This window comes from Mesorhizobium sp. P2_D6 (genome assembly GCF_056404315.1).
Window position 1 is genome coordinate 108906 of the sequence record NZ_JBFUEG010000005.1, and the last position, 57056, is coordinate 165961.

Below are 57056 nucleotides of genomic sequence, written 5' to 3' on the forward strand. Positions count from 1 at the left end.
GTCGGTGCCCTACCGCGTCTACGCCCACGACGACACCGGCGAGATCGGGCTGACTTTCTTCCACGCCCATGCCGCCTATCTCGAAAAGGCGATGCCGGTGGGCGAGCATGTCGTCGTCTCCGGCCGCATGGAGTGGTTCAACGGCCGCCCGACCATGGTCCATCCCGACCATATCGCCCTGGTCAGCGAAGCGGAAACCCTGCCCCTGGTCGAGCCGGTCTATCCGCTCACCGCCGGCCTTTCGGGCAAGGTGCTGCGCCGCGCCATCGGCCAGGCTCTCGGCCGGCTGCCGGAGTTGCCGGAATGGCAGGACGGTGCCTTCATGCGCAAGCAGACTTTTCCGGCCTTTGGCGACGCACTCGCCCGCATCCATCATCCCTCGGACCCGATCGATGTTGCCATCGAGGGATCGGCGTGGCGCCGCCTTGCCTATGACGAATTGCTGGCCGGCCAGGTCTCACTGGCGCTGGTGCGGGCAAAAGTGCGCCGCCTGTCGGGCCGGCCGCTGATCGGCGACGGCCGCATTGTCGAGAAACTGCGCGCGGCCCTGCCCTATTCATTGACCGGCAGCCAGGAATTCGCACTCGCCGAAATCAACGCCGATCTCGCCGATCCCGAACGCATGCTGCGCCTGCTACAGGGCGATGTCGGCTCCGGCAAGACGGTGGTGGCGCTGCTTGCCATGGCGCGCGCCGTCGAGGCCGGCGGACAGGCAGCGCTGATGGCGCCGACCGAAATCCTGGCGCGCCAGCATCTGGCAACGATCACGCCGCTGGCCGAACAGGCCGGCCTGCGTGTCGCCATCCTGACCGGCCGGGAGAAGGGCCGCGAGCGCACCGAAACGCTGGCAGGTCTTGCCAGCGGCGACATCGACATCGTCGTCGGCACCCATGCGCTGTTTCAGGAAACGGTGACCTATCACGACCTCGTCTTTGCCGTCGTCGACGAGCAACACCGCTTCGGCGTCCACCAGCGGCTTGCCATCACCGCCAAGGGCGACGCGCCCGACATGCTGGTGATGACGGCGACTCCGATCCCGCGCACTCTGGTGCTGACCGCTTTCGGCGACATGGACGTCTCCAAGCTGACGGAAAAACCGGTCGGCCGCCAGCCGATCCGCACCGTCACATTGCCGCTGGAGCGGCTCGACGAACTGGTCGGACGCATGCTCGACGCCGTGGCCGATGGCCAGAAAATCTACTGGATCTGCCCGCTGGTCGAGGAATCCGAAGAGATCAAGCTGATGTCGGCCGAGGACCGTTTTGCCTCGCTGCAACCTTTGTTCGGTGACCGCATCGGCCTCGTCCATGGCCGCATGAAGGGCGCCGAAAAGGACGAGGCGATGCGCGCCTTCAAGGTCGGCGAGACCCGCATCCTGATCGCCACCACGGTAATCGAAGTCGGCGTCGACGTGCCGGATGCCACGATCATGGTCATCGAGCATGCCGAGCGTTTTGGTCTGGCGCAACTGCACCAGTTGCGCGGCCGCGTCGGGCGCGGCGACAAGCCCTCCTCTTGCGTATTGCTCTACAAGGACCCGCTCGGCGAGACGGCCAAACGCCGGCTGTCGGTGATGCGCGAGACCGAAGACGGTTTCCTGATCGCCGAGGAGGATCTGAAGCTGCGCGGCGAAGGCGAGTTGTTGGGCACCCGCCAATCCGGCACGCCGGGCTTCCAGGTGGCGCGCATCGAGGCGCATGCGGACCTGCTCGAAGCCGCCCGCGACGATGCAAGGCTGGTCCTGTCGCGCGACCCGGAACTGCAATCGGAGCGTGGCGACGCGCTGCGCCTGTTGCTCTATTTGTTCGGCCGCGACGAGGCTGTTCGGCTTTTGCGCGCCGGCTGAGCCAGGGCGCCAAGCGGCGGATTGGCGAGATCTCCGTCGATCGGCTCACCGTTCACCGTCATCATTTTCGGCTTGACCTCGGGCGCCACCAGCCCGGCCGAAACGATCAGCCTGGCGCCGTCCTCGATCGTCATGTCGAGCAGCACAATGTCGGATTTCAGCACATACATCAGGAAGCCGGTGGTCGGGTTCGGCGTGCACGGCATGAACACGGCGATCATCGGGTCGCCCTCCCGGTCGAGCTTCCGGTTGATCTCGGTCTCCTTCTCGCTGGCGACGAAGACAAGCGACCAGACGCCCTTGCGCGGATATTCGACCAGCCCGACCTGGCGGAACATGTCGCCCTTGTTCGACAGCACCGTCTGGAAAATCTGCTTCAGCGAACCATAGATGCCGCGCACCAGCGGCATGCGGCCCAGCAGTCGCTCACCGAAATTGACGATGGCTCGGCCGACGATGTTGGCGGTCATGAAGCCGATCAGCGTGATCAGGATCAGCGCCACGATCAGGCCGAAACCCGGAACCGGAAACGGCAGATAAGTATCGGGGCTGTAGCGCGCGGGAATGTAGGGTTTTACCCACGAATCGACCCAGCCGATGAACGACCAGGCGATATAGGCGGTGATCGCCAGCGGCGCGCAGACGATGAAGCCTGTGAGGAAATAGTTCCTCAGCCGGGTCATGCCTGAAGTTCTGGGAGCATCGGACATGGTTCACCGGGGGCGCGGGTTGCAGCGCAACATTAATGAACCGGAAGGCGCTTTGGAACTGCGAAGTTTATAAAGAACCGATTAAGCCGCCGCTTCGAGCGGTTCGATCTTCTCAAGTTCCGGCGCCAGTTTCTCGGCCTCGGTTTCCAGTTCATAGGCCTGTTGAAAATTCATCCAGAACTGAGGCGTCGTGTTGAAAAAACGGGCGAGGCGCAAGGCTGTGTCGGGGGTCAGACCGATCTCCTCCTTGGCAATGCGCTCGATACGGGTGCGCGGGAGGTTGAGCTTCTTCGCGAGCGCACCGGCACTCATGCCGAGTGGAACAAGATACTCTTCCCGCAGGAATTCTCCGGGGTGAATGGGGCGTGCGAACTTGGGCATCAATATCCTCAAACGGTTAGGGCGAGTGCCCGCTCAATGGTAGTCAACGATCTCCACGTCTTCGGCACCTGCAGGGGTCCACCTGAAACAGATGCGCCATTGGTCGTTGATGCGTATCGAATGCTGTCCGGCACGACCTCCTTTCAGAGCTTCGAGGTGGTTTCCGGGCGGCGATCGAAGGTCGTTCAGCTGGACGGCATTGTCGATTGCTCGAAGACGACGCTCAGCGCGAGCGACCAAATCTGACGGAAAGCCTTTCGGTGCCTTACCCGCTGCAACCGCTTCGACCGCCCTGCCTTTGAACGAAACGATCAAAGTTGCACCCCTCATCTTGTATCATACTCTGATACAAGATGACTTGCAACATGAAGTATCAATGACTGATACGAGTTCGTGCCGGGAACCTACTCTACCGTCACCGATTTCGCCAGATTGCGCGGCTGGTCGACGTCGGTGCCCATGAACACTGCGGCGTAGTACGCCAGCATCTGGATCGGCAGCGCATAGATGATGGGCGAGATGATTTCCGGCACGTCGGGCAGGATGATCGTCTCCATCGTCTTCACGCTGACCTGCGCCGCGCCCTTGGCGTCGGTGATCAGGATGATCTTGCCGCCGCGCGCCGCCACTTCCTGCATGTTCGACACGGTCTTTTCGAAGATGCGGTCATGCGGGGCGATGACGATCACCGGCATGTTCTCGTCGATCAGCGCGATCGGGCCGTGCTTCAGCTCGCCGGCGGCGTAGCCTTCGGCGTGGATGTAGGAGATTTCCTTGAGCTTCAGCGCGCCTTCCATGGCCAGCGGGAAATTGGTGTCGCGGCCGAGATAGAGCACGTCCTTGTAGCGCGAGATTTCACGCGCAATGCGCTCGATCTGCTCCTCGAGCTTCAGCACCTGGTTGGCGTAGCGCGGCGCTTCCGAAAGCGCGCGCACCAGCGTCTTTTCCTCGTCCTTCGAGATCGTGCCGCGCGCCACGCCTGCGCGCACCGCCAGCGACGCCAGCACCGACAGCTGGCAGGTGAAAGCCTTGGTCGAGGCGACGCCGATCTCCGGACCGGCGAGCGTCGGCAGCACCACGTCGGATTCGCGCGCCATGGTCGATTCGCGCACATTGACGATGGCGCCGATCTTCATGCCGGCCTTGCGGCAGTAGCGCAGTGAGGCAAGCGTGTCGGCGGTCTCCCCCGATTGCGAGATGAAGAAGGCGGCATCATCAGCCGACAGCGGCATTTCGCGGTAGCGGAATTCCGAGGCGACATCGATGTCGACCGGCAGCCGCGCATAGCGCTCGAACCAGTATTTGCTGATCAGGCCGGCGAGATAGGCGGTGCCGCAGGCCGAGATCGCCAGGCGGCCAATCTTGGCAAAGTCGAACGGCAGCTCCAGCGGCTTCGACACGCCGGAGACGAAATCGACATAATGCGCCAGCGTGTGCGAGATCACTTCCGGCTGCTCATGGATTTCCTTCTCCATGAAATGGCGGCGGTTGCCCTTGTCGACCATGAAACTGGTCGACAGCGACTGCTGGCGCTTGCGGTCGACCTTTTTGCCATCGATGTCGAAGATGGTGACGCCCTCGCGGCGCACCACCGCCCAGTCGCCGTCTTCGAGATAGGTGATCGAATTGGTGAACGGTGCGAGCGCGATGGCGTCGGAGCCCAAAAACATCTCGCCGTCGCCATGGCCGACGGCCAGAGGCGGGCCATTGCGGGCGCCGACGATCAGGTCCTCATCGCCCGTGAACATGATGGCCAGCGCAAAGGCGCCTTCCAGCCGCTTCAGCGCCTGGTGCGCGGCCTCGACCGGCTTCAGCCCTTTGGCCAGTTCCCGCGCCACCAGATGCGCCACGACCTCGGTGTCGGTCTGCGACGAGAAGACGTAGCCATCGCGGATCAGTTCGTCGCGCAACTCGGCGAAATTTTCGATGATGCCGTTGTGGACGATGGCGACGCCGTCGGAAAAATGCGGATGCGCGTTGGTCTCGTTGGGCACGCCATGGGTGGCCCAGCGCGTGTGGCCGATGCCGATCGTGCCGGTGAGCGGCTCGTCCTTCAGCCGCCGTTCGAGGTTGATCAGCTTGCCTTCGGCGCGCCGGCGCCCGAGCGCGCCTTTCTCGACGGTGGCGACACCGGCCGAGTCATAGCCGCGATACTCCAGCCGTTTCAAAGCGTCGACAATGAGCGGCGCGACCTGGCTTTGGCCGACAATTCCGACGATACCGCACATGCGCCTGCCCCCCGAGTCCCGATGGAAAACCAGCGTTATCTAGGGATTGCCGGCCCGCCGCGAAAGTCACTTTGCGTTTCGTCCCATGTCATCAGGGACGTTTCTCAACCTGATGCACCATGACACACCGCTCTTGCAATCCGGTTACTGCAATCGCTCGATTTTTCAGGCGTCTGGTTCTCGTTTTCGCAATATCTGGCTAAGGTCCGGCCATGATGAGCCAAGCCACCGTCACACTCTGGCGTCCTGTCGGACCGAAGGAACTGGAATTGATCAAGGCGTCAGGGATGCAGGAATTCCCGCCGCGCCTGCCCGATCAGCCGATTTTCTATCCGGTTTTGACCGAGGCCTATGCGACGCAGATCGCGCGCGACTGGAACGTGCCGGCCAGCGGCTCGGGATTCGTCACCCGCTTCGACATGCTGAAAAGCGTCCTCGACCGCTATAAAGTCGAACATGCCGGCAGCAGGGCGCATCTGGAATACTGGATTCCGGCCGAAGACCTCGCCGATTTCAACAAGGCGATCGTCGGCCGGATCGAGGTGACGGCCAGCTTCGGCAAGGTTGCTACCGACTGACCGCTAGTGGTCGGCAGCGGCTTTCTTTTTCGCCGCAGCCGAAGCAAAGCGCTCGCGCAATTCCTTGCCCTTGCCGGGGATCGTCTTCTGGCGGGCGCGGCCAAAAGCCAGCGCATCGTCGGGCACGCTTTCGGTGATCACGCTGCCCGAGGCGATGTAGCCGCCTTTGCCGATGGTCACCGGCGCCACGAGCGACGAGTTTGAGCCGATGAAAGCGCCCTCGCCGATATCGGTGAAGAATTTCGAGTAGCCATCATAGTTGCAGGTGATGGTGCCGGCGCCGATATTGGCGCCCGCACCCACTCGTGCGTCGCCGATATAGGTCAGATGGTTGACCTTGGCGCCTTCCTCGATAACCGCCTGCTTGACCTCGCAGAAATTGCCGACCTTGGCCTTGTTGCGGAGATCGGCGCCCGGCCGCAACCGCGCGAACGGCCCGACGTCACAGTTGGAGGCAATGGTTGCGCCCTCGATGTGACTGAAGGCGTGGATTTTCGCGCCGCCAGCGATCTTCACGCCCGGGCCGAACCAGACATTGGGTTCGACGATGGTGTCGGCGCCGATTTCCGTGTCATGCGAGAAATACACGCTTTCGGGCGCAATCAGCGTAACGCCGGACAGCATAACCTCGTGCCGCCGACGCTTTTGCCAGATGCCTTCTGCCTGCGCCAGCTCGGCCCGATTGTTGATGCCGAGCGCGCTCTCGAAGCTGGCTTCGGTGGCAACGACATCGAGGCCTTTCGCGCCGGCGATCTCGACGATGTCGGTCAGATAATACTCGTCCTTGGCGTTCTTGTTTCCGACCCGGTCGAGCAGATCGAGCGCATGCTTGCCGGCCACCGCCATCATGCCGGCATTGCAAAAGCCGATCTTTTTCTCCTCGGCGCTGCAATCCTTTTCCTCGCGGATGGCGGTGAGCTTGCCAGCCTTTTCAATCAGCCGGCCATAGCCGGTCGGATTGGGCGGACGAAAGCCGACGACCACGACGGCAGCCCCGTCGGCCAGCTTCTGCCGCGCATTGGTGAGCGCCTCGGCGTCGATCAGCGGTGTGTCGCCAAACATGACGAGAATATCGTCATAACCCTTTGATATCGCATCGCGCGCGGCCAGCACGGCATGCGCGGTGCCCAAGCGCTTCTCCTGCACGAAGGTCTCGGCCTTGGGCGCGAATTTCGCCGTCGCCTTGCGCATCTCATCGGCGCCATGGCCGATCACCAGCGCCTGGCTGCCGGCGCCGGCGGCTTCCGCTGCCTTCACCACATGCGCGACCATCGGAAGCCCGGCGATCTGGTGCAACACCTTAGGCAGCGCGCTCTTCATGCGCGTGCCTTCGCCGGCGGCGAGGATGACGGACAGGCAGGATCTCTGGCTCATGGAAGGACAACCGTATGAAAGGGATCAGGAATCGCAGAGTGGTAGCATCTGGCGCCATGCTGCACCAATGCGGTTAAATTCCGGTGAGACCATAGAGCAGCTGACTCTTAATCAGCGGGTTTGCGGTGCAGTTCGGCAGGCGACCTATCCCAGCCGTCCCAGCACCGGAAAATTTTCAAGCAGCCAGTACGACACCGTCTGCACCCCACCGGTGAGGAAGAACACGCCGGCGACGACCAGCAGCGCGCCGATGGCTTTTTCGACACGGCCGAGATGGACGCGGAATTTGCCGAGGAAACGCATGAAGGCGCCGGAAAACAGCGCCGCGATCAGGAACGGGATGCCAAGGCCGAGCGAATAGGCGGCGAGCAGCAGCGCGCCTTCGCCCACCGTCTCGCGGCCGCCGGCCAGCGTCAGGATCGGCCCCAGCACCGGGCCGATGCAGGGTGTCCAGCCGAAGGCGAAGGCCAAACCCATGACGTAGGCCGCGACAGCGTTCGCCGGCTTGCCCTGCGACTGGAAGCGCGCCTCGCGCGACAGGAGCGGAATGCGCAATATGCCGAGGAAATTCAGCCCCATCAGGATGATGAGCACGCCGGCGGCCATCGCCAGCGGTTCCTGCCAGACGCGCAGCCAATGGCCGATGGTCGAGGCGCCGGCGCCGAGTGCCACGAACACCGTGGAGAAGCCGAGAACGAAGGCGATCGAGGAATAGATGAGCGCGCCGCGTGCGCCGGCCTTGGCCGTAACACCGACATTGTCCCCGCGAAAGTCGTCGACCGACACGCCGGCCATGTAGCAGAGGTAGGGCGGCACCAACGGCAGCACGCAAGGCGACAGGAACGAAATCGCCCCTGCTCCGACCGCGCTGACATAGCCGATGTCCAATGCCATCCCGAAACTCCAGATTCGCTGGCGCCGATATAGCGATGCAAAACTATGTTCGCCAATCACCATCGTGTGGCATTTGGCTACAGGTACGGCTCGGCCGGAGGAATTGTTACCGGCCCATCGTCAGATGACCAAGCCAGGGAAGAAACGCCCCTCGCCAAGCGTTCACAGAGCGAAGCCGCGATTTCTGCGCGCTTCTTCGGATACCCAGGGAGATTTCCATGAAAACGATCACTGTTGGCCTGGCCGCGCTTTTGCTCAGCACCGCTGCATCCTTCGCCGCCGAAGCCTGGAAGGAAGCCGAAGTCAACGGCACCAAGATCTACACCGATGCCAACGGCATGACGCTCTATACCTACGACAAGGACGAGAAGGGCAAGAGCAATTGCTACGATAAATGCGCCACCAACTGGCCGCCGCTGAAGGCCGAGGCCGGCGCCAAGGCGGACGACGAATGGACCATCGTCGACCGCACCGACGGCACCAAGATGTGGGCCTATGACGGCAAGCCGGTCTACACCTTCATCAAGGACAAGAAGGCCGGCGACACGACCGGCGACGGCGTCGGCGAAGTCTGGCACATCGTCAAGGCCGACTGATCTTCGAACCTCTATCCCCGCCGATCGGCGGGACCCAACTGGCTGCCGGCTCCAAGCGACCCGGTGGCCAGTTTCGTTTTTCGGCAGCTCGAAGGACGGACCGGCCGCAGCTTCTGAGTCGTTTGTTCAAGACTTGACGCCCAAACCGGACGTCCCCGAATTCTGTGATTTTCTCCATACACTCTAAGAGTGTATTGCGTCAGACGTGCCGGCAATTTGGCCGCCTCCCCTTGACCGGATGCAAAAGCGCGGCCATGTGAGCGACAAATAGAACGAGATTTCGTCGCGCGCAGCGGAATCCTTCTGCCGCACCACAGCTGATATGAGAACTCATGGACGTCGTCGTCGTCGAATCGCCGGCCAAGGCAAAGACAATCAACAAATACCTCGGCAAGAACTATAAGGTTCTGGCCTCGTTCGGCCATGTCCGCGATCTGCCGGCCAAGGATGGCTCGGTGCGTCCGGACGAGGATTTCGCCATGTCCTGGGCGGTCGATACCGCGTCGGGCAAGCGCCTCGCCGACATCGCCAAGGCGGTCAAGGATGCCGATGGCCTGATCCTCGCCACCGATCCGGATCGCGAGGGCGAAGCCATTTCCTGGCATGTGCTGGAAGTGCTGAAGCAGAAGCGCGCGCTGAAGGACAAGCCGGTCAGCCGCGTCGTCTTCAACGCCATCACCAAATCGTCGGTGCTGGAAGCGATGGCCAATCCGCGCCAGATCGATGGACCGCTGGTCGATGCCTATCTCGCCCGCCGTGCGCTCGACTATCTCGTCGGCTTCACGCTGTCGCCGGTGCTGTGGCGCAAATTGCCGGGCGCTCGCTCGGCCGGCCGTGTCCAGTCGGTGGCGCTGCGTCTGGTCTGCGACCGCGAATCCGAAATCGAGCGCTTCATTCGCGAGGAATACTGGCAGATCGCCGCTCTGCTGGGCACGCCGCGCAACGAGACTTTCGAGGCGCGGCTGACCACTTTCGAGCGCAAGAAGCTGCAGAAGCTCGATATCGCCAACAAGGCGCAGGCCGACGACATCAAGGGCATGCTCGAGGGCGCAACCTTCAAGGCGCTGTCGGTGGAAGCCAAGCCGACCCGGCGCAATCCCGGCCCGCCCTTCACCACCTCGACGCTGCAGCAGGCGGCCTCGTCGGGCCTCGGCTTTTCGGCCACGCGCACCATGCAGGTGGCGCAGCGCCTCTATGAAGGCATGGAGATCGGCGGCGAGACCACCGGCCTGATTACCTATATGCGAACCGACGGCGTGCAGATGGCGCCCGAGGCGATCGACGCCGCCCGTGACGCCATCGCCAAGGAATTCGGCCCCAAATATCTGCCGGAAAAGCCGCGTCAGTACACGACCAAGGCCAAGAACGCCCAGGAAGCACACGAGGCGATCCGTCCGACCGATTTCATGCGCACCCCGGCTTCGGTCAGGCAGTATCTCGATTCCGATCAGCTGCGGCTTTACGAGCTGATCTGGAAGCGCGCCATCGCCAGCCAGATGCAGTCGGCCGAGATCGAGCGCACCACGGTCGAAATCGAGGCGGTCAACGGCGCCCGCACGGCGGAGCTTCGCGCCGTCGGTTCGGTCGTCCGCTTCGACGGCTTCATTGCCGCCTACACCGACCAGAAGGACGATGACGCGGAGGACGAGGAAAACCGCCGCTTGCCCGAGATTCGCGCCGGCGAGCAGCTCGCTCGCCAGGCCATCAACGCCACCCAGCACACTACCGAGCCGCCGCCGCGCTATTCCGAGGCGTCGCTGATCAAGAAGCTGGAAGAGCTCGGCATCGGCCGCCCCTCGACCTACACCGCGATCCTGAAGACGCTGGAAGACCGCGACTACGTCACCATCGACAAGCGCCGGCTGGTGCCGCAGGCCAAGGGCCGCCTGCTGTCGGCGTTCCTTGAAAGCTTCTTCGAGCGCTATGTCGAATATGACTTCACGGCCTCGCTGGAGGAAAAGCTCGACGAGATTTCCGACGGCAAGCTCGCGTGGAAGGACGTGCTGCGCGACTTCTGGAAGGATTTTTCCGGCGCCGTCGCCGACATCAAGGAACTGCGCGTCACCGACGTGCTCGACGCGCTGAACGAGGAACTGGCGCCGCTGGTGTTTCCCACCCGCGAAGACGGTTCCAATCCGCGCATCTGCCCGAAATGCGGCACCGGCAATCTGTCGCTGAAGCTCGGCAAGTTCGGCGCCTTCGTCGGCTGCTCGAACTATCCGGAATGTTCGTTCACCCGCCAGCTCGGCGACGCCGCCAACCCGAATGGCGAGAATGGCGGCGGCGAGGACGGCACCAAGGTGCTGGGCAAGGACCCCTACACATCAGAGGAAATCACGCTGCGCTCAGGCCGCTTCGGCCCCTACATCCAGCGCGGTGACGGCAAGGAAGCCAAGCGCTCCAGCCTGCCCAAGGGCTGGACGCCCGATACAATCGACCATGAGAAGGCGCTCGCTTTGCTCTCTTTGCCGCGCGATGTCGGCAAGCATCCGGAGTCGGGCAAGATGATCTCGGCCGGGCTCGGCCGCTACGGTCCGTTCGTGCTGCATGACGGCACCTATGCCAATGTAGACAGCATCGAGGACGTCTTCTCGATCGGCCTCAACCGCGCCGTGTCGGTCATCGCCGAGAAGCAGCTGAAGGGCAAAGGCGGCCGCAATGGCGGCACTGCCGCGGCACTCAAGGAATTGGGCGACCATCCCGATGGCGGCGGCAAGATCGTCGTGCGCGACGGCAAATACGGGCCTTATGTCAATTACGGCAAGGTCAATGCGACGTTGCCCAAGGGCAAGGATCCGCAGTCGGTGACCGTCGAGGATGCGCTGGCGCTGATCGCCGAGAAGGAAGCCAAGGGCGGTGGCGGCAAGAAGCCATTCCGCAAGGCGGCAGCGGCCAAGGCGCCTGCAGCCAAGAAAACCACAGCCAAGAAGTCGGCGACCAAGAAGCCGGCGGCGAAGAAAAAGGGATAGCAGCGTGGCGCGCAGGATCACCGGTAGAAGCCACGGCGATCCGCGCACCGCCGACACCAGGGCCAAGGTCAAGGATGACTACCGGCCCTCGCGTGACGAAATCCTGCGCTATATCGCCGAAAATCCCGACCGCGCGGGAAAGCGCGACATCGCCAAGGCGTTCGCGCTGCGCGGTGACGACCGCATCTGGTTGAAGGACATTCTGCGCGACCTGCAGGACGAAGGCGTGCTGACCAAGGAGCGCAAGCGGCTGGCCCGTGTCGGCGCCCTGCCGCATGTCGCCATACTTGACATTTTTGGCCGCGACGGCGACGGCATCTTGCTGGCGCATCCCGCCGAGGCCGTGGGCCCGGGCGAACCGCCCGTCGTCTCGATCCGCGTCTCGCGCGGCGGCAACGGCCCGGCGCCAGGCATTGGTGACCGCGTGCTGGCCAAAACCTTCCCGACCGATGAGCCGACCGGCCCCGCCTATACCGGCCGCGTGATGAAGATTTTCGAGAAGCGGACCGATGCCGTGCTCGGCGTCTTCCGCATCCTTAAGGACGGCACTTTCCGCATCGAGCCGGTGGAACGGCGCCAGCCCGAGCTGATCGTCGACAAGGAATTCCAGAACGGCGCCAGGAACGGCGACCTGGTCGAGGTCGAACCAGCGCGCGCGTCCCGCTACGGCCTGCCGCGCGCAAAAGTGCTGGCGGTGTTGGGTTCGCTGACCAGTGAAAAGGCGGTCTCGATGATCGCCATCCATGCCCATGACATTCCGCATATTTTCCCGGCCGACGTCATCGCCGAATCCGAAGCGGTCAAGCCGGCGACGCTTGCTCACCGCGAGGACTGGCGCGACCTGCCGCTGGTCACCATCGACCCAGCCGACGCCAAGGACCATGACGATGCGGTGTTCGCCACGCCGGACCTCGACGAGAAGAACCCGGGCGGCGTGATTGCCACCGTGGCGATCGCCGATGTGGCGGCCTATGTCCGCTATGGCACCGCACTCGACCGCGAGGCGCTGAAGCGTGGAAATTCGGTCTATTTCCCCGATCGTGTCGTGCCGATGCTGCCCGAGCGCATCTCCAACGACCTCTGTTCGCTGCGCGAAGGCCAGGACCGGCCGGCGCTCGCCGTGCGCATGATTTTTGCGGCCGACGGCCGCAAGCTCCGCCACACCTTCCACCGCGTCATGATGAAGTCGGCGGCCAAGCTCGCCTACCCGCAGGCTCAGGCCGCGATAGACGGCGTGCCGGACGACAAGACCGGGCCGATCCTCGACACGGTGCTGAAGCCGCTGTGGGACGCCTACGCCATCCTCAAGCGCGGCCGCGATGGCCGCCAGCCGCTGGAACTCGATTTGCCCGAGCGCAAGATACTGCTCAAGTCGGACGGCACGGTCGACCGCGTCATCGTCCCGGAACGGCTGGACGCGCACAAGCTCATCGAAGAATTCATGATCCAGGCCAATGTCGCCGCGGCTGAAACGCTGGAGGCGAAGAAGCAGGCGCTGGCCTACCGCGTGCATGACGCGCCGTCACTGGCCAAGCAGGAATCGCTGCGCGAGTTCCTGCAGACGCTCGGCCTGTCGCTGGCGCGCGGCGCACAGATGCGGCCCGCCCAGTTCAACGGCATCCTCGATCGCGTGCGTGGCGCCGACAATGAAGGGCTGGTCAACGAAGTGGTGCTGCGCTCGCAGAGCCAGGCCGAATACTCGCCCAAGAACATCGGCCATTTCGGCCTCAACCTGAAGCGCTACGCGCACTTCACCTCGCCGATCCGCCGCTATGCCGATCTGATCGTGCATCGTGGACTGATTGCCGCACTCGGGCTTGGCCCGGGCGGCTTGACGCAGGATGAGGAGGCGCGGCTGGAAGATGTGGCGGTGCTGATCTCCGGTACCGAGCGTCGCGCCATGGCGGCGGAGCGCGACACGGTCGACCGGCTGATCGCTGCCTATCTCGCCGAGCGCATCGATGACTGCTTCGACGCGCGCATCTCCGGCGTCACCAAGGCAGGACTATTTGTCCTATTGCCGCAGTTTGGCGCGGATGGTTTCATCCCGGTGTCAAGTCTGGACGGCGATTACTATATATATAACGAAACCGCGCGATCGCTGTTCGGGGAACGCACCGGCAAGGGTTATCAGCTTGCCGACCGCGTCGAGGTTCGCCTGATCGAGGTGGCGCCGATGGCTGGCGCGATGCGGTTCGAAATGCTGACCGACCCGAAGCCCCTGCCCGGCTCCAAGAGGTCGTTTCACAAGGCAAAAGGCCGCGCCCGCGCGTCGCAATCGCGCCCGGGGTCGCGCGGCAGGAGGCGGTAAATGCCGAAAGAATTAGGGATGGCAAGCGAACTGGGGATCCAGGAACAGGTTTTCGGCGGTGAACATCATTCGGGCCGGGTCGCCCGCCCGCTATGGACGGCGATGAAGCGCGGCGCGCTTGGCCGCTGCCCGCATTGCGGCGAGGGCAAACTATTTGCCGGCTTCACCAAGAGCGTCGACAAATGCAGTGTCTGCGGCGAGGAGCTTTACCACCACCGCGCCGACGACCTGCCCGCCTATCTCGTCATCGTCATTGTCGGCCACATCGTTCTCGGCGCCTTTATGGCTGTCGAGGCGACCTCGACGCTCTCCATGTGGCAGCACATCGCCATCTGGGTACCGCTGACCATCGCACTGTCGGTCGCTCTGCTGCAACCGGTCAAGGGCGCCGTCATCGGACTGCAATGGGCGCTCTATATGCACGGCTTCGGCGGCGAAAAGGACGGGACCGAGCCACGTCCCGGAACCTGACCCGCATCGGGCAATGTCGCCTGGCGCAACATGCCGACCGTGAAAGGCCACTTTCGTTTGCCAGAAGTTTCCGCTAGGTCCTGCGCATGGAAGGTATGACCAAGGCGGAAGTCGACAGGATGGAGCGGGGCACGATCGCCCATAGCGGCCAGCCCATGCGTCCCCGCGACGCCGCGACCCTGATCCTGCTGGAACGCCAGGGCGACGAGGTGCTGGTGCTGATGGGCCGGCGCCATGCCGGCCACGCTTTCATGCCCGGCAAATTTGTCTTTCCCGGCGGGCGCACCGATCCGGCCGACAGCCGCATTGCCGTTGCCACAGTGCTTCATCCCGAGGAAGAAACCAAGCTCACCGCCGGCGTAGGCCGCATCAGCCCATCGCGAGCCCGCGCCATCGCGCTCTCGGCCATCCGCGAGACCTATGAGGAAGCCGGCCTGCTCATCGGTTGCAAGGCCGCCTTCGCAACGGACAAGCGCGACTGGCAGGGCTTTGTCGAGCACGGCGTCCAGCCTTCGTTGGCGCCGCTGCGCTTCGTCGCCCGCGCCATCACCCCACCCAATCGCGTGCGTCGTTTCGACACAAGGTTCTTCAGCGCCTGGCGCAGCGACGTCGCCGTCGAGCTGCCGGGTGGCGGTCCGACCAATGAGCTGGAAGAACTGGTCTGGTTGCCGCTTGCCAAGGCGAGAGAGGCCGATATCCCCGACATCACCCGAACGATCCTGCAGGAGCTGGAAAAGCGGCTTGCCGACGATCCGCTGCTGCGCCCCGGTGGCTCCGTGCCGTTCTACCGGCTTGTCCGCAACCGCTTCGTTCGCGAAATTCTTTAGCCCCCGAAATTCTCTAGCATCGAGTAATTAGGCATCCCATGACGGTCGATACCCAGCAAGAGGGCGACGAACGCGTACACTGGCTACCGATGGTGGCTGCGATCTCGTCCATCAGCGTCGTCGGCATCGCCATCGGCCTCGGCATGCCGCTGCTCAGCGTCATTCTGGAGACGCGCGGCCATTCGGCTTCGATGATCGGCCTCAACACGGCGGTCGCCGGCCTCGCCTCGATCGGCGGCGCCCCGCTCGCCACGCCGCTGGCGATGCGCTTCGGCGTCGCCTGGACGATGGTTGCCATGATCGTCGCCGGCGCTCTCGCCTTTGTCGGTTTCCATTTCGCCCCGGACTTCTGGATGTGGTTCCCGCTGCGCATCGTCCTGCACATCGCGCTCACGGTCCTGTTCATCCTGTCGGAATTCTGGATCAGCACATCGGCGCCGCCGCGCCGGCGTGGCCTGGTGCTCGGCATCTACGCCACCGTGCTGTCGCTCGGCTTTGCCGCCGGGCCGTGGATCTTCGCTCATATCGGCAGCACCGGCTTCAGGCCGTTCGGCGTCATCATCGTCCTGGTGGCACTGGCCGCGATACCCGTGCTGGCCGCGCGCAACGAAAGCCCCACAATTGTGGTCGACGGCGAGACCAGCCACTTCCTGCGCTACATCTGGCTGGTACCCACGGCGACTGCCGCCGTGCTCGTGTTCGGCGCCGTCGAGACCGGCGGCTTTGCGCTGTTCCCGGTCTATGGCAACCGCATCGGCTATTCCGAAGCGGATGCAGCCCTTCTCCTCACCATGATCGGTCTCGGCAACGTGTTGCTGCAGATTCCGATCGGCATGATCAGCGACCGCGTCAGCGACCGCCGCTATCTGCTTTTGGCTTGCGCCGCGGTCGGGCTTGCCGGCACCATCTTCATGCCGTTCTTCGCTCAGAATTGGCACCTGATGGCGGCGCTTCTGTTCGTCTGGGGCGGTGTGGTGGCCGCCATGTACACGATCGGCCTTGCCCATCTCGGCTCCCAGCTTTCCGGCCATGAACTGGCCTCGGCCAACGCCGCCTTCGTGCTCTGCTACGGTGTCGGCATGGTGCTCGGCCCGCAGGCGATCGGCATCGGCATGGATGCGTTCGGCCCGTCCGGATTTGGCTGGTCGCTCGGCCTGTTCTTCGGCGCTTATATCGCCCTGGTCAGCGTCAGGCTGATCCGCAAGCTCCTGTTGTAGCCGGGCCGCGGCAAGCCCTTTCCCACAACGCAAAGACATGGCTGCTGACAGAACCGTGTCAGGAGGCCTCAGCTAAAAGGGTGTCCCAAAACACCCGAGTTTGAGGATACTGCGATGATCGACAGCGGCTTTGAAACCACATCGTTACGCATGACGCTCCTGCTGCTTGTCAGCTTCCAGGCCCCGGCAGCCGATGTCGACCGCATCATGGACGCCGTGGTCGCGATCGCCCCGCTCGCCATGGGCAAATACGATCGTAACGCCTATCAAACAGCGCACGGCATCGAACGCTACAGGCCACTTGAAGGTGCTGCCGCCGGCGCCGAAACCGAATTGCGCCGCCGCCCCGGCACGGTCGAGGTCTCGTTCGAACTGCCCGATGACCAGATGCTCGCCGCCCGCGTCGTCGAGGCGATTTTCCAGGCGCATTCCTATCAGGAGCCGGTGATCCGCATTCAGCCGATCCTCGCCAGCCGCTCCAAGGGCCTGGACGACCGCGCCAATCCGAATCGCTGGTGGAACACCACCGGCGACTGGAAGAATGCGGCAGCGCCGATACCGCAACGCGCGTGATTTCAAGCCAAAGGGCGGCTTGCCTGGGTCACAGCTGGTGCGCCGGGCTTGACTTTCCGGGCACGTTCTTTATGTGTCGCGCCAAGTTTCCCGCGTCCGGGTGTTTTCCCCCGCTCCAGCGGCCAAAACCCCACGAACATAACGGACTGATACAATGGCCAAAGCCGCAAACATCAAGATCAAGCTTCTGTCGACCGCCGACACCGGTTTCTTCTACGTGACCAGCAAGAACAGCCGTACCAAGACGGACAAGCTGTCCTTCCGCAAGTACGATCCGGTCGCCAAGAAGCACGTCGAGTTCAAGGAAACCAAGATCAAGTAATCTGGTTTTCCACACGTCTTTAAAACGCCGTCCCTTGGGGCGGCGTTTTTGTTTTGTAGGCTCAGAAAAGCCAGAAATCTCGGCAGCCTGACGCGGAGGGTTCAAGTAATTTTTGGCAAAAAAAGGGGGCCGGTCGGCGTATGGCAGCGGTACGAGGAGGCCACTATGTGCCAGCGCCGGCCGGCCGACCCCACGGACCCAGGAGATGCGGCGGACCTGAGCATCATGGGGTATCTTCGGATCGATGCGGCTGTCTACCCTCGTGCTCGCATCGCCTTTGTTCTTGCACCGCACATTTGCGCAACAACGCTGGAAAATCAATAGTTTCTTAACCAAGCCTCCCGAATCGCTTGGATTAAGGTAAATTCCTAACCCTGTCCGGTTGACAGCATAATCGGCGGTCCAGCCTACGCCGCCTTGGCGACAACGCGGTTGCGGCCGCCGCTTTTGGCCTCGTAGAGCGCCACATCGGCGCGCTTCATCAGCGCCGCGACCGTGTCAGCGCCGTTCAGCACCGACGACACGCCGACGCTGACCGTGACCTCGATGGTCTTGCCTTCTTGACCGATGGCAAACGGCAACTGGGCGATTTCGGCGCGAATGCGCTCCGCAACCTTTTCCGCCACTGCGCCGTCCGTGTCCGGCATCACCACGACGAATTCCTCACCGCCGAATCGGCAGGCGAGGTCGATGCCCCTGACATTCTTGCGCAGCCGCCGGGCGAATTCACGCAGCACGTCGTCGCCGCCGTCATGGCCATGCGCATCATTGACGGTCTTGAAGCGATCGAGATCGGTGATCATCACCGACAGAGGCCGCCGCCGAGCCACGGCGCGGTCGAACAGCGTCTGCAGATGGCTGTCGAGGTAGCGCCGGTTGTGCAGCCCGGTCAGCCCGTCGGTCACCGCCATCTCGATGGTCTGGGTGACGCTGGCGCGCAGCTGGTCGTTATAGCGCTTGCGGCGCACCTGCGTGCGCAGCCGCGCCATCAGCTCCTGCTGATCGATCGGCCGCATCAGATAGTCATTGATGCCGAGTTCGAGGCCGCGGATGATGCGGCCCTCCTCGCCTTCCTCGGCAAGCAGGATGATCGGCAGGAAGCGGGTGCGATCGAGCGAACGCAATTGCGAGCATAGCCGCAGCGGATCGAAATCGGCAAAACCGGTCGAGATCAGCACGCATTCGTACGGTGCCTCGGCAGCCTGGAAGAAACCGGCATGCGGGTCGGTGGCAATGTCGAGCTCGGCGCTGCCCCGCAGCATTTTCTGGACGCGTTCGAAGGAGGATTTGCGCTCGTCGATCAACAACACCTTCGGCGTCGCCTCCTCGGACGTGAAGCTGCGGCTCAACAGCGCCTCGATGCCGATGTTGCGGGTGGTCGAGGCGCGCAGACGCAACTCGTCGGTCAGCGACTTCAGCCTGACCAGGCTCTTGACCCGCGTCATCAGCTGCAAATCGTTGACCGGCTTGGTCAGGAAATCGTCGGCGCCGGCCTCGAGGCCGCGCACCCGGTCCGAAACCTGGTCGAGCGCGGTGATCATGACCACCGGTATATGCGACGTCGCCGGATCGCTCTTCAGCCGCTTGCAGACCTCGAACCCGTCAATGTCGGGCATCATCACGTCCAGCAGCACGACATCGACCTTGCCGTTTTCGCAGGTCTCGATCGCATCCAGCCCGTTGGAGGCGGTCAGCACCTCGAAATATTCGGCCAGCAGCCGAACCTCCAGTAGCCGCACATTGGCAGGGATGTCGTCGACGACGAGAATCCGCGCAGTCATTTCACAAGGCTCCGGCTGGAATGGGTGCTGGCATCAGGCGTCACCCAGATAGGATTTGATGGTTTCGATGAAACGCGGCACCGAGATCGGCTTGGAGATGTAGGCCTCGCAGCCCCCTTGGCGAATACGTTCCTCGTCGCCCTTCATGGCGAAGGCGGTGACGGCAATCACCGGAATGGAACGGAGGTCGTCATCCTCCTTCAGCCATTTCGTCACTTCCAGGCCTGACACTTCCGGCAGCTGGATATCCATCAGGATCAGGTCCGGCCGGTGCTGGCGCGCCAGATCGAGCGCCTCGAGGCCGTTGCGCGTGCGCACCGTCTCGTAACCGCTGGCTTCGATGAGGTCCCGAAAGAGCTTCATATTGAGCTCATTGTCCTCGACGATCATCACCTTCTTAGGCATCAATTTCCCGTCCCGGCCGAGCTTCTGCCTGAAACCCGCCGTCATGCGCCCTTGTCGGAGCACACCAAACCCTCCCTCACTCTACGACAATATGATTGACGAAACGGAAACCCGCAGCTGTAAAAGCCCTTCGGATTCCACCTCGAAAACCACATTGGATTGGGGCGGTGGCTTGCCGCAAGCGACGCTTGCCATTACTGCGGAAAAGAGACTCATTTCCGCAAACAAGAAGGTAATGATGGCAAACGCAGCGTCAATGCGCGAGGAGGCGGAAACCATTGCCGTGAGGGCACTGGGCTTCGTCGCCGCGGACCCCGAACTCCTGCCGCGCTTCCTGGCCATCACCGGCATCGAGGCGTCCGCCATCCGGCGCGCCGCAGCCGAGCCGGGATTCCTTGCCGGCATCCTGCAGTTCATCCTGGCCCACGAGCCGACCTTGCTGCGCTTTGCCGAGGAAACCGGCACCCCACCGGCTGCCGTCGGCAAGGCATTGCGCGCGCTGCCGCTTGGCGGCGATGACCATGAGCATTCGATATGAGCGACGATCCCGAGACGGCACGCCAGATCGCCGAACTTGCAGCCGACGACCGGCCTCTGCTGATCCTCGACGTCGATGATGTCGTGCTCGAATTCATCCGGCCGTTTCCGCATTTCCTGAAATCGCGCGGCTTTGGGCTCACGCTGGCCTCCTTCCGCCTCACCGGCAACATCGCCGAAACGGCGAGCGGCCGGCTGATCGAACAGCCGGAGGTGACGGCACTGCTTGGCGATTTCTTCGACGCGCAGGCCGACTGGCAAAGCGTCACCGACGGCGCTGAACAAGCGCTTGCCAGTCTCGGCGACCGCGCCGAAATCGTCCTTTTGACCGCCATGCCGCACCGCCATCGCGCGGCGCGCCGCGCGCATCTCGACGCCCTCGGGCTGCCCTATCCGCTTTTGACCACCGAGATGGCCAAGGGACCGGCGGTGGCCAAGTTGCGCGGCAGTAAAGGCCGGCCGGTGGCCTTTGTCGACGACCAGCCCGCCAACCTCATCTCAGCGCGCAATTCCGTGGCCGATGCGCACCTGTTCCATCTGATGGCCGACAATTCGCTGCGCGCCTACCTGCCGCCGGTGCCGGACGACATCGTCTCGGTCGAGGACTGGCGCGATGCCGCGCCGAAGATCGCCAGTGCGCTCGGGCTTTAAGCCCAAGCGCTACAAGCTGGCGATCAGGGCTGCAGCTTCGCCCCAGCCCCGCCGCTATTGCCCTCGCCGGGGCTAGCATCCTGACCGTCTTCCACGACCGGATCGGGGCCCTTCAGCATGGCGCCGTTGACCGTCACCGACCCATCATGCCTGGCGTTGATCACCCATTCGATACGGCCGTCCGGCAGCGTCTTGGCAAACCCCTTGATGGCCAGCGCGCCGGTAAATGCCTGCGAGGCTTGCGGGTCGGTCTTGGCCGCCTCCTGCAGGCTTGCCACGATCTTGTCGTAGCCGGTGACGTCGATGGTCACGTTGGCATCGGGCTTCTCGCCATCGGGAAAAGTCATGTCGCCTTCCAGCGCGATTTCCACGGCGCCATTCTTGACTGTGCTGTGGCCGATGACGACTTTCGGCCCATTGGCCAGGAAACCAGCCTTCAAGCCTTCGCCAAATTCCTCCGACAGCGGCGGGTTCTGGTTGAGATCGAAGGCTTCGATCGCCTTCTTGGCCATGGTGTCGAGATCAATGTTGGCGCCACCGAAGTTGAGGTCAACATCCGTGGGCAGCAGCGCCACGCTCCAGTCCGGAACAAGGTGTTGCGGTATGCTCAACCCCGCCGCCTTGATCCCATAGCTGAGAGTTCCGTTGCGGGCGACGCCGTCCATGCCGAAGGCGACGCCTACTTTGGCCGCGCCGAAACTGCCGACCGGGCTGCCGACGCTAATGTCCTTGAAACTGTAAGTTCCATCGACCCGCTCCCATAATGGCAGCGCGGACAGGAGACGCGACTTGAGTTCGGCCTGGTTGGCCTTCAGTTTTGCCTCATCCTCATTGGCTACGGCGAAGGCCAACAAGTCCAGAAGAGGCTTCGTGCGCAGCCCTTTGCCTTTTGCATCCACGGACAAGGACGGCGACTTGAACGTCAGCAGGAGTTTCTGACCGTTGCTAGGATTGTCGGTCGTGACCGACTCTGCAAAATCGGCGATAGTCTGAACCATGTTGAAATCGACACCACCATTCGCACCCTTGGCGGCGCTTATTGTGGCCGTGCCGGCGCCGGTACTCATATCAGTGCGCTGCCTGGCATCTTGCGACGTCATCGTCATGCCTTCCAGCGATGAAGTCGCGCTGCTGAAAGCCGCCAACTCGGGATCATAGATACCGACGAACTTGCCGCCCTTGATCGACATCTTCATGCTTTGCGGACCCTGAGGCCCGTCGAACTCCATCGACCCTTCCGGTGCCAGATTGCCTGAAACATCCCACGCGCCATCGCTGCGTGGCTTGGTCAACAGCGCATAAGGCGTGAGATCGAGCTTCAGTCCATCCTGTTTGCTCAGAAGACCCACGAGCGGCTTGAAATCGAACGCCAGCTTGTAGGCATCGCCATCGACCGAGATTTTCACAAATCCAATATCGAACAGTTTTTTGCCGAAATAGTGCGCCAGATTGTCGGTAAGTTGCTTGGCGCCCTCGCTGTCGACCGTCTGGCCAAACGCCGGTGCGCTGCAGGCAAGAAGCAAAACAAATGGCAAAACGCGCTTCATATCGATCCTCCACTCTACTGCGGCTGTCAAAACCGTTTCTACCACTGGTAGGCAAATAGCATCACAGCCGCAAGACGAGACCATGCATTGCTGGCTACAGCACCAGCCGCATCAGCGGCCGGCCGGCCTTGCGTTCGACAAGCCGCTCGAAGCCGGCCTTTTCGAACACACGCGACGAGCCGACGAACAGCCCGATCGAACGCGAATCGCGCGACACATCGATCGGACAGGCCTCGACCAGCCGCGCTCTGTTCTGGCGGGCAAAGGCGATGCCGCCCTCGACCAGGCGATGGCTGATGCCCCTGCCGCGCGCAGTGGCGCGGATGAAGAAGCAGGAGATCGCCCAGACGCCCGGATCGGCGGCGTCGGACGGATCGACCGGCGCCGAGCCTCTGCCCCGATTGTTCCATTCGGGCACGTCGGCGCGCGGCCCGATCTGCATCCAGCCGACTGCTACGCCGTTCTCGAAAGCCAAAAGCCCCGGCGGCGGCCCGGCCTCGATGCGCGCCTTGATAAGATCCTTGTTGCGCTGCTTGTCGCTGGCGCGCCGCGCCGCCGGCGCCTGTCTGAAATAGGTGCACCAGCAGCCGTAACAGGCGCCCTGCTTGCCGAAAAGATCCTCGAAATCCGCCCATAGGTCAGGCTTCAGCGGCGCTATGGTCGTGCTCATGAGTTCTCTCCCGGCTAACCGCTTGTGGCGGCTTCCGTCCTGACGTACCATTGCATTTGTTCTCTTTATGTTCGCAGCGATGGCGGCCCCTGTCAACAATCCCGAGCACGGTTTTTGCCGCGACTGCCTGACCCTTCAGCGCAGCGATGCCAGACGCTGCGAGCGGTGCGGCAGTCCCCGGCTCGCCCGTCATCCCGAACTCTACCGGCTGCATCTTGCCCATATCGATTGCGATGCCTTTTATGCGGCGATCGAAAAGCGCGACAACCCGGCGCTGAAGGACAAGCCGCTGATCATCGGTGGCGGCAAGCGCGGCGTCGTCTCCACGGCCTGCTACATCGCCCGCATCAAGGGCGTGCGCTCGGCAATGCCGATGTTCAAGGCGCTCGAAGCCTGTCCGGAGGCGGTCGTCATCCCGCCCAATATGGAAAAATATGTCCGCGTCGGCCGTGAGGTGCGCGCGCTGATGCAGGCCCTGACGCCGCTGGTCGAACCGCTCTCGATCGACGAGGCGTTTCTCGACCTTGCCGGCACCGAGCGCCTGCACGGCATGCCGCCGGCAGTGGTGCTGGCGCGCTTTGCGCTGACCGTAGAAAAGGAAATCGGCATCACCGTCTCGGCCGGCCTCTCCTACTGCAAGTTCCTGGCCAAGGTTGCCTCCGATTTCCGCAAGCCGCGCGGCTTTTCGGTAATCGGCGAGGCCGAGGCGCTGGGTTTCCTGGCCGAGCAGCCGGTGACGCTGATCTGGGGCGTCGGCAAGGCTTTTGCCGCAACGCTCGAACGCGACGGCATCCGCACCATCGCCCAGCTGCAGCGCATGGAGCGCGCCGATCTGATGCGCCGCTATGGCGTGATGGGCACCCGGCTCTACTATCTGTCGCGCGGCCAGGATGACCGCCGTGTCGACCCCGATCAGGATGCAAAAAGCGTCTCGGCCGAAACCACTTTCGACACTGATATAGCTGAAATGGACGAGCTGGTTCCGGTGCTGCGAGGGTTGTCCGAAAAGGTTTCGGCGCGGCTGAAAAAGTCAGGCACCGCCGGGCGCACCGTGGTGCTGAAGCTGAAGACGCAGGACTTCAAGCTGCGCACCCGCAACCGCCAGCTCGGCGACCCGACAAGGCTGGCGGACCGTATTTTCCAGACCGGCCTCGACCTGTTGCGCAAGGAGGCGGACGGAACGAAATACCGGCTGCTCGGCATCGGCGTCAGCGATCTCTCGGATGACGGGAAGGCCGACCCGCCCGATCTCGTCGATGTCGGCTCGCGCAAGCGAGCCATGGCCGAAAGCGCCATCGACACGCTGCGCGACAAGTTCGGCAAGAAGGCGGTGGAAACCGGCTACACCTTCGGCAAGGGCCGCAACGCCAACCCGCCGGAGCCGATCGAAGAGTAATCGGCTTAGATGCGCTGCAGATCGATGCGACTCGTCACCACGCTCTTGCCGGTTTTCGGATCGACGTCGGTAACGGTCAACCGCATTCCGTCGCCCTTGGTTTTCTCGACCGTCAACCGCGCCTTGCGGTCGCCATTGACCTCCGTCGCCCAGCTGATACCGAGATTGATCGCGTTGCCGGAACGACTGCCGGCGAGTTGCGCGGGCCCGGTGCGCGATCCGACATAGACGCCGGTGTATTTCGCTCCGCTGGCCTTCAGATCCGCGCTGATCGCGCGCGTCACCACGATCAGACCGCGGCAGTTGCCGTCAAGCGACAATGATGTCGACGTCGCGTCGGAATTGAAAGTGCACGAGACGTTCACCGTCGGTGCTTCGGTCGTGACCTTGACTGTCCCTTTGCCGGAGAAATTGCCCTGCAGGGAACTGAGAAAATCCGCCTCGTCGGCATGGGCCGCCCCGCTCGCAGTTATCAGGCAGCCGGATAGCAGAAATCGCGCGAATGATTTCATTGGTATCTCTCCCCCGTTGATGTTGAAGAACAATGCGCCCAGGAATTGGCCAATATCGGGAACCAACGCCTGCCGTCGTGTCAGGTTCCACTTCCTGCTTGGCTGTTTTGCAACGGGTCTGGCCCAGTCGAATGCGTCGCCTAGCGGTTGCGATAGAAGTCCCGGCTTGCGACATAGCGCCTATGGCCCCTTCCCCATCGATCCCTAAAGCCGCCTTCTGGATGGCGCTGTCGATCGCCTCGTTCCTGGCGATGTCGGTCGCCGGCCGCGCCACCACCGCGGAGCTCAACGTCTTCCAGGTGCTCGAACTGCGCTCGATGATCGGCTTTTTCATCCTGTTGCCGCTGGTGATGATGAGCGGCGGTTTCGCCGCGATGCGCACGCGGCGACCGCTGGCTCATATCGCCCGCAACGTCATCCATTATACCGGCCAGGCGGCCTGGCTCTATGCGCTGACACTGATCCCGCTTGCAGTGCTGATCTCGATCGAATTCACCACACCGATCTGGACCGCGATCCTGGCTGTCAGCTTCCTTGGCGAAAAACTGTCGCGGCCAAGATTGGCGGCGATCGTGCTCGGCCTGGTCGGCGTGGTGGTCATCGTGCGCCCCGGCGTCGGTTCCATTGATCCGGGCCACCTCGTGGTTCTCGGCGCAGCCGTCTGCTTCGGCATTTCGCTGGTGCTGGTCAAGTCTCTGACGCGCACCGACAGCGTCGTGCGCATCATCTTCTGGATGCTGGTCATCCAGTCGGCGGTCGGCCTCGTGCCGGCGCTCTATGAGTGGCGCAATCCCTCGCTGGCACTCTGGCCGTGGATTTTCGTCATCGCCTTCACCGGCATGTCATCGCATTTCTGCCTGGCCCGCGCGCTCGTCTATGCCGACGCCACCATCATCTCGCCGATGGATTTCCTGCGCGTGCCGCTGTCGGCGCTGGTCGGCTGGCTGCTCTACAGCGAGCATATCGACATTTTTACCGCCGGCGGCGCCCTGCTGATCCTGATGGGCAACCTGCTCAACCTGCAGCGCAAGGCGCCAAAACCGGCCGAAATGGCGGCGTCATAGCGATCCACCCGGTCAGTTCCCATCATCAGGTATGTTGAGCAAGTGGCGGATTGCGTAGCGTCCGGCGCGCAAGCCGTCCAGTGGCCAGGGACGTCGTCAGCGTTGCACCGTGCCATCGGGCCCGACGACGCCCCAGGCGGTCGCCGTATCGTAGAAGAACTGCTCCTTGGCGATCCGATCACCGCGCCACTGCTGAAGCGCCACCTCTTCCAGCCGCTGGACGACACCATCCTTGTCGGTCTTGTCGAATGTCCAGCGGATGGCGACGTTGTCGCCGTCGACCAGGAAAGTCTGGACGGCATGCGTGTGCATCTTCTGGAGTTGGTCCAAAACCGACTGCTCGCGCGCCATCAGCATTTCCTTGCCGCGCCGCGGGACGCCGAGATTCTCCTGCATGGTTGCATCGTCATGGTAGAAGTCGGCGATCGCCTTGACATGGCTGCCTTTGACCACCTCCTTGAGGAAAGCTTCGATGCGTTTGCGGCTGGGCATGATTGTGCGTTCCTTTGAAGTTCGTGCTCAACGCATGTGGTTCAAAGAAGCTTCACTTCAACCATGCGGGGCACGCTGGCCCTATCGGCCGCGATGCCAGGCCCAGAGCACCGTCACATCGGCGCTGCGCTGGGGAGGGGAGCGCAACGGCAGTAGTGATGAGTTCGGGCGGATCAGATTAAACGATGAACTCAGCGTCGAGGACCTGCCACCAGGATCGAGACGTGTGGCAATGGACCCGGATTCAACGAAGGAGTTCCAGAAGGATGCAAAGCTAGAAGTTTTGTTCTCGCTAAATGCCTGCGCCGACGGGACCCTGGCAGCCGAGCGTCGATAGGCTCCGTTGTCATTCTCCTCGGTCTTGGTCTGCGCGGATCGTTTTCGGGTATTCCGGACCATGGCTGCTTGAGCGGGCCAACCAGCCTTCGGCCGGGCGTTCCTGCCATCGTACAGCCGCTCTCGTCCTCTCCTTGCCATCAGCAAAGGTGACTTTTGTCTCAGCGTTCACTAAAATAAAGGTAATGCCGCTTAATCTGATAGCGCCAATGCCTCGCTGCCGGTTTCCAGCCTGAATAGGCGTGAGGAAGTTTTTCCGGGGGTCTCGATGAATACTATTAAGCATGCATTTCATCTGATAAATGCTCTCGGAAATATAATACCCCACGCTGGTAGGCGCTTTTTGCTGGATAAACTCGGAATCGGCAAGGTTTTGCAGCGGGCGTCCAAGGGAAGCATCGATCAAGTCAAGCTGCCAAACGGGTATGATCTCTTCTTCAACCCGATGCTGCACTGGAACGCAACCAATCCAAGAAATCACGAGCCAGAAGTCATCGCCCTGCTCCATCGCTATCTGGAACCGGGGGCGGTTTTCTACGACATTGGCGCCAATATCGGTCTGCATTCGCTGATAGCGTCTGAAATCGTAGGCCCAGCGGGTCGGGTGCTTGCGTTCGAGCCCGGCGAAATAAACCTAAAGTATTTCCGCCGGACCCTCGAGAACGGCGTTCCGAATGTATCGCTCCACGAATTTGCGATAGGTGCTACGGACGAAACAAGGATTTTCGACGTTAGGGGCGGCGCCATGTCGGGGAAGTTGATCGTAGCCGGGGAGAAAGCCATTGATCCCGTGAGTGTGCAGGTTAGATCGATCGACAGCCTCGTAGCCGAAGGTTATCCGCGCCCGGATGTGATAAAAATAGATATCGAAGGAGGCGAGGCCGATGCTCTGCTGGGCGCAGTGAAGACGCTGGAAACATATCCGGTCGTGATTTGCGAGATGCATGATTTCGCGCCAGAGGGGGTGAGGCGCGCCACGAAAGCACTGATGGAAGCCGGTTTTCAGGTGACCCGACTCGCGGACCAGTCCCCGTCCGATCATGCGCGCAGTCATCACGTCGTGGCGGTGCGGGGCGACTGCTCTTGAATTCGACCAAAGCAAGGTTGATGGCGTTCCGGCTCACCACCACGCTAGGCGACCGGATTTTCAACTGGGGTTCCTCCCACCGTGCGTTCATTCGAATTTTCGGACTCATAGTGGCGATATTGATCTTTGCGGGAGGGCTGCTATTGGCCCTGCACAGCATGCCCGGCCTAATCGAACGGCTTAACGCAACTCCATTCGTCGTCCTCGTCTTGATCGCAGTCCCTGCTACAGCGGGACTCAACGCGATTGAACTCCAGATCATGGCGGCTATGGGGGGAAAGAACATTGTCTGGGCAAGCGCGTTCGAAATAGGTGTCTTTTCGAGTGCCGCCAACATGCTTTTTTTGCCAGCCGGCCTGCTATCGCGTGCTACGGCGCTGCGAGTCTACGGGATCGGGCTGAAACTCGGAGGCAGCCTGATCGTCGTCTTCATGGCCTTATGGTTTGGAGCAGCGTTTGGTTATTCGGGTTTTTTCCTTCTTGCGCTTGGCCATATCAAAATTGGCGCGGGCTTTGTCGCGTGCGGCTCATTGTTCATTGGGGCCAGCATTATCTTCTTCGCCCGCCTCCGCATCGGCTGGAGACTAGTTGTTTCCGCATTGATGCTCAAATTTGCTGGACTGGTCCTCGAAGCCTTCCGGCTCTCTCTGGCCGCAAAGGCGCTCGGAATCGGCTTGGGCTTCAATCAGGCTTCAATCTTTTCAATCGCCTCGGTCATCGGAACAATCACATCTTTCATTCCGGCAGGCTTGGGCGTCACTGAGGCGACAACTGCGTTGCTGTCGCCTCTTGCCAATATCGATTCCGCCGCAGGCTTCGTGATTGCCGGAACCAATCGGATCGCCGTAGTGCTCGGCTTACTTTTGCTCGCAATTTTCATTGTAGGAACGAGGCGACTGAAGCGGCCGTCTGGCTAGGATCGGCTGTACACATAGAAATCGGCAAAGGATGTATTGCCAGGATCGCGCGGATTGAGCCGATAAGCGTTCGGCGTCACCGAATAAAGTTTCCATTCCGGTCGATTGGCCTCGATCCAGTCGGTAAATACGCGATGCCTGATGTGCGGTTCCGGTGTCGATTCGGCTGAATTGCTGGAATACAAAATAACAAAACGATCGGAGGCGGAAAACAGGTGGCGCATGTAGGTGTCGAACACGTCGTCTTCCACTAAATGGTATATTACATCCAGTGACAGTGCGAGATCGCGCTGACCGGGATCGTGATCGACAAGTTCGAATTGTTTCGTTGGATCACCTGCAAACCGCTTCCGACATAATGCGACGGCTGAAGGTGCAGTATCGAGCCCTAGATAGTTAGGATATACTGCCAGGGCCAGTTGCGTTCCGTCGCCGCAGCCGAACTCAACCACCGAGCGAATTTCGTGATTTGCTACAAAGCGGTTTAGAAAATCGGCTTTGAACCGCGCGAGATGGTTGATTGAACCGGCACCTGATGTGCCGCCACCGCTATAGCGCCTTTCCCAATAATCAGCAGAATTCCGAAATTTCAGCGCGACCAGCGCAAAATATGCCCGCCGAACCAGCGGCCCCGCTAGCCAACTCCTTCTTGCCCATCCCCGCAATGACATAATCAACTCCGACGTTTTTCCATCCGTTTGCCCAAAGTCGATAAAACCCGCTGATAAATCTCGTGGAATCGTTCGGCCGTCCTGGCCACAGTGCCCTTCGACAAAACCCATTCCTTGGCACGGGCAGTGAGGCGTGTCGCGAAATCCTTGTTGGTGACGATCCTGTCCACCGCTTCCGCGATTTCTCTTGGAGATCGCTCGGCAACCAGAAGCCCTGTCTCCTCATGTCGTATGATGTCGACAAGACCACCACACCGCGAAGCAATCACAGGCAGGTCGTGAAGCATTGCTTCGAGCGGCACGACGCCCTGTGCTTCCATTGTTCCATCCGCCGCACGGCGAGAGGGAATGATCAGCACATCGCCCTTGCGCATCCAATAGGCAACGTTCGCCGGTTGCAGCCAGCCGGTAAACAATATGCGGTCGCTGATCCTGAGGGACGCCGCCTTTGCCTCCAGCGCTTGCCGTTCCGGACCATCGCCCACGACAACAAGCTTTGCTCGGGGTAGACGGTCTTGCAGCAATGCGAGAGCCGCAACCGCATCGTCTGCTCCTTTGCAGTCGATCAGTCTTCCGACGAAAAGCAAGAGGGGGTTGGCATCATTGGTGAACCTATCTCGCCCGACATGGATCGTCGCCTCGGCAGGTCGGAGAGACGCTCCGATTGGAACGATCTCGATGCGATCTGGGTCCGCCCTCAGGGTGTGAAGGGCATTCGCCGTCGCGACAGAATTAGCTGTCAGGAATGAGGCGTGCCGCACGACAAGCTGCTTCGCCCACATCGGCAGGCGTCCCTGCAAACCGAGGACATCGCTTCCATGCGCCGTGACGACGAGAGCCGTTTGACCGAGGCAGGAAGGCAATGCCGTGATACCTTGCGGGAGTACCCAATGTGCATGGATCAGATGATGGCGACGCGACTTGGCGAGACGATAGGTAGCAGCGGCTTGTGCGACCGCGACGAGCGGCAGCTTCATCGCCTTCAATGGGTTTGACTTGAGGTTTTCGAGGGCTCCTGCACCATAGAAGATGTTTTCCGCCTTTTCAGGCCAGGCATAGCGAAAGCGATGAACGGTGACGCCGTTGCCGAAGTCCTCGATCTTCTTGCTGCCAGGAGAATGCGGGGCCAACACGTCCAACTCTATTCCTCTGGCGGCGAGTGCGAAAACCAGATCGGCCATGAAAGGGGTGACGTTATCGCCATGAAAGCGGGGAAAAGTTGACGTAGAGATCAGGACGCGCAAGGCTAGGGGATCCTCCGTTCAGAATCCGGTGAAGATCGCCGTTGGCGGCTCGCGCGCGGGAACTGGCGGGTTTCGTCCATGACGTAACGCGACCATTCCACCTCGATAGGTGTGTATGCCGCCGGCGAGTTCGACAACGTCGCCCGGACGGATCACCTGCCGGTCAATCTCGACCGGCGCATCCGCCGCAATCGTATATGGCCCCGGAATGGTGAGGGCGAACGCGGCTTCCGTGCCGCCCGTCGCAGGCAACTGCTTTCCAGCAATCCAAATTGGACCCCAATGCCGAACATAGTTCTCCCTCAACGCATCTATGTCCGCTGGCAGCAATTCCTCGTCCGGCCTTGCAGCGTGGGTGTCGGGCTCCAGCGCGGCTGAGAGCGCCGGGCCGGATACGATGACGAAGATCGGCTTTTTTTCATTAATCGTATGTAGGAGCACCGGTTCTCCACGATTGCGATACTGTTCAATTCCCCAGGTACTCATAAGAAATGCCACATTGGGATAGCGCACGATAACGCCTGCTTGGGCAATATATGGCACTGGTTCCGGAAAGATCTGATGCACTGCCGAAATCAGCGACTGCTGGGCCGATTGGTCCCGCTGAAATTCTGGAGCCGCCTCGACTGCCGCCAAGGCAACGAATATCACGGGAAGCGTCCCTGCAATTTTCGGCAGTGAGCGTAGCGCGTCTGCGGTCAACGCGCCAACCAACACAACTGGTGCCATCATGAACACATAGAAATAGGGGAAGCTGTTTCGGTAGAAGGCAATGAGCAACAGCGGCGAAATGAAGCTCAGTATAGTCAACGCGTGGAGCCTTTCCACACTTCTTGTCTTGACCACACGCGCTATAGCCAAGCCTATTCCAGCGCCGATCACAGACCATTGCAGCGCGCTCCAAACCAGCGAGTGCAGCAGAAATCGGGCCCCGTGGAAAAGATCGTTGTCAACGAGTTGCTTGTTGTAGGCGTCGGTCAGGGTGTTTCTGGCCGGAGGCCCGCTATGCGCCAAGCTCGCTGCGTGCCAAAGAAACAAACCTGCGAATGCCACGACAGCTATGGAGAGCGCGATGACCATGTTGCGGAGCAACATCTTGTCGTGGGTACGCGCCAGCCGCAGCACTGCGACCATTGTGATGATAGGAAGATAGAAGACCGATTTTATCGAGATCAATCCCGCAAGCGTTACTGCCAGCGCAGAAAGGGTCAGCACTGCGAGGGGCAGGCGGTCGCGAGTCAGTCCGAAGAGTGCACCCATTAGAAGTGCGGTGATGATCGGGTCGGCGCGGAAGCTCGTCCCGTGCCGCATCACGAAGGCCAGTGTGGCGTATAGTAACGTCGCCCACAAAGCCCCGCGGGCGGAAAGGAGGCTCTCAGTTGTTTTCAGAAGGAACCAGAGCGTCGCCAGTTGGAGAAGCCACATAAGGCAACGCGCCACAACGACCATACGTATCTCGTCGGTCTGCAGCAGCGCCAGCCATGAAAATAGATGGACGTGAAATGTCTGCAGGGCAAGGCTAAGCGAAGCCCGCCTGTACTCGAACACCAGCGACAGGAAATGGAATTCATCCCAGTTCACTTCGCGAAAGAGTGCCGTCGCCAGTTGAAGCGCGGCGATCGTGCCGAAAAGGAAAAGAATTGTCCGTCGGCCAACCCCGACAGAACTTTCAGGTTTCGCGTCAAGAAAGCCGGCCAGACTCGTCATTACTCGACTCGATCCAGTCGATCTTCGATTTTTCGCAGCTTGAAAAGAGTCATTTCGAGCATTTGCCGGTTGCGCCCGATGAGATCGGCGACAATCCCGAAAAGCAAGGTGATGAAGCCGATAATGATGAGCACGCCCCCAAGCACCAATGACTGGATATGGCCGCTACTGTCACCGGCCAGAAACAGCCACAGAAAACGTAGTACTGGCAATGCTCCGATCAAAGTGATCGAGCTTCCGATGAGCAGAAATGTGTTAAGCGGATTGTAAAGCGCATAGGCTCGCGCGATCGTGATGCTGGTATTGAAAATAAAGTGGGGTACGCTTTTGAACAGTCGCGATTTGCGCATCGGCGCATTGGTCCGGACAGGCACCGACACCACAGCCAGCCGCTTCTGGCCCGCTAGGATCAACATTTCTGTCGTGTAGGAAAAGCGCGAAACGATGTTGATCTGCATCGCCGCCTCGCGGCTCATTGCCCGAAATCCGCTGACAGCATCGGGAATGTCTACCCCCGCCAAATGGCGGACCACACCAGTGCCAATGCGCTGCAGAGCCTGCTTGCCTGATGAGAAATGATGATTTGTTCCGACTTGGCGGTCGCCGATGACGATGTCCGCCTCGCCGCGTAGAATCGGCCCGATAAGCAGTTCTATGTCCGACGCATCATACTGGTTGTCGGCATCAGTATTGACAACAATGCCAGCTCCCGCGCGAAGGCTGGCATCTATCCCTGTCTGGAACGCAGCCGCCAGCCCCCGATTGCGCCGGTGGCTAACCACATGATTGACGTTAAGGCTTCGCGCAACTTCGGCAGTCCCATCGGTGCTGCCGTCATCGATCACCAGGATATCGACGCTATCTATTCCGTCGATCTCGCGCGGTATCGCCCTAACAGTTGCTCCAAGACTCGCTGCCTCATTGTAGCAGGGAATCTGGATAACCAGTTTCAATGCCAAGATTGTCTCCCCACGCCCTATCCCATCATAAGCCAAGTACTTTATTTTACAACGCGGCGGCGTAACCTTTGGTTAACCGCACACAAAACCCTATGAGGTCGCCGTTTGTTGCCGGTGTTATTTGAGCCAGATTGGCAGCTTTGGTAGGGGTTAAGAGAACCAACGTAGCATTCTAAGGGGGATCTTCGGCTGGATGGAAATTCATAAAGGTCTTTGTATCATCCTGGAAATAAAGCGTTTTTAGTAGGGAAATGGCGCCGTTTGCGCGTGCCGAGGCACCTCGGCAATCTCAACCGACTGGTCGCTTGACCCATTGTCCCCGACGACGACCTCACGCTTGATGCTCCGCTTCGCAAAAACATCAACAGCCTGGAGACGCAAAAGCCGAGCGTGCGCTCTCGTTCAGCCAAGGGATAACAGTCGACACAGGAGGAGCCCCCGCATCATTGGCCCGCCGGACAGCTATCTCGGTCTGGATCGCCGCGAAATCTATAGCTCGTCGACCACCATGCCCAGATATGCCGACGTGACCAGTCGTCTCGCGCGCTTAGGCAATTCCAGAGAAATTGCCTAACGGTTTTCAGTCCTGAATTGCGCGTAGGGCCTAGACCAGCTCGACCTCGACAACACCCGGCACAGCGCGCATCGCAGAGGCGATCTGCGGCGAGATGCGGTAGCGGTTGGGCAATTCGATCTCGACCTCGCCCTGACCGGCCTCCTTGATCAGCACGAAGCTGACCTGGCCCTCCCCCTTCACCGACAGCTGGCTGGCCAGCATACCGATCGGGGCCGCATCGCGCACGAAAATGCGCAGCGCCTTCTGGATGCGGCTTGCCTCGTCCTCCAGCGACTGCACCGTCTGGATGCGCAGATTGACGCCTTCCGGCCGGTCCTCCGCCGAAACGGTGATCACCACCGAACGGCCGGGCTCGAGCAGATCGCGATATTGCGCCAGCCCCTCTGAAAACAGCACGGCTTCATACTGGCCCGACGTGTCGGAAAAGGCGATGACGCCCATCTTGTTGCCGGTGCGGGTCTTGCGCTCCTGCTTGGTGGTGACCGTGCCGGCCAGCCGCCCGGCGGCGGCACCGCGTTTGACCGCGGCCGAGAACTCGCCCCAGTTCTGCACCCGCATTTTCTGCAAAGCAGCCTTGTACTCGTCGAGCGGATGCGCCGAGAGATAGAAGCCCACCACCTGGAATTCGCGGTGCAGCCGGTCCGCTGCAAGCCATGGATCGGTCGGCGGCAAATTGAGCGCCTGCTGCTGTGCACCTAGCGACGCGCCGAAAATGTCGTGCTGGCCCGAAATGGCATTTTGCTGCGCCAGCGAGGCCAACCCCATCATCCGCTCGACGCCGGCCATCATCTGGGCCCGGTCATGACCGAAGCAATCGAGTGCGCCGGCCATGATCAGGCTTTCGAAGACACGCTTGCCGACGATCTTCGGGTCGACCCGCTCGCAGAAATCGGCGAGGTTCTTGAACGGCTTTTCGCCGCGCATCGCGACGATATGCTCGACCGCCGCGTCGCCAACCCCTTTCAGCGCCGCCAGCGAATAATAGATGCGGTTCTCGCCGACCTCGAAATTGCGGAAGCTGGTCATCACCGACGGGGCCACCACCTCGATGCCGAGGCGCAGCGCATCCTGACGGAAATCGGCGAGCTTGTCGGTGTTGCCCATGTCGAGCGTCATCGACGCCGCCAAGAATTCGACCGGGTAATGCGCCTTGAGATAGGCCGTCTGGTAGGAAACCACGGCGTAGGCCGCGGCGTGCGACTTGTTGAAGCCGTAGTCGGCGAACTTGGCCAAAAGATCGAAGATGAAGTCGGCCTGCGGCTTGCCGACACCGCGCTCGACAGCGCCCGAGACGAAGCGCTCGCGCTGCTTGTCCATCTCGGCGCGGATCTTCTTGCCCATGGCGCGACGCAGAAGGTCGGCTTCGCCAAGCGAATAGCCCGACAGCTCCTGCGCGATCTGCATCACCTGTTCCTGATAGACGATGACGCCTTGCGTCTCCTTCACCAGATGGTCGATCTTGGGGTGGATCGAGGCCATCTCCTCTTCGCCATGCTTTCTGGCGTTGTAGGTTGGGATGTTCTCCATCGGACCGGGACGGTAGAGCGCCACCAACGCGATAATGTCCTCGATGCAGTCGGGCCGCATGCCGATCAGCGCCTTGCGCATGCCGGCACTTTCCACTTGGAACACGCCGACCACTTCGCCGCGCGACAGCATGGCGTAGGTGTCGGGATCGTCGAGCGGGATCGTCGCCAGGTCGATCTCGATGCCACGGCGGCGGATCAGCTTCACCGCCGTCTCCAGCACCGTGAGCGTCTTCAGGCCGAGGAAGTCGAACTTCACCAGCCCGGCCTGCTCGACATATTTCATGTTGAACTGGGTGACCGGCATGTCGGAGCGCGGATCGCGGTACATCGGCACCAGTTCCGACAACGGCCGGTCGCCGATGACGATGCCGGCGGCATGCGTCGAGGCGTGGCGGTAGAGGCCTTCCAGTTTCTGCGCCATATCGAGCAGCGTCTGCACGATCGGCTCCTTCTCGGCCTCCTCGGCAAAGCGCGGCTCGTTGGCGATGGCGTCCGCCAGCTTGACCGGATTGGCCGGGTTCTGCGGCACCATCTTGGACAACTTGTCGACCTGGCCGTAAGGCATCTGCAGCACACGACCGACGTCGCGCAGCACCGCGCGCGCCTGCAGCGTACCGAAGGTGATGATCTGCCCGACCTGGTCGCGGCCGTATTTCTGCTGGACGTAGCGGATGACCTCTTCGCGCCGGTCCTGACAGAAATCGATGTCGAAGTCGGGCATCGACACGCGGTCGGGGTTGAGGAAGCGCTCGAACAGCAAGGAGAAGCGCAGCGGGTCGATGTCGGTGATGGTGGTGGAATAGGCAACCAGCGATCCGGCGCCTGAACCGCGGCCCGGCCCGACCGGAATGCCTTGCGCCTTCGCCCATTTGATGAAGTCGGCGACGATCAGGAAGTAGCCGGGGAATTTCATCTTCTCGATGATGGAAAGCTCGAAATCGAGCCGCTCGCGATACTGCTCGACCGTATAACCGGCAGTGGGTCCATGCGCCGCCAGCCGTGCGTCGAGCCCTTCATGGGCCTGGCGGCGCAGTTCGTCGGCCTCGGCCTTCAGCGCCACCTCATTGTCGGCGACATCGCCGCCGGTAAAACGCGGCAGGATCGGGTTGCGGTTCTTGGGATAATAGGAGCAGCGCAGCGCGATCTCGACGGTGTTGTCGATCGCTTCCGGCAGGTCGGCGAACAGCCGTGCCATATCTGCCTGACTGCGCAGGAAATTGTCCGGCGACAGGCGGCGGCGGTTGTCGGCGGCAACGACCGAGCCTTCGGCAATGGCGATCAGCGCGTCATGTGCGTCATAGTCGTCGCGGGCGGAGAAGAACGCCTCATTGGTGGCGACAAGCGGCAGGTCATGGGTATAGGCAAGATCGACCGTCGATTTCTCGATGGCGCGGTCATAGCCGGAAACCCGGTCCAGCTCGACATAGAGCCGGTCGCCAAACAGCGTCTTGAGCGCCAGCAGTCTCGCTTCGGCGAGGTCGCGGCGATCTTCCTTCAGCGCCCGGCCGATCGGCCCGCGCGGCCCGCCAGTGAGGCAGATCAGGCCGTCGCTATGGCCCTCCAGCATTGCTGACGTCAGGTGCACCGGTTCGCCCGGTGGCGTCTCCAGATAGACCTGGCTGACCAGCCTCACCAGATTGCCGTAGCCGGCCTCGGTGGCGGAGAGCAGGACCACGGGGTGCATCTCCGGCCCATGACGGCGGCGGTCGCGCTGCGCGTCGCTGGTCTCGCCGGAAAAGGCGAGATCGATCTGGCAGCCGATGATCGGCTGGATGCCTTCCTTCACCGCCTTCTGGGCGAATTCCAGTGCACCGAACAGATTGTTGGTGTCGGTGACGGCGATCGCCGGGCACTCGTCCTTGACAGCATGACCGACAACGGCGGCGACCTGCAAGGCGCCTTCGAGCAGCGAGTACGCGGAATGCACGCGCAGATGGATGAACGGCCGCGCCGGCCTTTCGGGCCGGCTTGCCCTTTCAATGGCTTCCTTTTTCAACGGATCGCGTGTCGTTGTTGCGTCTGCCACCCGGTCAGGCCCTGCTGGTGTTTGAGAATCTCGGTTTGAGGCTAATCTAGTCGTCCGCCGCACCGACTGCCAGCGAAACGACCCTCCGTCCCCCAAAACTACGATGCTCCACGGCGGCTACCCGTACGCGCCTCGCCAGTGTCTTGCCGGGAAATCCACGCGATCAAGCAGGAACGTATGTCAACCTGATTACGTCCTCATCAACGCGGTCGGTGGACACAAGACGCAGCGGTGGCCTCGGCCCGGCGTAGGTCGGTGAGGCTTCGCGCGAGATCCGGCCCGGAAACGGTAATCTCTCCAGGCAGTTGAGCCTTCAACCCGCGTACCACTTTCTCTAGGTCGCCCTCGACCAAGGTGGCGTTGGGACCGACCGATCTCAGCGAACGCGATACGACCCATTTCGGTTGGCGCCGCCACGCCGCCGCGAAATCGCGTTGCGCCGTGCCCCATTCTGGACGGTCTTCATCCCAGTACCGCATCGTCTCATACATGCGCCGCCCATACACACTGCCGGAGAGGTCGCGTACGTGCCGGATCCAGTGATCGAACAGCGCGGGGCTCGTCTTCATCTCATCATGATCATGATCGACATAGCCATCCAGGGACTGGTTCATTCCAAAGACGAGCTTCGCCATGTCCAAATCCCCACGTCGAATTCTCAGGCGAACTCCATGATCACTGCGTCGACCGCAAGGCTATCGCCCGGCTTGGCGTTGAGCTTCGACACGACTAGATCACGATCGGCGCGCAGCACGTTTTCCATCTTCATTGCCTCGACCACGGCCAGCGTTTCGCCCGCCTTGACCTCCTGCCCTTCGGCAACCGCAATCGACACGACCAGGCCAGGCATCGGGCAAAGCAGCATCTTGGACGTGTCCGGCGCCACCTTCTCCGGCATCAGCCTTTCCAGCTCCGCTATGCGCGGCAGCATGGCGCGTGCGTTCACCGACATGCCTTTCCAGGCGATGCGCAGGCCATTCGGCAGCGGCCGGATCTGCGCTGTGACTTTCCGGCCACCGACAGTGCCGCGCCAGATCAGATCGCCCGGCCGCCAGTCGGACGTCACCGTCAGCGCCTTGCCGCCATCGACCGACAGGTCGATTTCCATCGGAATGGAGATCATGCCTTCCAGGATCGAAGCCTGGAGGTAATCCTCACCGATCTTCACCACCCAGTCGCGCTTGAGCGCGCCCGAATGCGGCGCCAGCCGCCCACCCAGCCGGTCGAGCCGGTCGCGGCGCAGAAGCTCGACGGCCGTGGCGATCGCCGCCAGCACCGCCTTTTCTTCGGCGTCGGGTACAATCGGCGCGAAGCCGTCCGGATATTCCTCGGCAATGAAGCCCGTCGATATCCGCCCTTCGCGCCAGCGCGGATGCTGCATCAGTGCTGCCAGAAACGGAATGTTGTGCTCGATGCCGTCGACGACGAAACTGTCGAGCGCCTCCGACATGGCATCGATCGCCTCGATACGAGTCGGCGCCCAGGTGCAAAGCTTTGCCACCATAGGGTCATAAAACATCGAAATCTCGGAGCCTTCGGTGACGCCGGTGTCGTTGCGGATGACGATGTCGCCGAACGTGCCCTCCTCCGGCGGCCGGTAGCGCGTCAGCCGGCCGATCGACGGCAGGAAGTTGCGGTAGGGATCCTCGGCGTAGAGCCGGCTTTCCACCGCCCAACCGTTCAGCTTGACGTCGCTTTGCTTGATACCGAGCTTTTCGCCGGCGGCAACGCGGATCATCTGCTCGACCAGATCGATGCCGGTGATGAGTTCCGTCACCGGATGCTCGACCTGCAATCGTGTATTCATTTCAAGGAAATAGAAGTTCTTTTCAGCATCGACGATGAACTCGACGGTGCCGGCGCTCTGGTAGTCGACCGCCTTGGCCAACGCCACGGCCTGCTCGCCCATGGCTTTTCTGGTTTTGGCATCGAGGAAAGGCGACGGCGCCTCTTCGGCGACCTTCTGGTTGCGGCGCTGGATCGAGCATTCGCGCTCGCCGAGATAAAGCGCGGTGCCATGCGCGTCGGCCAACACCTGGATTTCGATATGGCGCGGATCGACAACGAATTTCTCGATGAAGACGCGGTCGTCGCCGAACGAGCTTTTCGCCTCCGAGCGCGCGCGGTCGAAACCGTCGCGCACCTCCGACTGGCTCCAGGCGATGCGCATGCCCTTGCCACCACCGCCGGCCGAGGCCTTGATCATCACGGGATAGCCGATCTCGCCAGCGATCTTTTCGGCATGGTCGGCATTTTCGATGACGCCGAGCCAGCCGGGCACAGTCGAAACCTTGGCCGCATTGGCGAACTTCTTCGACTCGATCTTGTCGCCCATCGCTTTGATCGCTTTGGGTTTTGGGCCGATGAAGACGATGCCTTCCGCTTCCAGTGCCTCGCAGAAGGCGGCTCGCTCCGACAGAAAGCCGTAGCCGGGATGCACGGCCTGCGCCCCAGTCTCCTTGCAGGCAGCGATGATCTTTTCCGGCAGGAGATAGCTTTGCGCGGCGGGCGACGGCCCGATATGCACGGCTTCGTCGGCCATTTCGACATGCACGGCGTCGCGATCGGCGTCGGAATAGACCGCGACGGTGGCAATCCCCATCTTGCGCGCCGTCTTGATCACGCGGCAAGCGATCTCGCCGCGATTGGCGATCAGGATTTTCGTGAACATCAAAGGCGTTCCCTCGGGTCTTTCTCCCTTTCTTATGGGCTTCGGCACGTGGGCTCAAGCATTGCTCGACGGACGGCAGCGTCCAGCTTGTAAAGGAGCGCCTAAGCCTGCCGATACGATCCTGCGGGAACCGAATGGAGTGGCGGCCGAAAATTGAACGAATGATTTTGCGCCATCACATGATTTTGCGTCATCGTTCGTCGTCAAAGCGGGTTGAAACAGCATGAAAATGCTGAAACCTTGGAGCCGAAATCGCATGGGAGGAATTGTCTGATGAAAACGCGCGCCGCTGTCGCTGTTGCCGCCGGAAAGCCGCTGGAGATCATGGAGGTCGACCTCGACGGACCGCGCGAGGGCGAGGTGCTGGTCGAGATCAAGGCGACCGGTATTTGCCATACCGATGAATTCACTCTCTCGGGCGCCGATCCGGAAGGCCTGTTCCCGGCGATCCTCGGTCACGAGGGCGCCGGCATCGTCGTCGATGTCGGCAAGGGCGTGACGTCGGTCAAGAAGGGTGACCACGTCATTCCGCTCTACACGCCGGAATGCCGGCAGTGCCCGTCCTGCCTGTCCAGGAAGACAAATTTGTGCACCGCCATCCGCGCCACCCAGGGCCAGGGCCTAATGCCCGATGGCTCGTCGCGCTTCTCGATCGGCAAGGACAAGATCTTCCACTATATGGGCTGCTCGACCTTTTCGAACTTCACCGTGCTGCCCGAGATCGCCGTCGCCAAGGTCAATCCGGACGCTCCCTTCGACAAGATCTGCTACATCGGCTGCGGCGTCACCACCGGCATCGGCGCCGTCATCAACACGGCCAAGGTCGAGCAAGGCGCAACCGCCGTTGTCTTCGGCCTCGGCGGCATCGGCCTCAACGTCATCCAGGGCCTGAAGCTGGCCGGCGCCGACATGATCATCGGTGTCGATCTCAACAACGACAAGAAAGCCTGGGGCGAGCGCTTCGGCATGACGCATTTCGTCAATCCGAAGGAGATCGATGGCGACATCGTCCCTCACCTCGTCAACATGACCAAGCGCGGCGCCGACCAGATCGGCGGCGCCGACTACACATTCGACTGCACCGGCAACACCAAGGTGATGCGTCAAGCGCTGGAAGCCTCGCATCGCGGCTGGGGCAAGTCGGTCATCATCGGCGTCGCCGGCGGCGGCCAGGAGATTTCGACCAGACCCTTCCAATTGGTCACCGGCCGCACCTGGATGGGCACCGCCTTCGGCGGCGCGCGCGGCCGCACCGACGTGCCGAAGATCGTCGACTGGTACATGGACGGCAAGATCCAGATCGACCCGATGATCACCCATTTGCTGAAGCTGGAAGACATCAACAAGGGCTTCGACCTGATGCACGAAGGCAAGTCGATCCGGAGCGTCGTCGTTTACTGAGGAGAAGAGCCGCCGACCGAAGGGCCAGCGACTGAAGTTGCACGGGTTCAACAAGGGAGGAAGAAAATGCCTGAAAAACTGCATCCGAAAATCGACAATGGCTTGCCCAAGGAAAGCGCTAGCTTTGCCGGCGGCACGCTGGTCTGCGCCTGCACCAGCAAGCCGGTGAAGGTAAAGGTGAAGGGCCAGATCGCCCATAACCATGCCTGCGGCTGCACGAAGTGCTGGAAACCAGAAGGCGCGGTGTTCTCGGTCGTGGCGGTCGCCGGCACCGGCGACGTCACCGTCACCGAGAACGGCGACAAGCTGAAGGTGGTTGATCCCTCAGCGCTCATCCAGCGCCATGCCTGCACCGGCTGTGGCGTCCACATGCATGGCCCAGTCGAGCGCGATCATCCGTTCAAGGGCCTGACCTTCATCCATCCGGAGCGTTTCGAGGAGGACGGCTGGTCACCGCCCGGGTTCACCGCTTTCGTGTCGTCGATCATCGAATCCGGTGTCGACCCCAAGCGGATGGACGGTATCCGCGGCCAGCTGAAGTCGATCGGGCTCGAGCCTTATGACTGCCTCAACCCCGGTCTGATGGACTATATCGCCACCTGGACGGCGAAGAAATCGGGCGCGCTGCCGGCCTAACAATACGAGATTTCTGGCATGGGGCCGGGTAATATGCCGGCCCCATGTTCGTTTTGGAGAGACAATGCCCGCACCCGCCATCTATGTCGACGCCGACGCCTGCCCGGTGAAAGCCGAGGTCGAAAAGGTCGCCGAGCGCCATGGCGTCGTCGTCACTTACGTCTCCAATGGCGGGCTTCGTCCCTCGCGCGATCCGATGATCCGCAACGTCGTCGTTTCCAAGGGTGCTGACGCCGCCGACGACTGGATCATCGACAACGCGAAATCCAACGACATCGTGATCACCGCCGACATTCCGCTTGCCGCCCGCGCCGTGGCGCTGGGCGCCCATGTGCTTGGGCCAACCGGTCGCCCTTTCACGCCCGAAACCATCGGCATGGCGGTGGCGATGCGCGATTTGAAGCAGCATTTGCGCGAGACCGGCGAGAGCAAGGGCTACAATGCCAGCTTTGCGCCGCAGGACCGCTCGCGCTTCCTGGGCGAACTCGACCGTGTCTTGCGGCGCGCTCTGAAATCCGTCACACCCGACCAGAAATGAAGCACTATCCGAGGTCGGGCTATGGCCGACGACATATCGCCGAATAACCCCTTGCACCGGCACAAGCAGTTCCTTGTGTCGCTATGCGTGGGTCTGGTCGTATTTGCCGTGGCATTCCCTTTGCTTGGATCGTTCCCCTTCCCGACGCGGCTTGCCTATTCCTTTTCCATCGGTGCGGATGCGTTCTTCATCGCCTATCTGGCACTCGTGCTGAAGCGGATGCCGCAGCTAAAGGCGAGCTATCTAAGCCGTAACGCCCGCGCTACGGACTTGCCGGTTCTGGTCATTTTTGCCGCCACCCTTGTCATCGTATTCGTTGCCATCTTCCTTTTGTTCCACGCCAAGGACAGTGGGTTCTCCAGGCTTTCGGTCACGCTCGTCTCGGTGCCGCTTGGCTGGTTCACCATCCATGCGATGGCGTCGCTTCACTACGCCCATGTCTATTGGATGGATGGCGACACGTTCGATGCCGAAACAAAGAAAAAGGCTCCCGTCGGCGGCCTCGATTTCCCTGGAGGAAAACGGCCGGAAGGCTGGGACTTCCTATACTTCGCCACCGTCATCGGCATGACCGCGCAAACTGCCGACACCAGCATCACGACCTCGCATATGCGCAAGGTCGTGCTGGTTCACTCTATCGTGGCGTTCTTCTTCAACACGGTCATCGTCGCCGCTGCCGTCAATCTCGCCGTCAATTAGAGTTGCCCGTAATAAAAACGTGATCGGATGAAACATCGCTTTCGACGGCGACGTATTGGGAGGAGAACGACAAGCGCGAGATCGCACAGCCAGGAGACCAGGAACCATGGAATCCGTTGCCATGAGTCAGCCCAGCATCGGGGCTGATGCCACTACGGCGAAGAAGACGACGCTGATCTACCGCCAGTCGCGCTGGACGCGGCTGACGCACTGGTTGTGGGCCATCTCGCTGTTCTTCATGCTGTTGTCCGGCCTGCAGATCTTCAACGCCCGCCCGCAGCTCTATATCGGCAAGCAATCCGGCTTCGGATACAACAACACCGTCTTTGCCATCGGCGCCGAAAACACCGCGACCGGCCCGCGCGGCTATACCGAAATCTTCGGCCATCGCTTCGACACCACCGGCGTGCTCGGCTGGTCAGGTCCCGCCGGGCAGCAGACCTCGCGCGCCTTCCCCTCCTGGGCGACGATCCCGTCCTACTATGACCTCGGCACCGCCCGCGTCGTGCATTTCTTCTTCGCCTGGATATTGACCACCACTTTGGTCGTCTGGCTGGTCGCCAGCCTCATCAACGGCCATTTGCGCCGCGATCTGGCGCCGCGCCTGGACGATCTCAAACGCCTGCCGCAGGACATTATCGACCACGCCAAGCTCAGGTTTCACCACACCCGCGAATACAACACGTTGCAGAAAATGGCTTATGGCGGCGTGCTGTTCGTGCTGTTGCCGCTGATGATCATCACCGGTCTTGCCATGTCGCCAAGCATGAACTCGGTGCTGCCCTGGCTCAACGAAGTGCTCGGTGGCCGGCAGACGGCGCGCACCATCCATTTTACGGTGATGGTGCTGCTGGTCGGCTTCTTCATCATCCACATGCTGATGATCCTCGCTGCCGGCCCGATCAACGAACTGCGCTCGATCATCACCGGCTGGTACCGCACCGATCCTCCCGCGCATGACGACAAACCCGCTGAGAGGAGCGTCTGATATGGCCAAGTTCGAGATCAGCCGCCGCAAGTTCCTGACCGGTGCCAGCCTCGGCGTTTCCGGCATCATGCTGTCGGGCTGCGATGCCTTTGACAGCCAGCTCGGCATGGGCGACGGCCTGCGCAGCTTCCTCGAAAATGCCAACGGCCTGACCTATCGCGCGCAGCGCCTGCTTGCCGGCCGCGACGCGCTGGCGCCGGAATTTTCCGAGGCCGACATCCGCCAGCCGCAGCGGCCGAATGGCGTCACCGCTCCCGACGACGACACCTACAAAGGCCTGCTCGCCAACAATTTCGCCGACTGGCGGCTGGAAGTAACGGGTCTGGTCGAAAAGCCGCTGTCGCTCAGCCGCGAGCAGCTGCAGAACATGCCGAGCCGCACTCAGATCACCCGTCACGACTGCGTCGAAGGCTGGAGCTGCATCGCCAAATGGACCGGCACACCGCTGTCGCTGGTGCTGGACCAGGCTGTGGTCAAGCCTGAGGCGCGCTACGTCATGTTCCATTGCCTCGACACGATCGACCGCAGCCTCTCCGGCGAGATCAAATATTACGGCACCATCGACCTGATCGACGCCCGCCATCCGCAGACGATCCTCGCCTATGGCTTGAACGGCAAGCCGCTGCCGGTCGAAAATGGCGCGCCGCTGCGCGTGCGCGTCGAACGCCAGCTCGGCTACAAGATGCCGAAATACCTCTACAAGATCGAGCTCGTCGACAGCTTTGCCAACGTCGGCGGCGGCCGCGGTGGCTACTGGGAAGACAATGGCTACGATTGGTATGGCGGGATTTGATTGAGCCTGCCGATCGAGTTCACGCCACCTTGTCGAGCAGTGGCTTGAGCGCCGGGTGAATCTCCGGCGAGGCGTGCTTGATCAGCGTCAGCAGCGCGCGTTCATTGTCGTGCAGCGGGCGGTGGGTGCCGATGCGCTCGGCCAGCCATTTTGCCTCGCCGGCATCGATCGTTTCGGCACGGCGCGCGAGCGCTTCGGCAGCCCGGTTTTTCGATTCCCACTCGGCCTCGATATCGCCGGGCGAACGATAGGCTTCCATGATGCCTGCGAGCCCGCCCGACACTATCCGGCTGAAAAAGCCGCCAATCTCAGGCTCGGCCTGTTCGAAGAAGCTGTCACGGCGCAACGCAGCCTCGCGCGTCGGCGCTTCGTAGCCGGCCGAACACATGACGAAATTGGCGAGCGCCTTGACGAACAGTTCGTTCCAGGACGGATCAGTGCCGGCGGCGGAAGTCTGCTCGTTGATCCTGAACAGGATTTCGGCCTCGGTGCGGGTGATGGCGATGTTACCGTCGCCGCCATAGGCATAGAGGATGCGGCGCAACAGATCGACTTCGGCCTTGGCGACCAGCCCGGGAACCAGCGTGCCGCCAAGCATCAGCGGCCCCTTACCGTCGACCACCGCATGGGCGACCTGCTCCAGCGCATAGGCGGACATCCGGCCGGGCGATGATTTCGCCCTCTCCAGCACATGCACCAGGAGCTCCAGCTCGGTGCGACTGCCGACCATGCCGTCGCGCGAGATCGTCCTGATGAGCCAGTCGGCATTGTCCTCGGAAATGTAGCCCGCCGGCTTTTCCTGGTGGACGATATAATCCGTGACGGCCTCGACGAAGAATTCAGGCCATTCCGGGGATTTGTCCCTGGCCGTGGCGTCAAGCGCGAACAGCGCCTCGGCCTCACCACGGCTCACCACGCCATCGGCGAACACTTCGCGGCGCAACATGACGACATCTTCCGCCGTGATGCGATCTTTCGAAGTCAGCCCCGCCACCGGTGCGCTCCCGATCCGTTCGCCCATCTGTCAGTCCCCGTCCGTCGTGCTAACCCAACTACCGGCCAAACTATCAGCAGTGTCTTGAAAAACCGGCAAACGGCGTGGTTAGCGAAGACTTGTCAGGAAGATGTCGCTGGCAGGTGACAACGTGTCGCCGACAAGCTATGGATGGCGCGTCGAGGGCTCAGGTCTGAGTCCTACCTGTTTGCGGGAGAGAGCAGCGCGAGCTGCCGCCGAAGGGGAAATCGCCCGAAATCTCTCAGGCAAAAGAACCGTAGACGGGAAAGACACTCTGGAAAGTCGGGGCTTGCCCCCGCGCCGAAGGTGTAAGCGTCGCCGACAGAGTTCCGGTTGCGCGAGTCTCTCAGGCTTCAGACAGAGGGGCACGGACTGGTCGCCAGCAGCGGCCGATTGCGTGCGACTCTGGAGATGACATGACGGGCGACGACACCAAACACCTTCCCCTCGAGGACCTGCACACCGCCGTCGGCGCGCGCTTTGGCGCCTTTGCCGGCTGGTCGATGCCGCTGACCTATCCGGCCGGCGTGATGAAGGAGCACCTCCACACCCGCGAGCATGCCGGCCTGTTCGACATTTCGCATATGAAGCTGTTCGAAGTCAGCGGACCGGGCGCCGTCGCGCTCTTGAACCGCGCCTGCCCGCTCGATGCCGGCGCGCTCGACATTTCGCAGTCCAAATACACCTTTTTCCTCAACGAAGCCGCCGGGATCATCGACGACCTGATCGTCACCCGGCTCGGCGATACCAGGTTCATGGTCGTCGCCAATGCCGGCAATGCTGCCGAGGACGAGAAGCATTTGCGCGCGCTGGCGGCGGATTTCGATGTGAAGGTCGAGGCGCTTGACCGCGTCTTTCTCGCCATCCAGGGACCCGAAGCGTGGGCTGCCTTGTCCCGCGCCGGCATCGAGACCGGCTCGCTGCTGTTCATGCACGGCATCGAGCCGAAGCCGAACTGGTTCATGAGCCGCTCCGGCTATACCGGCGAGGACGGATTCGAGATCGGCCTGCCGGAAGCGGATGCGCGGGCTTTGGTTGCGAAATTGCTTGAGGACGAGCGCGTGTTGTGGATCGGCCTTGCCGCACGCGACTCGCTGCGGCTGGAGGCCGGCCTCTGCCTGCATGGCCAGGACATCACGCCGGAAATCGATCCGGCCAGTGCCGGCCTGATGTGGGCGATCCCCAAGGATCTCCGTGCCAGCGGATCCTTCATCGGTGCCGACGCCTTGCGGGCGATACTGGAGCGTGGCGCGGCGCAAAAGCGCGTCGGCCTGAAGCCGGACGGCCGCCAACCGGTGCGCGCCGGTGCTGCCCTGTTCGACGCCGACGGCAATACGGCCGGCCATGTCACATCAGGCGGCTTCGGCCCTTCGGCCGGCCACCCCGTCGCCATGGGATACGCGTCAACGCCCCTGGCCAAGCCAGGGACAAAACTCTTCGCCGACGTTCGCGGGACGAAAATCCCGATCGATATCAGTTCCTTGCCCTTCACTCCTCATCGCTACCGCAAAGGATAAATCCCGATGGCAAAAACCTATTTCACACAAGATCACGAATGGCTCAGCGTCGAGGGCGGCATCGCCACCGTCGGGATCACCGACTATGCGCAGGAACAGCTTGGCGATCTTGTCTTTGTCGAACTGCCTCAAATCGGCACGAAGCTGAGCAAGGGCGATACCGCCGTGGTTGTCGAATCCGTCAAGGCGGCCTCCGACGTCTATGCGCCGGTTGATGGCGAGATCACCGACGCCAATGGCGCACTGTCCTCGGACCCGTCGCTGGTCAATTCGGCGGCAACCAGCGGCGGCTGGCTGTGGAAGATGAAGCTTGCCGACGAAGGCCAGCTCGCAGGCCTCCTGGATGAGGCCGCCTACAAAGCCCATATCGGTTGATATCAGGATCTATTGCCATGAGCGCAGCACTTACCCCCTTCTCGGCCCGCCATATCGGTCCTGATGTAAACGATGTCAGAGCCATGCTTGCCGTGATCGGCGTTCCCTCCGTCGAGACGCTGATCAGCCAGGCCGTGCCGCAGTCGATCCGTCTCGACCTGCCGCTGACCCTGCCCGCCCCGGCGAGCGAAGCCGAGGCGTTGGCCGAATTGTCGGCGACCATGGCGAAGAACACGGTGCTGAAGAGCTTCATCGGCGCCGGCTATCACGGCGTCCATGTGCCGCCGGTCATTCAGCGCAACCTGTTCGAGAACCCGGCCTGGTACACCGCCTATACGCCCTACCAGGCCGAGATCAGCCAGGGCCGCCTGGAAATGCTGTTCAATTTCCAGACCCTGGTCACCGAACTGACCGGGCTGCCCGTGGCCTCGGCCTCGCTGCTCGATGAGGCGACGGCGGTGGCCGAAGCCGTCGGCATCGCCTTGCGCCATCATCGCGACAAACGCACCAAGGTGGCGCTGGCCGGTACGCCACACCCGCAGACGCTCGACGTCGTGCGTACCCGCGCCGAACCGCTCGGCATCGAGATCGACGGCGAGACCATCGACGACAACACCGCCGCTCTGCTCGTCTCCTGGCCGGACACGTTTGGTGTCTATGGCGACCACAAGGCGGCGATCGACAAGGCCCGCGCCACCGGTGCGGTCGTCGTCTTCATCGCCGATCCGCTCGCGCTCACGCTGACCGATGCGCCGGCCAAGCTTGGCGCCGACATCGCCGTCGGCCCGATGCAGCGCTTTGGCGTGCCGATGGGCTTTGGCGGCCCGCACGCCGCCTACTGCGCCGTCTCCGACAAGCTGACCCGGCTGATGCCTGGCCGCCTCGTCGGCCAGTCCACCGACAGCAAGGGCCGCCCGGGCTATCGTCTTGCCCTGCAGACACGCGAACAGCATATCCGCCGCGACAAGGCGACCTCCAACATCTGCACCGCGCAGGCCCTGCTTGCCAACATGGCAACGGCCTATGCGATCTGGCATGGCCCCGCCGGACTGCAGGCGATTGCAGCGCGCATCCATGAGCTCGCCAACCGCCTCGCGGCAGGCCTGAAGGCATCAGGCGTTTCGGTGCTCGGCTCAAGCCGTTTCGACACAATGACGGCCGACGTGAAAGGCAAGGCTGCTTCGATCGCGGCTGCCGCTGAAAAGGGTGGCCGGCTGCTGCGCATCATCGATGCCGACCGCGTCAGCATCGCCTTCGACGAAACCTCGACCGAAGCCGATCTCGAGGCGATCGCCGCCCTGTTCGGCGCCAAGCCAGGCACCGCCGAAGCCGGCGCAATGCCCGGCAAGCCGCGCGGCAAGGAGTTTTTGACCCAGCCGGTCTTCCGCGAGAACCACTCCGAGACCGACATGATGCGTTTGCTGCGCCGGCTGGCCGACAAGGATCTGGCGCTCGACCGCACCATGATCCCGCTGGGCTCCTGCACCATGAAGCTCAACGCCGCGGCCGAAATGATGCCGGTCAGCTGGCCGAGCGTCGCCAATCTGCATCCCTTTGCACCGGCCAGCCATTCGCAGGGCTACCGCGCCATGGTTGGCGAACTGGAGGGCTGGCTGTCGGAGATCACCGGCTTCGACGCTGTCAGCCTGCAGCCCAATGCCGGCAGCCAGGGCGAATATGCCGGCCTGCTCGCCATCCGCGCCTATCACCGCGCGCGCGGCGAGGGCCATCGCACCATCTGCCTGATCCCCTCCTCCGCGCATGGCACCAATCCGGCGAGTGCGGCCATGGCCGGCATGAGCGTCGTCGTCGTGCGCTGCCTGGAGGACGGCAATATCGATATGGACGATATGCGGGCCAAGGCCAACGAGCATTCGAAGAATCTCGCAGCGCTGATGTTCACCTATCCTTCGACGCACGGCGTCTACGAAGAAGGCGCGCGCCACCTCTGCGCCCTGATCCATGAGCATGGCGGCCAGGTCTATTTCGACGGCGCCAACCTCAACGCGCTGGTCGCCCTGGCGCGCCCCGCCGACATCGGCGCCGATGTCTGCCATATGAACCTGCACAAGACCTTCTGCATTCCGCATGGCGGCGGCGGTCCAGGCGTCGGTCCGATCGGCGTCAGGGCGCATCTCAAGCCCTATCTGCCGGGTCATGTCACCGAAGGCTCGGCGCATGCCGTGTCGGCTGCACCGTTCGGCAGCGCTTCCATCCTGCCGATCACCTGGATGTACATCCGCATGATGGGCGCCGGCGGGCTGAAGCAGGCGACGGAGACGGCGATCATCTCGGCCAACTATTTGGCGACGCGGCTCGCGCCGTACTTCCCGCTTCTCTATAAGGGCAGGCACGATCGCATCGCGCATGAATGCATCCTCGACACCCGCGTGCTCAAGGAAAGCGCCGGCATCAGTGTCGACGACATCGCCAAGCGCCTGATCGACTACGGTTTTCACGCGCCGACCATGTCGTTCCCGGTCGCCGGCACGCTGATGGTCGAGCCGACCGAGTCCGAGCCCAAGCGCGAGCTCGACCGGTTCTGCGAGGCGATGATCGCCATCGCCGGCGAGGCCGCCAAGGTGGCGAAGGGCGAATGGCCGCTTGAGGACAACCCGCTGGTCAACGCCCCGCACACGGCGGCCGAAACGCTTGCCGGCCAGTGGACCCATCCTTATTCGCGGCTGGAAGCGGCCTACCCCGCCGGCGACGCCGATACATCAGCCAAGTACTGGCCGCCGGTGTCGCGCATCGACAATGTCGCCGGCGATCGCAACCTCGTCTGCTCCTGCCCGCCGCTGTCGGAATATCTCGGCGCCGCCGAGTAGAGGCTACAAGCAATTCCAGGGAAAATGCGACGCGGTTTTCCCGGGGAAAATCGCGCAGCGCTTTCCCTTGGGAATTGCGGAAAAGCAAATGGATCAAGCAGAACGCAAGGCCGGCCCGTCGGCCTTGCTCGTCTTGTCCAGGATCAGCACGCGGTTTCGCCCGGCGTGCTTGGCCGCGTAGAGCGCCTTGTCGGCCTCGGCCAGCACCTCGTCGAGGCTGCTGCCGCCCTCCGCGCCGAAGCCGATGCCGCCGCTGACGCTGCTGCGCAGCGGACCGCGCGGCGTCGGCACCACTTCCGTACCGAAAGCGACGCCGATCTTGCTGGCGAGATCGTAGGCCTTGTCCTCGGTCATCCGCGACATGACCAACGCGAACTCCTCGCCGCCCAGCCGGAAGGCATCGACGCCGGCCCTGTCATACTTCTTGATGATTGCGGCGAAGCGGCACAGCACCCGGTCGCCGACCGGATGGCCATAGACATCGTTGGTCCGCTTGAAATGATCGAGGTCGAACATGGCGACCGACATGAACGGTCCGAAGACACGCTCGCCATAGAGTGAATTCAAAGCCCGCCGGTTCATCAGGCCGGTCAGCGGGTCGGTCAAGGTCTCGGCCTTCAGTTCGATCTGCGCCTGCAAATGGTGCAGCGACAGCGTCAGCGCGCCGAGCGCCGTCATGCAGGCGACCGCGACGACGGAATTCAGCCGCTCGGCCCAATTGTCGGGCGCGACGCCAAGCACCCACTGGCCCTTGACCAGAAGCACCGCGCCGCAGAGGCCGAAGGACAGACCACAGACGCCGCTCAGCGCCGAGACAACCAGGAGAATGCCGCGATCATGACCGCCGCCCTTGGTCCAGAACATCACCCCGATCGAGGCGAGCAGCACCGTTACCGTCGTATAGGTGAGGATGAAACCGACACCGTCGAAACCGAGATAGGTCACGCCGGCGCAGATCGCCATCGCAAGCAGGGTCGGCAGGACGGCTCGACTGTGGTCGCGCACACCGAGATACTGCATGGCCGAAAGCGAGAGGGCCAGGAAACCGAGGCTGAGCAGCGCCAGAGCTGCCTGGCAAAGCCAAGGATTGGGCTCCCTTGTGTAGCGCCAGAAGACGATGACATGGGCGACAAGGACCAGAATGCCGCACGCCACCGTCAGCACAAAGCGCGCACGCGGCGCCGTGAACCAGATCGCAAACATGGTAACGCTAAGGCATGTGCCCGACAGCGCGGCCGCCAGCAGGAGCGAACTGAAATCCAGCATGGGTGAACGACAGCCTTCAGGGATCGTCGGTTGCACCGCATCATAGGCGAGCGGTGGCTTCGAGATACCGTTTTTGACCGGGCTTGCAGTGCAAATTTCCGACAGGGTTTACAAACCGTCGATAGATCGCGGCAGATACCGCAAACGACGGTTGCGAAGCCTCACCCCTTGTTGAGCAGCGCCAGGTTGGCGTTGACCACGGTCGGGTCGGCCATGCCGGCCCTTGCTTCCATCAGCAGGGCTCTTGCCTTCTGCTTGTTGCCGCGCAGCAGCTGCGAATAGCCCATATTGTTGACGATCTGCGGCTTGCGCCCGGCAACCTTCAACAGCTGGTCGTAGGCGCGGTCGGCGAAGTCGAAGCGGCCGAGCTCGTCGTAGGACGCGGCAAGCCCCATCCATCCCTCGGCACTGTCGGCCTTCAGCTCCACGGCCTTGCGGAAATGCTGTTCGGCAAGACCGTAATTGGCGTCGCGGAACTGCGCCTTGCCCTGCGCCAGGTCGGACGTGCTGACGTCCTTTGCCGCCGGTTGGATCGATGTGGTCTTGGTCTTGTCGACATTCTCGGTCGTACAACCGCTGACCGCCAAGACGGCCGCTAGCGCGGCCATTGCCGTGAAAGTTCTGTGACGCATGCCCCTGCCCCAGTCGCCCGATTTACCGGGTCATTCTCTGGGGATCATGTGTACAGGAGAGCGATTAAGCTTCGGTGCTGAAATGCGCTGAAAATTTGGTTTCCGGCACACCGTCCATTAACCACCAGGCGCAGCCTTCGATCGGCACCGACGCGAGCGGCCTCAAGGTTCCAAGGCGTTGAGCGCCGCCGGAACCGGATAGCGGCCGCCGTCATAACGCAGCCGATAGGTATGGCCTGTGGACTTGCCGGGATGGGACTGGCACTCCCCGTTCGCATCAGGAAATGGATTATCGGTATCCGATCGCTCGACCACGGTAATGTCGTGATAGCCGTGATGTATCGCCCGGCCCATGGTCAGCGTCACCTGAGTGGAATGAAACGATCCTGCGCAGTTGGTATCGCCCTCGCCGCCACTGCCTGCCACGATCATGCCAGCGAGCACCACCCGCAGGCCGTTGCCGTCAACCGCGTAGAGCCGCAGATCGGTCTCGCTAAAGGGATTCGGCTGCGAATGGTTTGCCATCTCGATGCGCAGGCCGAAGGCGGTTACATTCGGGGCCAGCCCATAGTGGCCGGTGTCGAACTCGATCTCGCGGATTGCGATGGCGTCATCCGTCATCAGATCAGGCTGGAGCAGCCGCTGGCGCACCTGCAGGCTGTTCCGGTCGACCACCAGCAACTCGATATCGCCGACGTGTCGGTCGTCGCTGGATTGGGAGCTGTCGAGCAGCGGCACCGCGACCAGCAACAATTCGTCATGGGCGGGCCAGACCTTGCAGACCAAACCGAACGGCATATCGCCGTCCCGGAGGGTTTGAGCGATGCTGGTATGGGGCTCGAGGGTGAACGAGGTGCCGTCAGCACTCCTGCGAGCCTTGGGATAGACCTGCTGCACGAGAGCGGCAGCATCGCCGCAGTCGCCGGCCGCAGCCTGGGCAGGCGACAAGCCGGCCGTGGCAAGGCTGAGGAAGACGGTGCACAAGATTATTCGCATTGGCTGGTCACTCATTTGCTGGTTTTGCCGAAGCAGCCGCACTGGCCGGTCCCGCGAAATCCAGGCATGGCTAATTGAAGTGAGTAACCGCAGGAAGTCGCCTGATGGCTCCGACTTATCTACTGCGCGGCAGTCATTTTGACGATGATCGGGATGACGGCGATCATCAGCACCACCGGCAGGATGCACACCACCACCGGCACCGACATCTTGGCCGGCAAGGCATGTGCCTTTTCCTCGGCCAGCGACATGCGCTTGTGGCGCATTTCGTCGGAGAACACACGCAGCGCCCCGGCGAGGCTGGTGCCGAGTTCCTTGGACTGCTGCAGGAGCGTGGCGAAGGAGCGCACCTCGTCAAGGCTGAGGCGGTCGGCGAGCGCCTTCAGGGCATCGTCCAGGCTGCGGCCAGCCCTCAGTTCCAGCGACACCAACTGCAGGTTCTGGCTGAGCGACGGATAGGTCTTGGCCAGTTCCTTCGAGACGCGCTCGATGCCGGCTTCCATGCTCATGCCGGCATCGGAGCAGACGATCATCAAATCCATGAAGTCGGGAAAGCCGTTGCGGTATTCGCGCATCTTTTCCCGCACCTTCTGGCTGAGCACCATGCCGGGCACGAAATAGCCGGCGGCTCCCGACAGGATGATGAAGGTCCAGCGGCTGGTCGCGGTGGAATCGGCGCTCGCCATCCAATGGTTGACCAGGAACGCGCCGATCGCGGCTCCCACGAGGCAGGCGAAGCGGATCAGGAAGAACGTGCCGACCGCGCGTGGCTCCATGTAGCCCGCCTGGATCAGCTTCATGCGCAGCCGGGCGACATTTTCCGGATCGCTCTTGGCGTAGAATTCCTGCGCCCGCTTAACCGCCTTCTCGCGCACGACGCTCTGGCTCTTCTTCGGCGCCGCCTCGACCTGTTCGGGAGCCTTCCTGTCATCGACCTTGAGCCGGCGCTTGAGATCGTTGCGGTCGCCTTTGGCCAACACCAGCGGCCATGCCACCGCGCCGCCGCCCAATGCCAGGAGCAGCGCGGCCACCGGCATCATCGAGGTCGGCGCCAGCGAGGCGAGGAACTGGATCACCTGTTCCATCTCAGAACCGGAAGTTCGACATCTTGAACATGATGATGTTGCCCAGCATCAGCCATGACACCGAGCCGCCCAGCAGGTACCAGGTCTTCGGCACATCCCATACCTGGCTGTAAAATTGCGGCATCAGCACCATGATGGCGGCGAACAGCAGCGCCGGAACCGCCGTCAGGATGTAGGCCGACATACGGCCTTCCGTCGAAATGGCGCGCACCTTCCGGCGCAGCTTGCCGCGTTCGCGGATCGTCGTCGACAGCCCGTCGAGGATCTCGCGCAGATTGCCGCCCGAACTCGTCTGGATCGACACCGCGGTGACGAACAGCGGCAGATCCTCCTGGCCGACCCGGTCGAACAGTGAGTTCAACGCCGAGACCAGGTCGGAACCATAGGTCACCTCGTCGGAGACAACGCCGAACTCTGTGCCGATCGGATCGGGCATCTCGCGCGACACCATGGAGATCGCCACCGGGACCGGATGCCCGGCTTTAAGGCCGCGCGTGATCAACTCCAGCGCTTCCGGCAGTTGCACGCCGAACCGCTTGACCCGGCGGCTGCGCTTGCTACGCAGCACCAGCACCGGCAGCAGTGGCGCGAGCATCACAAACAGCAAGATGGCGAGCAGCAGCGGCAGACCGTACCATAGCGCGGTGAGCATCATCGCCAGCGCCACGCCCGTTGTGATCATCAGGAATTTCGGCAACGGCATCACCATGCCCGACTGCGTACGCAAGGCGCGAAAACGATCGGGCGAGAACAGTGAGGTGCCGGCGTCCAGGCCGCGCTCCTTGCGCAGCTGGATCAGCACCTGTTCCTGGCTGATCTTGTTTTCCTGCAGCTTCATGCGCCGGTTGATGGCCAGGCGCTTGTCGCTACGGCCGGCATAAAGCAGATAACAGCCTTCGGCGATCATGATGCCGGTCAGCGCCGCCGCGGCATAGACGACATAGATCGGGCTGAAACTCTCGAACACCAGCCTACTCCTGCGGTCGGCCGGGTTCGAAATATTTACCGGGGAATTCGATGCCCATATTGCGCAGATCCTCAAGAAAGCGCGGGCGAATGCCGGTCGCCTCGTAGTGACCGAGGATGGTGCCGTCGGCTTCCATGCCAGTGCGCACGAAGCGGAATATCTCCTGCATCTGGATGACGTCGCCTTCCATGCCGGTCACCTCGGCGACGCTGGTCACCTTGCGCTTGCCGTCGGACAGACGCGTCAGCTGGACGATAAGGTCGAGCGCGCTGGCGATCTGGCTGCGGATCGACTGCACCGTCATCGGCATGCCGGTCATGCCCAGCATCTGCTCCAGGCGTGAAATGGCATCGCGGGGCGTGTTGGCGTGGATGGTCGCCATCGAACCTTCATGGCCCGTGTTCATCGCCTGCAGCATGTCGAAGGCCTCCTCGCCGCGGCACTCGCCGAGGATGACGCGATCGGGGCGCATGCGCAGCGCGTTCTTAACCAGGTCGCGCTGCTTCAGTTCGCCATGACCTTCAATGTTGGCGGGGCGCGTTTCCATACGCGCGACATGCGGCTGCTGCAGTTGCAGTTCGGCCGCGTCCTCGATGGTGATCAGCCGCTCGTCTTCCGGAATGAAGGCCGACAGGGCGTTGAGCATCGTCGTCTTGCCGGTGCCGGTGCCGCCCGAGATGATGGTGGTCTTGCGGGCATGCACGGCGGCGGCCAGCACCTCGGCCATATTCTGGGTGATGGCGCCGAACTCGACCAGTTTGTGCAGGCCGAGCTTGTTCTTGGAAAACTTGCGGATCGACACCAGCGGCCCGTCGACGCCCACCGGCCGGATGGCGGCGTTGAAGCGCGAGCCGTCGAGCATGCGGGCGTCAACCATTGGCTGCGATTCGTCGACCCGGCGACCGACGGCGGCGACGATCTTGTTGATGATGCGCAACAGGTGCGCCTCATCCTTGAACGGGATGTGGACCTGCTGCAGCTTGCCGCGTTTTTCGACAAAGCAGTTCTGGTGGCCGTTGATCAGGATGTCGTTGATGTCGGGGTCCTTGAGCAGCGGCTCCAGCGGACCGAGGCCGACCATCTCGTCGACGATGTCGTCGACCAGCGACTCGAGCTCGACGGTGTTGATCGCCATCCGCTCCTGACGGGTCTTTTCCGATACGAATTCCTGCACCTGCCGACGCATCTCTTCCTTGGGCAGGCGCTCCAGCGCGACAAGGTTGATTTCCTCGAGCAACAGACGG

51 protein-coding genes, 1 pseudogene and 1 riboswitch (2 of these 53 cut by a window edge) are annotated in these 57056 nt (G+C 62.1%); of the genes and pseudogenes, 26 read left to right on the forward strand and 26 right to left on the reverse strand.

Annotated features, from left to right (window positions below):
• On the forward strand, window positions 1–1846 hold the 3' portion of the coding sequence (gene recG / locus AC1D1L_RS12560; protein WP_477341657.1) for an ATP-dependent DNA helicase RecG. It extends 263 nt beyond the left edge of the window; 1846 of the gene's 2109 nt are visible here — the last part of the coding sequence; its start codon lies off the left edge, out of view; it ends in the stop codon at window positions 1844–1846.
• On the opposite strand, the gene AC1D1L_RS12565 is transcribed toward recG, so the two are convergent.
• The 4 genes from AC1D1L_RS12565 to glmS form a co-directional block, all read right to left on the reverse strand.
• The gene (locus tag AC1D1L_RS12565; RefSeq protein ID WP_477341658.1) at window positions 1798–2556 is read right to left on the reverse strand and encodes a DUF502 domain-containing protein; all 759 of its coding nucleotides are present in this window, start codon (window positions 2554–2556) and stop codon (window positions 1798–1800) included. The two genes, recG and AC1D1L_RS12565, sit on opposite strands and share 49 nt — an antisense overlap.
• A gap of 81 nt (window positions 2557–2637) precedes the next feature.
• Entirely contained in the window at window positions 2638–2937 is a 300-nt protein-coding gene (locus AC1D1L_RS12570) for a HigA family addiction module antitoxin (RefSeq protein WP_142865495.1), read from the reverse strand.
• A 33-nt stretch (window positions 2938–2970) separates the two neighbouring features.
• On the reverse strand, window positions 2971–3252 hold the full coding sequence (locus tag AC1D1L_RS12575; RefSeq protein WP_477341661.1) for a type II toxin-antitoxin system RelE/ParE family toxin: 282 nt from the start codon (window positions 3250–3252) through the stop codon (window positions 2971–2973).
• Between the two features lie 89 nt (window positions 3253–3341).
• Window positions 3342–5165, reverse strand: a complete 1824-nt coding sequence (gene glmS / locus AC1D1L_RS12580; protein ID WP_477341663.1) for a glutamine--fructose-6-phosphate transaminase (isomerizing) — start codon at window positions 5163–5165, stop codon at window positions 3342–3344.
• A gap of 215 nt (window positions 5166–5380) precedes the next feature.
• Between glmS and AC1D1L_RS12585 the strand changes: the two genes are divergently transcribed.
• Window positions 5381–5743, forward strand: coding sequence for an ADP-ribosylation/crystallin J1 (locus tag AC1D1L_RS12585; RefSeq protein ID WP_477341665.1), 363 nt, complete (start codon window positions 5381–5383; stop codon window positions 5741–5743).
• Window positions 5744–5746: 3 nt separating this feature from the next.
• Here AC1D1L_RS12585 and glmU read toward each other — a convergent pair whose 3' ends face one another.
• Together glmU and AC1D1L_RS12595 are read right to left on the reverse strand one after the other, a co-directional pair.
• Complete coding sequence (gene glmU, locus AC1D1L_RS12590; protein WP_477341667.1) at window positions 5747–7117, reverse strand: bifunctional UDP-N-acetylglucosamine diphosphorylase/glucosamine-1-phosphate N-acetyltransferase GlmU; 1371 nt, start codon at window positions 7115–7117, stop codon at window positions 5747–5749.
• A 144-nt stretch (window positions 7118–7261) separates the two neighbouring features.
• The gene (locus AC1D1L_RS12595; RefSeq protein WP_477341669.1) at window positions 7262–8011 is read right to left on the reverse strand and encodes a cytochrome c biogenesis CcdA family protein; all 750 of its coding nucleotides are present in this window, start codon (window positions 8009–8011) and stop codon (window positions 7262–7264) included.
• Between the two features lie 218 nt (window positions 8012–8229).
• Here AC1D1L_RS12595 and AC1D1L_RS12600 point away from each other — a divergent pair, with 218 nt between their 5' ends.
• The 8 genes from AC1D1L_RS12600 to rpmG all read left to right on the forward strand — a co-directional run bounded on the left by AC1D1L_RS12600 (window position 8230) and on the right by rpmG (window position 17297).
• Window positions 8230–8607 (forward strand): COG4315 family predicted lipoprotein, encoded by a 378-nt coding sequence (locus tag AC1D1L_RS12600; protein ID WP_203279417.1) that lies wholly within the window; start codon window positions 8230–8232, stop codon window positions 8605–8607.
• Between the two features lie 332 nt (window positions 8608–8939).
• A complete protein-coding gene (gene topA, locus AC1D1L_RS12605) occupies window positions 8940–11576 on the forward strand; it encodes a type I DNA topoisomerase (protein WP_477341671.1) in 2637 nt (878 codons plus the stop codon).
• Between the two features lie 4 nt (window positions 11577–11580).
• Window positions 11581–13887 carry a ribonuclease R gene (gene rnr / locus AC1D1L_RS12610; protein ID WP_477341673.1) on the forward strand — a complete coding sequence of 769 codons (2307 nt, stop codon included), beginning with the start codon at window positions 11581–11583 and terminating at the stop codon, window positions 13885–13887.
• Window positions 13888–13905: 18 nt separating this feature from the next.
• On the forward strand, window positions 13906–14358 hold the full coding sequence (locus AC1D1L_RS12615) for a DUF983 domain-containing protein (RefSeq protein ID WP_477342169.1): 453 nt from the start codon (window positions 13906–13908) through the stop codon (window positions 14356–14358).
• 86 nt (window positions 14359–14444) lie between these two features.
• Window positions 14445–15185, forward strand: coding sequence for an NUDIX hydrolase (locus AC1D1L_RS12620; protein ID WP_477341675.1), 741 nt, complete (start codon window positions 14445–14447; stop codon window positions 15183–15185).
• A gap of 38 nt (window positions 15186–15223) precedes the next feature.
• A complete protein-coding gene (locus tag AC1D1L_RS12625; protein ID WP_477341677.1) occupies window positions 15224–16402 on the forward strand; it encodes an MFS transporter in 1179 nt (392 codons plus the stop codon).
• A 114-nt stretch (window positions 16403–16516) separates the two neighbouring features.
• A complete protein-coding gene (locus AC1D1L_RS12630) occupies window positions 16517–16975 on the forward strand; it encodes a YqfO family protein (RefSeq protein ID WP_477341679.1) in 459 nt (152 codons plus the stop codon).
• Window positions 16976–17129: 154 nt separating this feature from the next.
• Window positions 17130–17297: a 50S ribosomal protein L33 gene (gene rpmG / locus AC1D1L_RS12635; RefSeq protein ID WP_006201775.1), complete on the forward strand. Its 168-nt coding sequence runs from the start codon at window positions 17130–17132 to the stop codon at window positions 17295–17297.
• 407 nt (window positions 17298–17704) lie between these two features.
• Here rpmG and AC1D1L_RS12640 read toward each other — a convergent pair whose 3' ends face one another.
• Both AC1D1L_RS12640 and AC1D1L_RS12645 read right to left on the reverse strand, forming a co-directional pair.
• On the reverse strand, window positions 17705–19078 hold the full coding sequence (locus AC1D1L_RS12640; RefSeq protein ID WP_477341681.1) for a PleD family two-component system response regulator: 1374 nt from the start codon (window positions 19076–19078) through the stop codon (window positions 17705–17707).
• 33 nt (window positions 19079–19111) lie between these two features.
• Complete coding sequence (locus AC1D1L_RS12645; RefSeq protein WP_142864985.1) at window positions 19112–19483, reverse strand: response regulator; 372 nt, start codon at window positions 19481–19483, stop codon at window positions 19112–19114.
• A gap of 238 nt (window positions 19484–19721) precedes the next feature.
• Between AC1D1L_RS12645 and AC1D1L_RS12650 the strand changes: the two genes are divergently transcribed.
• Window positions 19722–20021 (forward strand): DUF3572 domain-containing protein, encoded by a 300-nt coding sequence (locus tag AC1D1L_RS12650; protein WP_477341683.1) that lies wholly within the window; start codon window positions 19722–19724, stop codon window positions 20019–20021.
• A complete protein-coding gene (locus tag AC1D1L_RS12655) occupies window positions 20018–20671 on the forward strand; it encodes a hypothetical protein (protein WP_112564587.1) in 654 nt (217 codons plus the stop codon). Before AC1D1L_RS12650 ends, AC1D1L_RS12655 begins: the two co-directional genes overlap by 4 nt.
• A 23-nt stretch (window positions 20672–20694) precedes the next feature.
• On the opposite strand, the gene AC1D1L_RS12660 is transcribed toward AC1D1L_RS12655, so the two are convergent.
• Both AC1D1L_RS12660 and AC1D1L_RS12665 read right to left on the reverse strand, forming a co-directional pair.
• Complete coding sequence (locus AC1D1L_RS12660; protein WP_477341685.1) at window positions 20695–22302, reverse strand: hypothetical protein; 1608 nt, start codon at window positions 22300–22302, stop codon at window positions 20695–20697.
• 10 nt (window positions 22303–22312) lie between these two features.
• Window positions 22313–22888 (reverse strand): GNAT family N-acetyltransferase, encoded by a 576-nt coding sequence (locus tag AC1D1L_RS12665; protein WP_477341687.1) that lies wholly within the window; start codon window positions 22886–22888, stop codon window positions 22313–22315.
• A gap of 67 nt (window positions 22889–22955) precedes the next feature.
• Between AC1D1L_RS12665 and AC1D1L_RS12670 the strand changes: the two genes are divergently transcribed.
• Window positions 22956–24284: a DNA polymerase IV gene (locus tag AC1D1L_RS12670; protein ID WP_477341689.1), complete on the forward strand. Its 1329-nt coding sequence runs from the start codon at window positions 22956–22958 to the stop codon at window positions 24282–24284.
• A gap of 5 nt (window positions 24285–24289) precedes the next feature.
• Here the strand turns inward: AC1D1L_RS12670 and AC1D1L_RS12675 are convergent, their stop codons facing one another.
• Window positions 24290–24796 (reverse strand): hypothetical protein, encoded by a 507-nt coding sequence (locus tag AC1D1L_RS12675; protein ID WP_477341691.1) that lies wholly within the window; start codon window positions 24794–24796, stop codon window positions 24290–24292.
• A gap of 182 nt (window positions 24797–24978) precedes the next feature.
• On the opposite strand from AC1D1L_RS12675, the gene AC1D1L_RS12680 reads away from it, so the two are divergent.
• Window positions 24979–25860, forward strand: coding sequence for a DMT family transporter (locus AC1D1L_RS12680; RefSeq protein ID WP_477341693.1), 882 nt, complete (start codon window positions 24979–24981; stop codon window positions 25858–25860).
• 96 nt (window positions 25861–25956) lie between these two features.
• On the opposite strand, the gene AC1D1L_RS12685 is transcribed toward AC1D1L_RS12680, so the two are convergent.
• A complete protein-coding gene (locus AC1D1L_RS12685; RefSeq protein WP_477341695.1) occupies window positions 25957–26352 on the reverse strand; it encodes a nuclear transport factor 2 family protein in 396 nt (131 codons plus the stop codon).
• Here AC1D1L_RS12685 and AC1D1L_RS12690 point away from each other — a divergent pair.
• The 3 genes from AC1D1L_RS12690 to AC1D1L_RS12700 all read left to right on the forward strand — a co-directional run bounded on the left by AC1D1L_RS12690 (window position 26333) and on the right by AC1D1L_RS12700 (window position 28692).
• Window positions 26333–26689, forward strand: coding sequence for a hypothetical protein (locus tag AC1D1L_RS12690; protein ID WP_477341697.1), 357 nt, complete (start codon window positions 26333–26335; stop codon window positions 26687–26689). The two genes, AC1D1L_RS12685 and AC1D1L_RS12690, sit on opposite strands and share 20 nt — an antisense overlap.
• 342 nt (window positions 26690–27031) lie before the next feature.
• Complete coding sequence (locus AC1D1L_RS12695) at window positions 27032–27775, forward strand: FkbM family methyltransferase (RefSeq protein WP_477341699.1); 744 nt, start codon at window positions 27032–27034, stop codon at window positions 27773–27775.
• Window positions 27772–28692, forward strand: a complete 921-nt coding sequence (locus AC1D1L_RS12700) for a hypothetical protein (RefSeq protein ID WP_477341701.1) — start codon at window positions 27772–27774, stop codon at window positions 28690–28692. The genes AC1D1L_RS12695 and AC1D1L_RS12700 overlap by 4 nt, the downstream gene beginning before the upstream one ends.
• Here AC1D1L_RS12700 and AC1D1L_RS12705 read toward each other — a convergent pair.
• From AC1D1L_RS12705 to AC1D1L_RS12735, 7 genes and pseudogenes are all read right to left on the reverse strand, one after another.
• Complete coding sequence (locus tag AC1D1L_RS12705) at window positions 28689–29363, reverse strand: class I SAM-dependent methyltransferase (protein WP_477341703.1); 675 nt, start codon at window positions 29361–29363, stop codon at window positions 28689–28691. The genes AC1D1L_RS12700 and AC1D1L_RS12705 overlap by 4 nt on opposite strands.
• A 2-nt stretch (window positions 29364–29365) precedes the next feature.
• Entirely contained in the window at window positions 29366–30607 is a 1242-nt protein-coding gene (locus AC1D1L_RS12710; protein WP_477341705.1) for a glycosyltransferase, read from the reverse strand.
• An 18-nt stretch (window positions 30608–30625) separates the two neighbouring features.
• Window positions 30626–32314 carry an ArnT family glycosyltransferase gene (locus AC1D1L_RS12715; RefSeq protein ID WP_477341707.1) on the reverse strand — a complete coding sequence of 563 codons (1689 nt, stop codon included), beginning with the start codon at window positions 32312–32314 and terminating at the stop codon, window positions 30626–30628.
• Entirely contained in the window at window positions 32314–33273 is a 960-nt protein-coding gene (locus AC1D1L_RS12720; RefSeq protein WP_477341709.1) for a glycosyltransferase family 2 protein, read from the reverse strand. The genes AC1D1L_RS12715 and AC1D1L_RS12720 overlap by 1 nt, the downstream gene beginning before the upstream one ends.
• A gap of 604 nt (window positions 33274–33877) precedes the next feature.
• Window positions 33878–37375 (reverse strand): DNA polymerase III subunit alpha, encoded by a 3498-nt coding sequence (gene dnaE, locus AC1D1L_RS12725; RefSeq protein ID WP_477342171.1) that lies wholly within the window; start codon window positions 37373–37375, stop codon window positions 33878–33880.
• Between the two features lie 193 nt (window positions 37376–37568).
• Window positions 37569–38040: pseudogene (locus AC1D1L_RS12730) on the reverse strand (dihydrofolate reductase family protein).
• A 23-nt stretch (window positions 38041–38063) separates the two neighbouring features.
• Entirely contained in the window at window positions 38064–40076 is a 2013-nt protein-coding gene (locus tag AC1D1L_RS12735) for an acetyl-CoA carboxylase biotin carboxylase subunit (RefSeq protein ID WP_477341711.1), read from the reverse strand.
• 273 nt (window positions 40077–40349) lie between these two features.
• Here AC1D1L_RS12735 and AC1D1L_RS12740 point away from each other — a divergent pair, with 273 nt between their 5' ends.
• The 6 genes from AC1D1L_RS12740 to AC1D1L_RS12765 all read left to right on the forward strand — a co-directional run bounded on the left by AC1D1L_RS12740 (window position 40350) and on the right by AC1D1L_RS12765 (window position 45131).
• Window positions 40350–41477, forward strand: coding sequence for an S-(hydroxymethyl)glutathione dehydrogenase/class III alcohol dehydrogenase (locus AC1D1L_RS12740; RefSeq protein ID WP_477341713.1), 1128 nt, complete (start codon window positions 40350–40352; stop codon window positions 41475–41477).
• 66 nt (window positions 41478–41543) lie between these two features.
• On the forward strand, window positions 41544–42113 hold the full coding sequence (gene gfa / locus AC1D1L_RS12745; protein WP_112564608.1) for an S-(hydroxymethyl)glutathione synthase: 570 nt from the start codon (window positions 41544–41546) through the stop codon (window positions 42111–42113).
• Window positions 42114–42177: 64 nt separating this feature from the next.
• Complete coding sequence (locus tag AC1D1L_RS12750) at window positions 42178–42651, forward strand: YaiI/YqxD family protein (RefSeq protein WP_477341715.1); 474 nt, start codon at window positions 42178–42180, stop codon at window positions 42649–42651.
• Window positions 42652–42672: 21 nt separating this feature from the next.
• Window positions 42673–43350, forward strand: coding sequence for a DUF1345 domain-containing protein (locus AC1D1L_RS12755; RefSeq protein ID WP_477341717.1), 678 nt, complete (start codon window positions 42673–42675; stop codon window positions 43348–43350).
• A 121-nt stretch (window positions 43351–43471) separates the two neighbouring features.
• Window positions 43472–44338, forward strand: coding sequence for a cytochrome b/b6 domain-containing protein (locus AC1D1L_RS12760; protein ID WP_477341719.1), 867 nt, complete (start codon window positions 43472–43474; stop codon window positions 44336–44338).
• A gap of 1 nt (window position 44339) precedes the next feature.
• On the forward strand, window positions 44340–45131 hold the full coding sequence (locus AC1D1L_RS12765) for a molybdopterin-binding protein (protein WP_477341721.1): 792 nt from the start codon (window positions 44340–44342) through the stop codon (window positions 45129–45131).
• A gap of 19 nt (window positions 45132–45150) precedes the next feature.
• Here the strand turns inward: AC1D1L_RS12765 and AC1D1L_RS12770 are convergent, their stop codons facing one another.
• On the reverse strand, window positions 45151–46152 hold the full coding sequence (locus AC1D1L_RS12770; protein WP_477341723.1) for a hypothetical protein: 1002 nt from the start codon (window positions 46150–46152) through the stop codon (window positions 45151–45153).
• Window positions 46153–46326: 174 nt separating this feature from the next.
• Window positions 46327–46413: riboswitch (glycine riboswitch) on the forward strand.
• 149 nt (window positions 46414–46562) lie between these two features.
• Between AC1D1L_RS12770 and gcvT the strand changes: the two genes are divergently transcribed.
• Genes gcvT through gcvP form a run of 3 tightly spaced genes read left to right on the forward strand, consistent with a single transcriptional unit; the run spans window position 46563 to window position 50866 of the window.
• The gene (gene gcvT / locus AC1D1L_RS12775; protein WP_477341725.1) at window positions 46563–47663 is read left to right on the forward strand and encodes a glycine cleavage system aminomethyltransferase GcvT; all 1101 of its coding nucleotides are present in this window, start codon (window positions 46563–46565) and stop codon (window positions 47661–47663) included.
• Between the two features lie 6 nt (window positions 47664–47669).
• Window positions 47670–48038, forward strand: a complete 369-nt coding sequence (gene gcvH, locus AC1D1L_RS12780) for a glycine cleavage system protein GcvH (RefSeq protein WP_477341727.1) — start codon at window positions 47670–47672, stop codon at window positions 48036–48038.
• Between the two features lie 17 nt (window positions 48039–48055).
• Window positions 48056–50866, forward strand: coding sequence for an aminomethyl-transferring glycine dehydrogenase (gene gcvP, locus AC1D1L_RS12785; protein WP_477341729.1), 2811 nt, complete (start codon window positions 48056–48058; stop codon window positions 50864–50866).
• A 93-nt stretch (window positions 50867–50959) separates the two neighbouring features.
• On the opposite strand, the gene AC1D1L_RS12790 is transcribed toward gcvP, so the two are convergent.
• The 6 genes from AC1D1L_RS12790 to AC1D1L_RS12815 form a co-directional block, all read right to left on the reverse strand.
• The gene (locus AC1D1L_RS12790) at window positions 50960–52132 is read right to left on the reverse strand and encodes a GGDEF domain-containing protein (RefSeq protein WP_477341731.1); all 1173 of its coding nucleotides are present in this window, start codon (window positions 52130–52132) and stop codon (window positions 50960–50962) included.
• Window positions 52133–52293: 161 nt separating this feature from the next.
• Complete coding sequence (locus tag AC1D1L_RS12795; protein WP_112564626.1) at window positions 52294–52764, reverse strand: hypothetical protein; 471 nt, start codon at window positions 52762–52764, stop codon at window positions 52294–52296.
• Between the two features lie 162 nt (window positions 52765–52926).
• Window positions 52927–53748: a PA3715 family protein gene (locus tag AC1D1L_RS12800; protein ID WP_477341733.1), complete on the reverse strand. Its 822-nt coding sequence runs from the start codon at window positions 53746–53748 to the stop codon at window positions 52927–52929.
• 131 nt (window positions 53749–53879) lie between these two features.
• Window positions 53880–54845 (reverse strand): type II secretion system F family protein, encoded by a 966-nt coding sequence (locus tag AC1D1L_RS12805; RefSeq protein ID WP_477341735.1) that lies wholly within the window; start codon window positions 54843–54845, stop codon window positions 53880–53882.
• 1 nt (window position 54846) lies between these two features.
• Window positions 54847–55812, reverse strand: a complete 966-nt coding sequence (locus tag AC1D1L_RS12810; protein ID WP_477341737.1) for a type II secretion system F family protein — start codon at window positions 55810–55812, stop codon at window positions 54847–54849.
• Between the two features lie 4 nt (window positions 55813–55816).
• Window positions 55817–57056, reverse strand: the 3' portion of a protein-coding gene (locus AC1D1L_RS12815; RefSeq protein WP_192258762.1) for a TadA family conjugal transfer-associated ATPase. The gene runs 182 nt beyond the window's last position; only the last 1240 of its 1422 coding nucleotides appear in the window; the start codon falls outside the window, past its right edge; it ends in the stop codon at window positions 55817–55819.

Bases quoted from the DNA above. Each gene is read 5' to 3' on its own strand.
- AC1D1L_RS12565 (WP_477341658.1), bottom strand. From the start codon at position 2,556: ATGTCCGATGCTCCCAGAACTTCAGGCATGACCCGGCTGAGGAACTAT.
- AC1D1L_RS12570 (WP_142865495.1), bottom strand. From the start codon at position 2,937: ATGCCCAAGTTCGCACGCCCCATTCACCCCGGAGAATTCCTGCGGGAA.
- glmS (WP_477341663.1), bottom strand. From the start codon at position 5,165: ATGTGCGGTATCGTCGGAATTGTCGGCCAAAGCCAGGTCGCGCCGCTC.
- AC1D1L_RS12585 (WP_477341665.1), top strand. From the start codon at position 5,381: ATGAGCCAAGCCACCGTCACACTCTGGCGTCCTGTCGGACCGAAGGAA.
- glmU (WP_477341667.1), bottom strand. From the start codon at position 7,117: ATGAGCCAGAGATCCTGCCTGTCCGTCATCCTCGCCGCCGGCGAAGGC.
- AC1D1L_RS12595 (WP_477341669.1), bottom strand. From the start codon at position 8,011: ATGGCATTGGACATCGGCTATGTCAGCGCGGTCGGAGCAGGGGCGATT.
- AC1D1L_RS12600 (WP_203279417.1), top strand. From the start codon at position 8,230: ATGAAAACGATCACTGTTGGCCTGGCCGCGCTTTTGCTCAGCACCGCT.
- topA (WP_477341671.1), top strand. From the start codon at position 8,940: ATGGACGTCGTCGTCGTCGAATCGCCGGCCAAGGCAAAGACAATCAAC.
- AC1D1L_RS12615 (WP_477342169.1), top strand. From the start codon at position 13,906: ATGGCAAGCGAACTGGGGATCCAGGAACAGGTTTTCGGCGGTGAACAT.
- AC1D1L_RS12620 (WP_477341675.1), top strand. From the start codon at position 14,445: ATGGAAGGTATGACCAAGGCGGAAGTCGACAGGATGGAGCGGGGCACG.
- AC1D1L_RS12625 (WP_477341677.1), top strand. From the start codon at position 15,224: ATGACGGTCGATACCCAGCAAGAGGGCGACGAACGCGTACACTGGCTA.
- AC1D1L_RS12630 (WP_477341679.1), top strand. From the start codon at position 16,517: ATGATCGACAGCGGCTTTGAAACCACATCGTTACGCATGACGCTCCTG.
- rpmG (WP_006201775.1), top strand. From the start codon at position 17,130: ATGGCCAAAGCCGCAAACATCAAGATCAAGCTTCTGTCGACCGCCGAC.
- AC1D1L_RS12640 (WP_477341681.1), bottom strand. From the start codon at position 19,078: ATGACTGCGCGGATTCTCGTCGTCGACGACATCCCTGCCAATGTGCGG.
- AC1D1L_RS12645 (WP_142864985.1), bottom strand. From the start codon at position 19,483: ATGCCTAAGAAGGTGATGATCGTCGAGGACAATGAGCTCAATATGAAG.
- AC1D1L_RS12650 (WP_477341683.1), top strand. From the start codon at position 19,722: ATGGCAAACGCAGCGTCAATGCGCGAGGAGGCGGAAACCATTGCCGTG.
- AC1D1L_RS12655 (WP_112564587.1), top strand. From the start codon at position 20,018: ATGAGCGACGATCCCGAGACGGCACGCCAGATCGCCGAACTTGCAGCC.
- AC1D1L_RS12660 (WP_477341685.1), bottom strand. From the start codon at position 22,302: ATGGTCTCGTCTTGCGGCTGTGATGCTATTTGCCTACCAGTGGTAGAA.
- AC1D1L_RS12665 (WP_477341687.1), bottom strand. From the start codon at position 22,888: ATGAGCACGACCATAGCGCCGCTGAAGCCTGACCTATGGGCGGATTTC.
- AC1D1L_RS12670 (WP_477341689.1), top strand. From the start codon at position 22,956: ATGTTCGCAGCGATGGCGGCCCCTGTCAACAATCCCGAGCACGGTTTT.
- AC1D1L_RS12675 (WP_477341691.1), bottom strand. From the start codon at position 24,796: ATGAAATCATTCGCGCGATTTCTGCTATCCGGCTGCCTGATAACTGCG.
- AC1D1L_RS12680 (WP_477341693.1), top strand. From the start codon at position 24,979: ATGGCCCCTTCCCCATCGATCCCTAAAGCCGCCTTCTGGATGGCGCTG.
- AC1D1L_RS12690 (WP_477341697.1), top strand. From the start codon at position 26,333: ATGCGTTTGCGGCTGGGCATGATTGTGCGTTCCTTTGAAGTTCGTGCT.
- AC1D1L_RS12685 (WP_477341695.1), bottom strand. From the start codon at position 26,352: ATGCCCAGCCGCAAACGCATCGAAGCTTTCCTCAAGGAGGTGGTCAAA.
- AC1D1L_RS12705 (WP_477341703.1), bottom strand. From the start codon at position 29,363: ATGTCATTGCGGGGATGGGCAAGAAGGAGTTGGCTAGCGGGGCCGCTG.
- AC1D1L_RS12715 (WP_477341707.1), bottom strand. From the start codon at position 32,314: ATGACGAGTCTGGCCGGCTTTCTTGACGCGAAACCTGAAAGTTCTGTC.
- AC1D1L_RS12735 (WP_477341711.1), bottom strand. From the start codon at position 40,076: ATGTTCACGAAAATCCTGATCGCCAATCGCGGCGAGATCGCTTGCCGC.
- AC1D1L_RS12740 (WP_477341713.1), top strand. From the start codon at position 40,350: ATGAAAACGCGCGCCGCTGTCGCTGTTGCCGCCGGAAAGCCGCTGGAG.
- gfa (WP_112564608.1), top strand. From the start codon at position 41,544: ATGCCTGAAAAACTGCATCCGAAAATCGACAATGGCTTGCCCAAGGAA.
- AC1D1L_RS12750 (WP_477341715.1), top strand. From the start codon at position 42,178: ATGCCCGCACCCGCCATCTATGTCGACGCCGACGCCTGCCCGGTGAAA.
- AC1D1L_RS12755 (WP_477341717.1), top strand. From the start codon at position 42,673: ATGGCCGACGACATATCGCCGAATAACCCCTTGCACCGGCACAAGCAG.
- AC1D1L_RS12760 (WP_477341719.1), top strand. From the start codon at position 43,472: ATGAGTCAGCCCAGCATCGGGGCTGATGCCACTACGGCGAAGAAGACG.
- AC1D1L_RS12765 (WP_477341721.1), top strand. From the start codon at position 44,340: ATGGCCAAGTTCGAGATCAGCCGCCGCAAGTTCCTGACCGGTGCCAGC.
- AC1D1L_RS12770 (WP_477341723.1), bottom strand. From the start codon at position 46,152: ATGGGCGAACGGATCGGGAGCGCACCGGTGGCGGGGCTGACTTCGAAA.
- gcvT (WP_477341725.1), top strand. From the start codon at position 46,563: ATGACGGGCGACGACACCAAACACCTTCCCCTCGAGGACCTGCACACC.
- gcvH (WP_477341727.1), top strand. From the start codon at position 47,670: ATGGCAAAAACCTATTTCACACAAGATCACGAATGGCTCAGCGTCGAG.
- gcvP (WP_477341729.1), top strand. From the start codon at position 48,056: ATGAGCGCAGCACTTACCCCCTTCTCGGCCCGCCATATCGGTCCTGAT.
- AC1D1L_RS12790 (WP_477341731.1), bottom strand. From the start codon at position 52,132: ATGCTGGATTTCAGTTCGCTCCTGCTGGCGGCCGCGCTGTCGGGCACA.
- AC1D1L_RS12795 (WP_112564626.1), bottom strand. From the start codon at position 52,764: ATGCGTCACAGAACTTTCACGGCAATGGCCGCGCTAGCGGCCGTCTTG.
- AC1D1L_RS12805 (WP_477341735.1), bottom strand. From the start codon at position 54,845: ATGGAACAGGTGATCCAGTTCCTCGCCTCGCTGGCGCCGACCTCGATG.